This is a genomic window from Actinoplanes philippinensis (assembly GCF_900113015.1).
Classification (GTDB): Bacteria; Actinomycetota; Actinomycetes; order Mycobacteriales; family Micromonosporaceae; genus Actinoplanes; species Actinoplanes philippinensis.
Genome location: NZ_FONV01000011.1, coordinates 229,139 through 285,643, shown reverse-complemented (window position 1 = coordinate 285,643; position 56,505 = coordinate 229,139). Strand labels below are relative to the sequence as shown.

Sequence of the window (56,505 nt, the reverse complement as noted above, 5' to 3'; positions counted from 1 at the left end):
CCTGCGCTCTGCCCGCCCTGCTGCCCGCCACCGCCGCCCCGGCGTGGATGGCCGCTGAGCGGACCCAGGTTGAGCTCGTCCGGGCCCTGCCGACCGCGGCAAGGCTCGTCCCGGCTCCGCGGGTGCACCAGGTCCCGGCCCAGGCCGAGTTGGGCAAATCGGCCCTGGTGCGCGTCGAGGGAAACAAGGGGACCACTGGCTTCAAGGGCAGCAACATCACCATCTCCAGCAAGCGCTACACGGATGGTGGCAGCGGTGTCCCGCCTCGAGGAAGGCCGGTCTGACAAACAGACCACCGGCTCACCTCGAGGCCGCGGAACCCCTAACCGGGATCCGCGGCCTCAAATTTTTTGCCGGCACACCAGCCGGTTGTAGGACCTGGAAACGCGATCCAGAAGATCGAGAAGAAGAGAGAGGTGACCGGGCTTTATGAGTCTGGCGCTGGCCCCGATCGACATGACCGTCGACCTCGAGGCAAACCTGCCCTGTCGGAAGTTCGACCCGGACATGTGGTTCTCCGACTCCCCGGCCCAGCTGGAGCTGGCCAAGTCGCTCTGCGGGGACTGCCCGCTGCGCGCCGAGTGCCTGGCCGGTGCGGTCGACCGTGCGGAGCCCTGGGGTGTCTGGGGTGGCGAGATCTTCGAGCGTGGCGCTGTCGTCCCGCGCAAGCGGCCCCGTGGCCGTCCGCGTAAGGCCGACGTCGCTCGCGACGCCGAGCTGGCTGTCGAGGTGGAGGAGCGCCTCGCCGCCAACGGTCTCGACACTCGCAGCTCGGTTCGACTGGCTGCATGAGATGACCACCCTCCCCGTGACCGAGATCGAGATCCGAAAGCCGAGAACCGAGATGACTTCGAACGGAGACACCAAGATGAGACTCATCCAAGAAGCGTTGTCGAGGGCCCGAATGCCTCGGCCTCAGCGTGACCGTGCACCTGAGGCTTACCGCTCCGCCCGCCGCATCACGATGGACGCCCGCAGCCGGACGTCCCGTGAGCTCGGCGCCGGACTCTGACAACCGTCAACGATGAGAAACGGCCCGTCCGCCGATGCGGACGGGCCGTTCCCGTTGTCCTAGTTGTAGGGTGCGCCGGAGCTCAATACCGGCCTCGGCAGGTCGAAGTCGCAGTGAATGGTGACCAGCGTGCGGTCGAGATCCGCCTCGGCGGGGATGTCGGTCTGCGTCATCGCAGCTCGCTGGCCGTCGTGATGCCCGGTCGCGCAGACGTCGAGTGGCGGCGAGTTGTCCAGGCTGCCGCCGATCACCCGATCGCTGCTGTCCCGGAACACCAGGGACACCCCGCGTGACTTCAGATCAGCGCAGTTCTCGGAGTCGGCGCTGAACGACACCTCACCCTGGCCGTCGATCGTTCGCCGGCCCGAGCCTTTCGTCATCGTGGCGGTGACGCGGCCCAGCCCGGTGGAACCGTCGCCGCGGCTCAGCCAGCTCGCGCCCCGGAGGGTGACGGCGAGGGAGTCGATGGTGCTCTCGGTCCCGGGCCGGAGCAGGTTGGCGTTACCGACGGCAACGGTGGCGCCGGGGCCGATCAGCGGGATCACCTGGGTTCGGAGCGGCTGGTCGTCGTCAGCGATGACGGTACGGCCGGCGGCATCGAGTGCGTCGAAGGTCACCAGGGTCCGGTAAGCGACCCGCTCAGTCTCGTTACGCAGGACAACGCCCATGCTGACCTTGGGGTCGTTGGAGCCGACCACAGTGTGTCCCGCCTCGATGATCCGGATCCCGGAGGTCGGCTCGGCCGACTGCGACGACGGTGGGGACAGCAGGCGGCAGCCGGTCGTTCCGTCCGGGGAGTTCGTCAGCCGGGATCGATAGACCACCGTCCCGGCCGCGATGGCGAGGACTGCGGCCGTGGCCGCCGCCCACCACTGCTTGCGATGCATGTCGCCGAGCTCCTGTCAGCCGTAGATGGAGTCCTTCAACTGGGCGATCTTCCGGTACTGGTCCTGGATCAGTTCTGAGACGGTCCGTTCGACAGCCGCGATGAACTCGTGCTCGCTCAGCGTGTGGACGGTTCCTGGGCGGATCAACACGGTCCAGCTGCGCATTCCTTCGACGGAGAATACGATCCGACCGTCCGGGGTGGAGGCGGTCGCGACCAGCCCGTCCCGATTCTCGCGGTAGGTGATGTCCCGAGGACTGATAGCCGGGCTCTCCGCCGTGATCGGCCGTCCGCTGTGTCGGCTGAGGATCCGCCAATACTCACGCGTGCGAGCGACCCAGAGCAGCTTCGCCAAGGACCGGAGTCCGCGTTCGAGATCGGTGTCCCGGCACTGCTCGTACCATCCGGGTGCGAAGCTCAACGCGATGCCGTCGCGGCCGTGCAACGCGGCGCTCATCTCATGGTTCGGTGTGCTGACCTGTACCCGCATGGCCTGCAGCCGCTCACCGAGACTCACGTGTGCTCACCCAGCCCGAGCTTCGTGGTGAGGCTCGCCCGGCTCACATCGACCAGGGTGGGACGCGCTGACACGAACAGCGAGCCGCCTCCGATCATCGCGTGCATCTCGGGTGGATCCTCTTTGGGAACATCACCGGCTGCGGCCGCGGTGGACCCGGCGAAAGTCAGTGCCAGTGCGGCGCCGGCACCGCCCGCCGACAGTGACGCCGCTGCCGCGCCCACCGCGAAGACCGAGGCTACGACAGTCAGATAGAACGTCTGTTCATTCGAGGTGCACTCGTTCACGGTTTCGAGGGCATCGATGGGGTGGTGCGCGATGTCATCGACGTTGCGGCGGCATTCGTCCCAGAGCGCCTTCTCCGCCGCGATGGCGCCAGCCATGATCGACAGAATGCTGAACTGGTTCGCCGTGACGGCGGGCCAGGGCTCGACGCCGGTGTCTTTGAACAGCTCAGCGGCATTTCCCTGCCACGTCTCCATGGCCTGAGAGACGCGCTCCATCTTGTTCATCTCAGGACTGACCCGGACGATCCGGCCGTGCACCGGATCGGTCGTGCTACCGGCGGATCCGGTCGCGATCATCTCCGCTGCGATGAACCACCGCTCGTACATCGCGCCCAGAGTGGGAATGTCCGGCAGGTAGAGGAAGGGTTGAACATGGCGGCGGTGCCGGCATACTTCGCTCGGGCGTTGTTCAGTAGATGATCGACGTGTTCCCCACCGGGAATGGCCCGCCCGCTGACGAATCGTGTCCCGAATTTCTTCAAGGACTCCGTGGCCGCCAGCTCCTCTATGCGGGCCGCGTGCTGTTGCAGCTCCTCGTAACTCATCGAGGACCCGCCCCGTTCTTCGCATCCTCGATCCGGCCGCGCTCGGCCTCGAAGGCCACGGCGTTGTCACGGTCGGCGCCGGCATACAACTCCGATGCGAGGATCAGGACGTCAGCCGTGGCGCTGAGATTCTCTGAGGTGGTGCGGAGAACCCTGATCGCCTCGTCAGTCAGCGCCTGCCAGGCGGCATGGAACGGACCGTAGGGGCCACCGAGCATCGGGTCCCGTCCGAGAGCGGAGAGCCCCGGCTCGGCCCGCAGGATCTCAGTGACGACGGCGCCGTACCGTGCCGCCAGGGGTTTGAGCTGATACTCGCCCGCCTGCCAGAGCTTCACGCAGTCAGCGACGAGTCTCCCGTCGGCAGTCCCTATGGCATGTCCCTCGCTCGCGTGGGCCGGCTCGCTCCTCATCGGTGCGTACACCGAGAAGGTCGAGCACGTTCACTCGAGCGGATTTGCGTCAGGGGACGGGAGCGAAGCCCGGCAACCACTTCTCCAAGATCTCGCGATAAGCGGCCTCCGCCTCCAGTTGACTGAGGACACCGATCGAGCCCAGCGTCACACGGTGGATCAGCAGGTAGGACGGTGGCAGGTTGAGTTTGCGGCTCAACGCGTACGCCGGCCCGCGCGGATTGGCCAGCCGGGCCGCCTCGTTGCGGATCCAGCTGCGGGTGAAGCGGAACCGGTCGACGGCGACCGGCTCGATCATCGGGAGGAGGAAGTCGAGCAGCGCCTGGGCGTCGATGTCGTCGGTCGCCTTGACGAAACCCTCCTCGCGCAGGCCGTCGACGACCGCCTGCGCCTCGCCGTCCAGGGCGAGCCGGACCAGGCGGCCGATCGGCTCGGGGTGGCCCTCCGGGAGGCGGGCGACGGCGCCGAAGTCGATCACGCCGAGGCGGCCGTCCGGCAGGATCCGGAAGTTGCCGGGGTGCGGGTCGGCGTGCAGCAGCCCGGCCCGGCTGGGCGCGGAGAAATGCAGGATCGCCATCAGCCGGCCGGCCTCGTCCCGCTCGGCCTGGGTGCCGTCGGCGATGACCGCGGACAGCGGGGTGCCGTCGACCCACTCGGTCACCAGGATCTGCGGTGCGGACGCCACCACACGCGGCACGAAGATCTCCGGATCGTCCTGGAAGGCGGCCGCGAACGTGCGCTGCGTCTCCGCCTCCATCTCGTAGTCGAGCTCCTCGACGATCCGGTCACGAAGCTCGGCGATCAGCGGTTTCATGTCCATGCCGGGCTGAATGATCTTGAACATCCCGGCCAGCCGGGAGAGCTGTTTCAGATCGGCGACCAGGGCGTCGCCGGCGCCCGGATACTGCACCTTGACGGCGACCGGCAGCAGTTTCGGTTTCGCGTTGCGCCGGGCCGGTGGCAGTTTCCAGACCGCCCGGTGCACCTGGCCGATGCTGGCGGCGGCGGCCGGGCTGTCGTCGAACTCGGCGAACAGGTCCCGCCAGTCCGGCCCGAGCTGCTCGGTCAGCGCCTTGTGCACGTTGGCCACCGGCATCGGCGGCGCCGCTTCCTGCAGCTTGGTCAGGGCCTGCCGATACGGCCCGGCCATCTCGTCGGGGAGGGCCGCCTCGAAGACCGACAGGGCCTGACCGAATTTCATCGCCCCGCCCTTGAGCTGCCCCAGCACGCTGAAGAGTTGCTCGGCGGTCCGCTGCTGGATGTCGGCGGAGATGACGTCGGAGGCGATGCCGACGGCCCGCTTGCCGAGGCCCAGCGCGGCTCTCCCGGCGAAACCGAGGGGAAGGGCGGCGAGCTTTGCTGTCCGGGACGCGGCGCGGCGCGGTATGTCCGTCACCAGATCATTGTGACCGACGGCTCCCCCTTACCCGGCCCGTCGCAAGGTGGTTTGGTGGTTATGCGGTGAAGGTCCGGTGAAGGTTGGCCTCCGCCGACGCTGCTGGCACGCGCAGGCGGGGTGTGCGGCCCAGGTGCGACGACGGAAACGGCCGGGAGTGGAGATCTCCACGGCTGCGCCGAGAGTCTCCGGGGCGCCGCCGTCCAGAAACGTGAGGACCTCCCCGGTCGCGTAGGCGGTGGCGGCCAGCAGGGTGGCCACGGTGCACGGCTCGGCGCCGCCCGCCGCGGCCGCCCGGGACCCGCTCCAGCCGCCGTCTCGCTCGCGTCGGTGCAGGTCGACGCAGTGCAGGCAGGGGCCGCCGGTGGCCGGCACGAGAGGGCCGATCACGGCCGCGCCGTCGCGGATCGCGATCGCCAGATGAGGCTGACGCCGCGCGGCGAATCCGGCGGCGAGGAGGGCGGGCGGCTCGTCGTGGGCGAGTTGCACGACCAGGGACGCGGGGGTACGCCGAATCGGGTGCACGCCCGTGCCGGGAGCGGCCCGCTGGATCGCGGTCTCCACGGCGACCCGTCTCGGCGTGCCGACGTCCTCCGGCCGGAGCGGGGAACCGGTGATCTCGGCCGCCCCGACCACGCCGGACAGCTCCGGATGCACGTGACCGACACCCGCCTCGGCCAGCGCCACCGCGACGGTGGCGCCGAGCCGCCCGCGACCGCTGACCACCACCCGGGCCGACCGGCGGCGCCGCAGCACGCGAGCCGGTGTGGACCCGTCGGCGCGCCGGGCGCGGGGGCCGGCCGAGCCGAGGGCGAGCGCCGCCGCCTCGCAGGTCAGCCGGTGCCGGGTGGCGGCGGACAGCGCCGGGGGCAGCAGCGCGGGGGAGGGCAGCACGAGCCCCGCCGCGTGGAGCAGGTCCAGGAGGGCGAGCGTCTCGGCGGCGGGCACGCCCAGGTCGGCCGCTCGGGCCAGGACGAGCCGCTCGGAGTGCCGGCCGTCGAGCAGGTCGAGCACCCCGGCGGCGCGTGGATCGGGCAGCTGCAGGACCACGCCGTGCTCGGGGTCGAGGCCGAGCTGCAGCTCGCCGGGGCCGCGCCAGAATCGGGGGAGCCCCGGGATGAGGATGGGCCGGGGCAGGGGTGTCCTGGTCATGAGTGACAGGGTGTCATCGCAAAGCTGCGGAGCGATGATGTTATCCACAGGCCCTCACTGCCCTGGCGAGGGTTGTCCACAGCTTTGCGCGAGTTATCCACAGGTGCTCGTGTGGCTCACTTGACTCAACGTGTCTGAGTGACCACGGTTACGGGTGGAGCCTGCCGGGGAGGGCGGCCGTCTCCGGCTGTCCTCCCCGGATCTCGTTCACGCCTTGGCCTTGCCCAGGATGCGGTTCATCGTGGTGCCGCAGACCGGGCACTTGCCCTTGGCCATGTTCATGCCGGTCTTGGAGACCGCCACCTCGCCCTGGAAGTCGCGCTTCTCCTTGCACTTCACGCAGTAGCCGTTGTATGTGTTGTCGGCCACGGTTCCTCCTCGTCGTTTCGTCGGCCGCCCGGCCCGGTGCCCTGTTGCGGCGGCGGGCGCGAACCTGCCACGCGGATGTGGCCACCCGTCCGGGGCGGTCACTTACCCAGGTCAGGCCGGTTCCATGTCAGCGCAGCGTCGGCGGTGTCGCCGACGACGTGAGTGTGCCGGTCCTGCGTACCCTTTTTGGCCAGTTTTGCCGGGACACGCCGACGATTCCCATCGTAAAGGCATAAAACGGACAGAAATGTCGGTTGGGCGTCTGAGTCGACGATGGTCTAGGTTGACGGGTGTCACCGATGTTGCCGGTGGGGAAATTTTTTTCGGGTATATGCGGGCGAAGTGCTCATATACCGCGACCGTCATTGTCCGTACTCTTGCGGTAACCGGGGTGCGGCGGATTAGCGTCTCAATGTGAACCCGAATCTGGGCCGCGCGAGCCGGTAATGGCCCGCGTGCGCAAGCCTGTCGTGGAAGTGCGGCGCAGCCAGCGTCGGCGACGGACGGTGTCCGCCTATCGCGACGGCGAGCGAGTCGTGGTGCTCATCCCGGACCGCTTCTCCCGTGCGGAGGAGACGGAGTGGGTCGAGCGCATGCTCGCCCGCCTGGAAGCTCGCGAGGAGCGGCTACGGTGCACCGACGCCGAGCTGCTGGCCCGCGCCCGCCGCCTGATCAACCGGTACCTGGCCGATCACGCCGACCGGGCGGTCCCGGCGAGTGTGCGCTGGGTGACGAACCAGAACGGGCGCTGGGGCTCCTGCACTCCCGACGACGCGACGATCCGGATCTCGCACCGCATCCAGGAGATGCCCGATTGGGTCATCGACTACGTGCTCCTGCACGAGCTGGCGCACCTCATCGTGCCCAGCCACAACACCCGCTTCTGGGACCTTGTCAACCGCTTCCCCAAGGCCGAGCGGGCCCGCGGCTACCTGGAGGGTGTCTCGGCCGCCGGCACCCTGGTGATGGCCGAATAAGATCAGGCGCGGCGAGCGCCCCGCGACCCGGTCACCGATGATCCGGCGCCTTCGGCGATCGCGGGGGTACGCCGTGAGCACCCACCCGCGAGCACGCTGAGTAGGGTGACGCTGTGACGCGGCGTGTAGTGGTGACGATGCTGGTCCCGGTGCCGTGGAGCCCACCCGGCGTCGACCTGCGGGCCTGGCGGGCCGCGATGGCCGAGGACGTGGTCGACCTGCTGGCCCGGCTGGCGCAGGCCGAGGCCGCTATCGCCGCCACCCCGGACGACCGGGCGCTGGCCGAGGAGATCGCCTGGCCGGGCATGCGGATCTACGAGATCGACGCCCCGACGGTGCTGCCGATTTTCGCCGCGGCCGCCGCGGACGGCTTCGACCAGGCCGCCGTGATCGCCGGGGACGCTCCGGACGTACCCGGAATGACCTTGGGAAAGCTCCTGCGGCCCCTGGACGCCAAGGCCGTGGCAGTGGCCCCCGCAGGCCCCGCCGGGGGCCTCTTCGGTGTCGCCGCCGGTCTCCCCGCGCCGGACTGGCTGGCCGACCACGACCTGGACACCGCCTCCGCGCAGTCGCTGCGCAGGACGGCGCCGGCGCCCGGCGACGTCACCTCGACCCCGCCGTGGCGGCGGCTGCGCGGCCCGGCCGACCTGGCCGGGCTCGACCCCGCCCTGGAGGGCTGGGACAACACCCGGGCCCTCCTCGGCGGCTGATCGTGCCGGTCAGTCCTCTTTCGGGCCCTCGCCCAGGTTGTCCAGCTCGCTGATGTCCCAGTCGGACCGGGTGCGGGCGAACGCCTCCGGGTCGGCGAAGTCCTCATCGGTGGGCAGCAGGTCCGGGTGGTCCCAGAGAGCGTCCCGGCCGGGGATGCCGCGGTGCTCGGTGACGGCGGTCCACAGGGCGCCGGCCTCGCGCAGGCGACGCGGCCGCAGCTCCAGGCCCACCAGGGCCGCGAAGGTCTGCTCGGCCGGGCCACCGGCGGCCCGGCGACGGCGGAACGCCTCACCGAGCGGCACCACCGACGGCAGCCGGTCGCCGGCCGCGGCGTCGACCACCTGGCCCACCCAGCCCTCGACCAGCGCGAGCGCGGTCTCCAGCCGGGCCAGGCCCGCTTTCTGCTGCGGGGTGTCCTCGGGAGTGAAGATGCCCTCGAGCGCCATGGCCTGCATCGACTCCGGATCGGTCGGGTCGACGCGGCTCATCGCCTCCTCGATCGCCTCCCGATTGACCGTGATGCCGCTCGCGTAGGTCTCGACGGCGCTCAGCACATGCGCGCGCAGCCACGGGACGTGCCCGAAGAGCCGCTGGTGGGCGGCCTCGCGCAGCGCCACATACAGCCGGACCTGGTCCTCGGGGAGCTCGAGGCCCGAACCGTACGCCTTGATGTTGGCCGGAACGAGCGCGGCGGTGCCGGCCGGGCCCAGCGGGAGCCCGATGTCGCCGGCCGAGAGGACCTCGGCGGCGAGCTGGCCGAACGCCTGCCCGAGCTGACCGCCGAAGAGCGCCCCGCCGAGGGTGGCGACCATCGACTGCATCGGGCCGAGCTGGAGCCGGGCCTCCTCGGGCACCAGGTCGCCCATGGCCCCCACCATGCGGCCGGCGATCGGCTCGCACAGTTTCTTCCAGACGTCGAGAGTGTTGTAGATCCACTCGTTGCGGTTCCACGCGACGGACTTGTGGATGCCGCTGGGGAGCGCGCACACCGGATCGAGCCAGAGGTCGGCGAGGCGCAGAGCCTCCTCGACCTGGTGGCGCTCCAGCATGTTCACCGCGGGGTCACCGGCCGCCGAGAGCTGGCTGGCGGCGACCTGACGGGCCAGGTCCCAGTTGACCGGGCCACTGCCGGGCGCGGCGAACATCTGCTGCAGCTGCGCCATGAACTGCTGCATCTGCTGCGGGTCGGAGGGGTCGGGCGGCTGCGCGCCCGGCAGGGAGAAGCCGAACGGGATATCAGGCACGTCCCCAACGGTACGCGCGAAAAGCCCGCAGCGGACTGAGGGAGGTATCAGCTCAGAGAGAACTCAGACAGGGTGGGTACGCTCACGCGCATGAGACGTCGTGGTGTCACCGTCATCCTCGGCGCCCTGATCACCGCTCTGCTGGCTGCCGGTGTGATGGTCGCACCGATGCCCTACGTGGTGCTCAAGCCCGGGCCGACCGTCGACACCCTCGGCTCGTCGGACGGGCACGACGTCATCCAGGTCGCCAAGGGCCAGACGTCGAAGTCCGCGGGCCAGCTGCGCCTCACCACCGTCAACGTGCAGTCCCAGGTCGAGCTGGTGTGGGCGATCCGTGGCTGGCTCAGCGACTCCGACGCGGTGGTCCCGCGGGAGCTGATCTACCCACCGGACCGCAGCGAGCAGCAGGTCCAGGAGCAGAACGCCCAGGAGTGGAAAGAGTCGCAGACCAGCGCCGAGCGGGTCGCGCTGCGCGAGCTGGGCTACCCCGAGCAGGTGTACGTGGGGAAGGTCACCACTGGTGGCGCGGCGGACGGTGTGCTGCAGGCCGAGGACGTCATCACCAAGATCGACGGGACCGCGATCACCGAGAGCGGCCAGGTCTCCACGCTGATCCAGGCCAAACCGGCCGGGTCCGCGCTGACGATCGACTACGAGCGGGCCGGCAAGGCCGGGACCGCGCGGATCACCTCGAAGGCCGACGCCGAGGACGGCAAGCCGCGGGTCGGCATCGAGCTGGGGTCCCGGCAGACCGATCCGCTGGGCATCGAGATCGACCTGGACAAGATCGGCGGCCCCAGCGCGGGCCTGATGTTCACCCTCGGCATCATCGACAAGATACGTCCCGAGGACCTCACCGGCGGCAAGATCATCGCGGGTACGGGCACGATCGACGACGACGGCAAGGTCGGCCCGATCGGTGGCATCCCGCAGAAGCTGGCCGGCGCCGAGAAAGCCGGGGCCGTGCTCTTCCTGGTCCCCAAGGAGAACTGCGCGGAGGCGCTGCGCAACGCCCGGCCCGGCCTCACCATGGCCGAGGTGGCCACGGTGGACGACGCGCTCACCGCGCTCAAGACCTTCACCGCCGGAAACGACCCGAAGCCGTGCTCGGCATCGTGAACGCACACGCCGGTAGTGACGAGACAGTTCTGCCGCGTATAGAAGCTGGATGCGACATCGTAAGGTGAAACACCGGCCAGACGAAGTGTGGAGCCAACGTTGGTCATGCGTAACAGTCCTCTACCGAGGATGAGCCGGCGCGGTCGCGTGACCGTCGGCGTCCTGGTCGGGGTATTCATTCTTTTCACGCTGCTCGGTTGGGGAATCGACGCGTACACCGACTATCTGTGGTTCGACGAGTTGCAGAAGACCCAGGTCTTCTCCGGGGTGCTGATCACCCGGCTCGTGCTGTTCCTGGTGGTCGGCGCGGCGATGACGGCGATCGTCGCCGGCAACCTCTACCTTGCCTACCGTCTGCGCCCGCTGCTGCGCCCACATTCAGCGGAACAGGCCACGCTGGAGCGCTACCGCATGATCCTGGCGCCCCGTCTGGGCACCTGGATCGCCGTCGCCGGCATCATCATCGGATTCTTCGCGGGACTCTCCGCGCAGAGCCGGTGGGGCGACTGGATGCTGTTCCGCAACGGCGGCTCCTTCGGGGAGACCGATCCCCAGTTCCACGTGGACATCTCCTTCTACATCTTCGAGTACCCGCTGTGGCGCTACGTGCTCGGTCTCGGCTTCACCGCCGTGGTGCTGTCGGTGATCGGCTCGCTCGCGGTCCACTACATCTTCGGCGGCGTGCGCCTGCAGGGCGTCGGTGACCGGATGACCGCCGCGGCCCGCGCTCACCTGACCTCGCTGGTCGCGGTGTTCGTGCTGCTCAAGGCCGTGGCGTATGTGCTGGACCGGCGCGCGCTCCTGCTGGAGCAGCACGTGTCCCCGGGGCTGTACGGCGCCGGCTACACCGATGTGAACGCGTTGCTGCCGGCCAAGGAGATCCTCGCCTACATCTCGGTGGTCGTGGCGATCGCGATCATCGTCTTCTCCAACGCCGTGATGCGTAATCTCGTCTGGCCCGGCGTCTCGCTGGCCCTGCTGGCGATCTCCGCGGTCGCGATCGGCGGCATCTACCCGCTGGCCGTGCAGAATTTCCAGGTCAAGCCGAGCCTCTACGACAAGGAGGCGGAGTACATAACGAAATCCATCCAAGCCACCCGGACGGCGTTCGGGCTGGAGGACACCGCGGTCTCGGAGTACCCCACCGGCGACGGCCGGCCACCGGCGGACCTGGCCGCCGACCCCAGCGCGCAGAACGTCCGGGTGATCGACCCGCAGCTGGTCTCGCAGGCGTTCACCGTGTCGCAGCAGTCCCGCGGTTTCTACGACTTCGGCGAGAAACTCGACGTCGACCGCTACACGATCGCCGGCAAGACCCAGGACTACGTGGTCGGCGCCCGTGAGATCGACGACGAGAAGCTGACCGCGCAGCAGAGCAACTGGCTCAACCGGCACACCGTCTACACCCACGGCTACGGTCTGGTCGCGGCGCCGGCCAACCAGAAGTGCGACACCGGTCTGCCGCTGTTCGCCTCCGGTCTGCTCGGCAGCGAGGGCGCCGGGGAGAACGTCAACAAGTGCATCACGCCGACCCAGGAGCTGGAAGCCAAACAGCCGCGGATCTACTACGGCGAGAAATCCACCGAGTACGCGATCGTCGGCCAGGCCGACGGAGGCAACAACGTCGAGTTCGACCGTCCGCGGGGGCAGAGCACCAACTCCGGTGAGGAGTACTACACCTACTCGGGCAAGGGCGGAGTCGAGATCGGCTCGTTCTTCCGCCGGATGATCTTCGCGATCAAGAACACCGAGAGCAACTTCGTGCTCTCCGGCGCGGTCAACGACAACTCCAAACTGATGTACATCCGTCAGCCCCGGGAGCGCGTCGAGAAGGTGGCCCCGTTCCTCACCATCGACGGCGACCCGTACCCGGCCGTCGTCGACGGGCGCATCGTGTGGATCCTCGACGGTTACACGACCGCGAAGACGTACCCGTACGCTCAGAAGATCAACCTGGCCACCGAGACCGAGGACCGGCTCACCGGCACCGGGTCGTTCGCGCTGGCCCGAGATGACGTCAACTACATGCGGAACTCGGTCAAGGCGACCGTCGACGCGTACGACGGCACCGTCACCCTGTACGAGTTCGACGACAAGGACCCGATCCTCAAGGCGTGGAACAAGGCCTTCGGCGGCGACCTGATCAAGCCGAAGGCGCAGATCCCCCAGGCGCTCGCCGAGCACTTCCGCTACCCGGCCGACCTGTTCAAGGTGCAGCGCAACCTGCTCACCAAGTTCCACGTCGAGGACTCGCGGGTCTTCTTCTCCGGCGAGGACTTCTGGCAGGTGCCGAACGCGCCGGACGCGCCGCAGAGCGGGTATCAGCCGCCGTTCTACCTCAACGTCAAGCTGCCCGAGCAGAGCGAGCCGCGATTCCAGCTGACCGCCGGCGTCACCCCGCTCAAACGGGAGAACATGGCGGCTCTGGTCTCCGGCTCGTACGTCAACGGCGAGCCGAGGCTGGAGATACTCCAGTTGCGTGACAACACCATCGCCCCCGGCCCGGTTCAGGTGCATCAGCTGATGGTCAACAAGGAGAACATCGCCAACCAGCTGACACTGCTCAACCGCGGCGGCCAGGCCTCGGTCCTCTTCGGCAACCTGATCTCACTGCCACTGGGCAGCGACATCCTGTACGTCGAGCCCGTCTACGTGAAGAGCAGCCAGGCCAACGCGGCGCCGCTGCTGCAGAAGGTGCTGATGTCCTACGGTGACGGCGGTACCTACGTCGTCCTCGAGGACAATCTCACCAAGGGTCTGGAGGCACTCGCCGCCCTCGGCAAGAACGCGCCACCGCCGTCCGGCACCCCGAGCACCCCCACCACGCCGAGCACCCCCGGGGCCTCGCCGTCACCCAGCACCAGCGTGTCGCCGTCCACTCCGCCCGTCCAGGTCCCCGCCGACCTGGCAGCGGCGGCCGCCGCCGTCGACAAGGCGATCGAGGACCTCAAGGCCGCCCAGCGCGCCAACGACTGGATCAAGATCGGCGAGGCCACCAAGGCCCTCGACGACGCGATCAACCAGTTCCAGACCATCCAGAAAGCCGGCGCCACACCCGCCGGCGCCAGCACCAGCCCGACACCCACCCCGAGCGGGTGACCATCGTCTCCGGGGGCCGTTTTGCGGCCCCCGGAGGGGGTGCGCTAGGGTTAAAGGACCGACGCGGGGTGGAGCAGCTCGGTAGCTCGCTGGGCTCATAACCCAGAGGTCGCAGGTTCAAATCCTGTCCCCGCTACGAGTGCAGGGGGCCTCTGTCCGCGGGAAGCGCGGACCGGGGCCCTCTTCGCATGTCTACCGGGGGGCCGAGCCCCCCGGACCCCCGCGTTACGGCTGGCGGCGGGTGGCAGCGTGTCTTGGTTACCCCGGATCCCCGCGTTACGGCTGGCGGCGGGTGGCAGCGTGTCTTGGTTACCCCGGATCCCCGCGTTACGGCTGGCGGCGGGTGGTGGCTGCGTGGTCTTGGTTACCCCGGACCCCTACCCCTGACCCCGGACCCGCGTTGGGGCTGGCGGCGGGTGGCTGGGTGGTTTTGGTTAGCGGCGGCTTGCGTTGTGAGTGGCTGCGTGGGTTTGGTTGCGCGTCTGGCCCTTCGGGTCGGCGCTCGTGGCGCGCTTCGGTCCGAAGCTTCGCCTGTGTCGCCGTTGCGTCTGGTCCATGCCTCTGTCATGCGCCATCGCGCGAGCCTTCGCGTTGGCTGGGGTTTTGGTCGTGTCGCCGGTCTCGCTGTTTGTGTTTGCGTTCAACTGGCCTCTTGCTCGCGCGCTCGGTCGTACCGTCTCGCTTTTGCCTCCGGCCGGGCTTCCAGCCGCTGTTGTTTGCTGGCCTTGGCTGGTTTTCGTTTTGCCCTCGGTGGGTTCTTCGCTCCGCGTCCAGCGGGCTCTCTTGCCTTCGGCTTCGGCCGGGTTTCGTCGTCCTCGCGCTCGGCCGGGTTTCGTCGTCCCCGCGTTCGGCCGGGTTTCGTCGGCGGCGTGTTCGACCGGGTTGCTTCGCCTTTGCGTTCGGGTCGGTCTCTTCGTCCTCGCGTCTTCTTGCGCTTCTTGGGCGTGGCGTTCGCCCTGGTTTCGTCTTCGTCTTCGTCTTCGTCTTCGTCCGTGATTCCTAGCCCTTGGCGGCCGCTCGCCCGTCGTGTGGGGGCCAGTGGTTCCTGTTCAGCTGCCGCCTTCGGGCCGCGCCTGCTGCCCCGGCCGCCGTTTGTGCGGACTGGCGTGTCTGTTGTCCTGGCTGCCGCGGCGCCTGGCATGGCCGGCAGTGCCTGCCGCGCGTGGCTGTCGCCTGCCGCGCGTGCATCTTGCGGGCCGGCGGGCGGCCCGTTCCCCGTTGCCTGCGGCCGTGCCTGCCTCGGCTGCTTGTTGTGGTCGGGGGCGTCTGCGGGGCTTTCTGAGAGTTTTGCTGTTTGTCTTTGTTTTGAATTGATGTGCTTTTCGGCGGCGGTTAGTGGGCTGCCTCCTTTTGTGATCTTGGACGGTGCTGACCTGGGGCGGGAGGCTGGGGCGGCCGGTGATGTAGGGAGAACGAAACTCGGCGGTAACTTTTCGACGCTCATCTATTGCACAGTGGATTCTCAGGGGTCTAGCGTCTCGGCACATGATCTAGCCGGCCGCGTGCGAGGTGATCCGCGTGGCCAATACGGGGGTGGGGGTCATGTCATTTCGTGTGCGCTCAGGGCGTTCTCGTGTGAAGAATCGCGGGCCGGCGAGGGCCGGCGTGATGGGTGTGGTGGCCGGGCTCGCGCTGTCGCTCCTGTCTGTTCCGCCTGCTCAGGCCGCTGTCGACTGGAACCTCGGCAACACCGGGGCCTCGCAGATCTCCGACCTCAACGTGCAGTCGACGGGGGTGGTGCGTAACAACGGGCTCGGCAAGTGCCTCGATGACATGAACGGCAACACCGCCAACGGCGCGCCGGTCGTGTCGTCGGCCTGCAGTGGGGCGGCCGGCCAGAACTGGACCTATTCGCGGACCGCGACTCTGTGGGACGACGGGACGCTGCGGGCCGCGGCCAGTCCCACCAAGTGCCTCACCATCACCAGCACCAACGGCGGCGCGGCGCGGTCCATCGCGATCGGCGGCACGGTGCAGATGCTCCTGACCGAGTCGGGTCAGGTGTACGCCAAGAACGGTGTCGGGCTGGGCGGCTGGACCAAGGAGCACGACTACAACGTCCACGAGATCGCGGTCGGTTCGGACGGCACGCAGATGATCGCCAAGGGTGGGGTCTACGCCCGGAACACCATCGGCGCCGCCGGCTGGGTGTACGAGGGCGGCTCGTCGGCGCGGGACGTCGCGACCAACGGTGGCGTCCAGATGTACCTGGGCAGCGATGGCACGGTCTACGCCCGCCGGGGCATCGGCGACTCGGCCGGCTGGGTGGCCGAGAGCGGTCCCGGCGCGAAGGCGATCGACGTCGGCTCCGACGGCACGCAGATGATGATCGGCAGCGACGGCGCGGTCTACGCGCGGTCGAGCATCGGCGACTCCACCGGCTGGGTGAAGGAGCTGGCTCCCGGGGCGAAGGCGATCGCCACCAACGGCGGCGTGCAGATGCTGGTCGGCAGCGACGGATACGTCTACGCCAAGACCGGCATCGGCCTGAACGGCTGGGTCAAGGAAAGCACCATCACCGCCACCGACCCGAGCTTCGACACCGCGATCGCGGTCGGCTCGGACGGCACCCAGGTAATGGTCGGCTCGGACAGCTACGTGTACGCGAAGAAGGGCGTGAGCGCGGGCGGCTGGACGAAGGAGATCTCCATCGGCGGCACCGCTCCCGGCTTCGGCGACTCGCTCGCCGCCGGCGCGGGCGGGCTGCACGCCGCCGTCACCGCCACCGGCCTGGTCACCGCCCGGACCGGGATCGGCACCGCTTTCACCGTCGAGACCGACCTGACGACCGAGACGGACAGCGGCCGCCCGGTCCAGATGTACGACTGCCAGGACGGCTGGGACAGCCAGAGCTGGATCTTCCGGTACAACCGGACCGGCAGCATCGAGCTGGCCAACGAGACCGCCAACCGGTGCGTGGACACGCCGAGCTCGTCGACGGCGGACAACGTCGCGCTCTGGATCTACACCTGCAACGGCTCCGACGCGCAGCGGTTCATCCCGCCGACCCGGCCGCCGGCCCCGACCGGCCCGATCACCGGCACGCTGCTGAACAAGTGCGCGATCCCGGCCGCCACGACGGCGACGCCGGCGACCGGCACGGCGGTCGTGCTCGGGGCGTGCGGCGCCGGCCACAACGGCGGCCCGGTGCTGCCGTGGTCGCTGAACACCGACGGGACGCTCACCGCTGGTGGACTCTGCCTCGGGCTCAACGGCGGGGAGACGGCGACCGCGAACGGGACCCTCACGGTCATCGCGAAGTGTGCCGCCACTCTGGACCAGCAGTGGGTGGTGAGCTGGGACACCAGCGGCCGGCCGAGGCTGCTCAACCCGAACTCCGGCCGCTGTGTCGACGACCCCAACTCCAGCACCGCCAACGGCACCCAGCTGCAGATCTACACCTGCAACAACACCGGCGCGCAGGTGTGGAACGCGCCGCATTTCGTCCGTACCCTCATCGGTCCTGCCGTCGCCACGCCATCGGTCATCCCGCCGCGAACCGGGCGGGAACGGCTTGCCGGGCTGCAGCAGGCCGAACGGGTCCGGACCAATCGGGCGCGACTCGCTCTGGTGTTGCATGCCGGAGGCAGCTACGTCCGTGACGCGGCCGCGCAGACGCTGGCCGGGCCGGACACCGCGCTCGACATGGCCTGGTACGACTGGACCGACCAGAGCTGGCTGGCCGACTGGTATCTGAACGAGAGCGGCCCGCTGGGGCAGGACGTGGCCGCCGCCCAGGTCGCCGATCAGGCTCGCGAGCAGCGAGAACGAGGCCGGTCGGAGTTCTTCCGCGGTTATCTGATGTCGGGGTACGGCTCGACGCCGGACTACGACACCGATGTCACCGACTTCATGTCGGAGGACTCGACGTTCTGGATCGCGGCGAACGCGGTCCACGCCGACCTGCCGATCCCGAAGGCCGAGGCGGCCTCGCAGGCCAAGGTCCGCGAGATCGCCGACCGTCGGGCGGCCGCCGACCCGTCCAACGCCTGGCGCTGGAACATGTACGCGGACCGGTCGATCGACGGCTCGGCCGATGACGTCCGCCGGTTCATCCAGTACGACGGCTGGCCGACCGTGGCGCCGGAGATCGGGACCCCCGAATTCCGGGTCGAGGTGGAGGCGGTCAAGACCCGCTGGGCGCAGGGCGACCCGAGCAACCCGATCGACCCGGCCGAGGTTCTGTTCGACGTGGTGGAGACCGCGTGGGCGGAGTGGCAGGCCGAGCTGAACGCGCAGGGCCAGTCCCGTGCCGACGTTCTCGCCGCCGAGATGCAGGCGCTCGAAGCGCTGAAGGCCAGCGCCGAGACGATGCACGACGGTCTGGGGTACGCGTGGACGGCTCGCGGCATCCTGTGGGCGCAGGATCAGAAGACGAAGTACCCGTCCGACTGGTCCGGCGTGGACATGACGGCCGCCCCGAAGAACCTCAACCTGATCAAGGCGCGGGTCGCGGGTCTGGCCGAGGCCGCGAAGAACACGGCGGCGACCGCGAAGGACGCCGCCGCGAAGGCGACGGCGGCGCGGGACCGGGCGTACGCGATCGCCACCGCGAGTGGGTTGCCGGCCGGACGTGGCTTGACCTACGCCCAGCAGTCGGCGCAGATCGCCCAGGCCGCCGTGGCCGCGACCGACGCCACCGCGGCGGCCATGCAGACCGTGGTGGCGGCGACCAACGCGACCCTGGCCAACTCGGCCACGCTGCTGGCGAACGCCGGCGCACAGGCGCATGCCGCCAGGGCTCTCTACCTGCGTCAGTCCGCACAGGACAGCGCCGCGCACGCGGCTCGGCTGGCGACGCAGGCGCAGCAGCAGGCGACCGCCGCGGCGAACGCCGCCGCCAAGGTGGCCGCCGACAAGGCGAAGATCGCCACTGTCGAGACGCAGGCCAAGGCGGCTCTGGACCGGGCCGAGGCGGCCGCCGCCGACGCGGCCGAACAGCAGCGGATCGCGGCCGAGGCACGGGCCACGGCGGAGGCCGAACGGCAGAAGGCGGCGGCGGCCAACGCGGCCGCCCAGGAACAGGCCGCGGTCGCGGCGGCGAAGAAGAGCGAGGCCATGGCCGCCGCGGCGCGGGCGGACAGCGACGAGGCGACCGCGAAGCAGGCGGAGTCGGACGCCGCCGCCGCGCAGTCGCAGGCGGAGGCTGCCCGCAGGACCCTTGACCGGAAGATGGCCGAGGCGGCGGTCGCGGACGCCAAGGCGGCAGCAGCGGCCGGTACGGGCGCCGCCGACGCCGCCGAAGCGGAGGCCCGCGTCGCGCGAGCCGCAGCGAACGCTGCCGGGGTCGCGGCCGACAACGCGAACCGGGACGCCATCGCCGCGGAACGGGCCGCGGCCCGGGCTCGCACCGCGGCTACCGTCGCGCGTGCCGCCGCCGACCGTGCCCACGCCGACGTGAGCAAGGCGGAGGCGGCAGCCGGGCAGACCCGGGCCGCCTCGGTGAAGGGGCACGCCCTCGCCGCCGACGCGATCATGAACGCGCGTGAGTCGGCGAGCTTCGCCGCCGCGGCCCGGCAGACCGCGGCGGAGGCGAAGCAGGCGGCAGCCGCGGCCAAGGCGGCCGCGGCCCAGGCGAAGAACGAGGCGAACGCGGCCCGAGCCGACAGTGCGGTCGCGATCGGCCAGGCGGTCGCGACCGCACAGGCCGCGCAGGAGACCGCGTCAGCGGCGGCCCGGGTGGCGGCGCCGGCGGACGAGGCCATCACGATGGCCGGCCCGTGGGCCTCCGCCGATTCGGCGGCGGGTCTGTCCGTACTCAGCTCCCAGGCCGCCAAGAGCATCGCCGAAGCGCAAGCCAACATTGCCGCGGCACAGGCCACCAACGCCGCGGCCATGGCCGCGGCCGCGCAGGACGCGGCCAACCGTGCGCAGGGCGACGCGAAGCTGGCCGCCCAGGCGGCGGCGGACGCGGCCGTCTCCGCGTCGAAGGCCGCCGCCTCGGCGGCCGCCGCGACCAGATCGGCGGCCCAGGCCTCCGCCGACGCCAAAGCGACCCAGCAGGCGTCGGCCCGGATCGACGACATGGACGCCAAGGCGCAGGCCGCTGTCGAGCGGGCACGCAACTCGGCGGCGGCAGCGGACGCTGACGCGTCGGCTGCCGAGAGCGCGGCCGACGCCAGCGAACGGGACGCGGTCGCGGCTCGCGGGGCGGCTACCGAGGCCGCGGCCGACGCGGACCAGGCCGACCAATACGCCGACGACGCGGAGGAGTCGGCGGCGGAGGCACGGGAGGCGGCGAACAACGCCGAAGCCTCGGCCGACGCCGCGCAGGCCGCGCTCACCGCCATCGACCGGGCGCTCGCGTCCGGTCCGCAGAAGCCGGGCGACCTGGGCGGCGCCGGATCCGACGCCATCGCCACCGAGTTGGACAACGTCTACATCGTCACGATCCAGACCGGTTACAGCTTCACGCCGACGAGTGACTGTGTGGGAACCGGCGGCTGCGACGTGACCGGCAACTACCGGTCGCAGGGCTACTACGTCTATCTGCTCGCCAGCTGTGTCACGCCGGGATCGACGCCCGGCGAGTGCATCAACACGGGCAGCGGCCCGCAGGTTGAGCTGGACGAGCTGATGACCGAGCCGTTCGACATCACCACCCCGGCGAAGATCCACATCTCGCAGCAGCAGTTCCTGGAGTCCACGCTGCGGGCGCTGCCGGGAATCCTGTTCGGCGAGTTCATTGGGTGCTACAAGAAGCTGACGCCCGGCGACGACGGCGGCAGCTGGATCGACTGCGGGTTCGTCGCCGCGGAGCTGGTCCTGCCGTTCGCTCTCAAGGGCGTCGCGCTGGCGGTCAAGGAACTGCGCGTCGCGATGATCGCCTATAACGTCGAAGGCATCGACGCGGCGCTCAGCATGCTCAAACTGTCCGCGATCAACACGCGGACCTTCCTCAAACTGCAGCAGGCGGCGCTCGCGGCGCGCTCTCGGGGCATCCTCAACGAGATCAACGCGTGCTTCAGGACGGCGCACAGTTTCACGGCCGGCACCGGTGTGCTGATGGCCGACGGGACGGTGCGGCCGATCGAGAACGTCCGGGTCGGCGACCTGGTGCGCAACGCGGCGCCCGGCGGCGGGACCGAGGTGCACCGGGTCACCGACGTGCACGTCACCACCACCGACACCGAGTTCACCGAGCTGACCCTGGAGGGCTCCGGAGGACGGCGCTCGACCGTGGACGGCACCCGCAACCATCCGTTCTACAGCGTCACCCGTCATCTGTTCGTCGAGGCCGGCGATCTCGTCGCGGGCGACCGGCTGCAGACCGACGGAGCCGGCCCGGTCACCGTCGTGGCGGTACGGGACCACGCCGGCGCGCGGATCACCTACGACCTGAGCGTCGAGGGTGTGCACACGTACTTCGTCGACAACGACGGCGTACCGGTGCTGGTGCACAACGTGGGCTGCGATCCGGTCCAGTTGTTGCGGACGGTCGCCGGGCTCAGCCAGGGCGAGTGGAAGACGAAAGCAGACCGGATCAAGGTCGAGACGGCGCTCGGCGGCAACCTCCGCAACGACTACCCGATCATCGACAGCTGGCACGACAGTCTCAAGATCGCCACGGACATCAAGAGCATCGACTGGCGGGCGATGAGCTACGTCAACGACCCGAAGGCGTACGGGAACAGGGGTCTGCGTCTCGTCGACAAACTCGACACCACCAGGTTCGTGCAGGACAACTGGTACCACGCGCACACACCGACGATCCGGCCGGAGATGGTGAAGAACTGGGTGCTGCGCATCGCGTACCCGGAGGGCATCCCGGCGAGGCATCTCGAGGAACTGCTGAAAGCGGTGCCGTACGGCAGGGAGCGCGGAATCATCGTCTTCCTGCACCCGATCAAGGGCTGACCCTGCCCGCCGCCTCCGTGCTCCGGCACGGAGGCGGCGCCGTCCTCAGCCCAGAACCGCCAGGGCCGGTATCTCGCGCTCCTCGACCAGGCCGCTGTCCGCGACGGCGTCGACGATCCGCGGGTCGAGAAGCCACACGACGCCGTCGTTCATGCCGGCGTAGAGCGTGAACAGTCGCGGCGTCGCCCTCGCCTCGGCCAGCAGATCATTCAGAACAGCAAGCGGCCGTACGACCGCCACGGTCCAGGCCTGGTCGGTGCGCCAGTCCTCAGCTGTCCACACGACACAGCGCCGCCCGTTGATCGAGACGACATAGTCCCCGTCCTCGACCCCACCGGCCGGATACGCGAGCTCGTCGACGTGGAACGCAACACCGTGAGCCTCCAGAGCCGGCATCAGATCCCGCAGCTCCCGGGGAACGCCGGCCTCCGCCATCTCCTCACCATCCACAAAGAACCAGTTGACCCCTTGCGCCCCATCAGACAGCCGAAGCGGATACCCCCCTTCAGCAACCAGCGCTTCCGCCTCCGCCGCCCGCTCCGCCGGAAGATGCCTCCACATCCCGAGCTTCCGAAGCTCCCGCCCCAGCCCGCCCCATCGCTGATCCATGGCTTGCATCATGCCCCACCCCACCCCGCCTCACCGGCCCCATTCGTCCCGCCCCCAGCCCCGCCGCCCAGCACCCACCGCGGTATCCACCGTGCCGACACAGCGCCGGCTTCTGGCGGGATCCGTCCAGTTGGTGGTGAGCGCTGTACCAGCGGCCCAACCACAGCCCTGACGGTTGGCCAGTGTCGAACCAGCAGGTTCCCGCCGACGCGGATCCCGCTGGGGTTCGGGCGCCGGCCTGCACCGCCGTGCGCGCCGCGGGAACCGCAACCAGCCAGCAGTGCCCTCGCGTCGTCTGCGCAGCCCAATTTCGCCCCGCCCTGCCCTGCCGTTCCTGTTCCTGGTCCACCGGCCGGCGCGCAGCGCCGTATCCGGCTTGCGCTGCAGCGCTGCCTTCGGGTCAGGTTTCACCCGGCTGGTGGTAGCCCTGTATCGGAGGCCCGGATACAGGGCTGACGACCAGCCGGTGTCGGACCAGCAGCCGCGACTCGCGTGATCCAAGACGAGCCAAGTAAAACCATGCGCTCACAAGGCGCCACCAGGCCACGTGGCAGAGCGACCTCGACCACGCCGCGGCTCGTGGCCGGTTGTAGCGCTGGTTCTGGGGGCCGTGTGGGTTGGCTTCGGCCGGGTTGCCGCTCGTGGCCGGTTGTAGCGCGGGTTCTGGGGGCCGTGTGGGTTGGCTTCGGCCGGGTTGCCGCTCGTGGCCGGTTGTAGCGCGGGTTCTGGGGGCCGTGTGGGTTGGCTTCGGCCGGGTTGCCGCTCGTGGCCGGTTGTAGCGCGGGTTCTGGGGGCCGTGTGGGTTGGCTTCGGCCGGGTTGCCGCTCGTGGCCGGTTGTAGCGCGGGTTCTGGGGGCCGTGTGGGTTGGCCTCGGCCGGGTTGCCGCTCGTGGCCGGTTGTAGCGCGGGTTCTGGGGGCCGTGTGCGTTGGCCTCGACCACGCAGCCACCCGCCGCCAGCCGTAACGCGGGGGTCCGGGGGGCTCGGCCCCCCGGTAGACATGCGAAGAGGGCCCCGGTCCGCGCTTCCCGCGGACAGAGGCCCCCTGCACTCGTAGCGGGGACAGGATTTGAACCTGCGACCTCTGGGTTATGAGCCCAGCGAGCTACCGAGCTGCTCCACCCCGCGTCGGTAGTTAAACCCTAGCGCACGGGCTCCGGGGCGCCAAAACGGCCCCCCGGAGCGGGTGCGGGTTCAGCAGGTGGTGTAGCCCTTGCCGGCCTTGGTCCACTTGCAGCTGTCGATGTACTTGCCGGTGTCGGTGCGCAGGGTCGCCGTGTCGCCGCTGTTGTTCCACACGTGGTAGCTCTTGCCCCAGTAGCGGGTGGCGGTGGTGTTGGTGCCCTTGCCGGTACGGACGATCACGCTCTTGCCGGCGCCGAGGGTGTAGGTGCCGGTGAACCGGTAGAGGTTGCCGGCGGCGTCGCGGACGGTCCAGCCCTTGAGGTTGACGGACTTGCGGCTGCGGTTGGTGAGTTTGGCGTACTCGCCGTTGATGCTCTTGTTGGTGCGGTTGTCCACGCCGGGGGCGTTGTACGCGATCCGGGTGAACTGGACGGAGCCGGCCACGGGTGTGGACGGGGGCGTCGTCGGGGTGGTGGGCGGCGTGGTCGGGGTGGTGGGTGTGGTGGTCGGCGGTGTGGTGCCGCCACCGGAGCCGCCGACGTTGACGCTCTGGGTGTACGTGTTGCTGGTGATCAGGTTCTCGGCGGAGGCGTACGCCGCGTTGCCGGTCTCTGCGATGACCGCCCGGTATGTCTGCTGGCCGCCGGGCTGTCCGGTGGCGGCGCCCTGGAATTCGGCGTTGGTGTCGCCGTCGTCGTTGGGCGGGGTGGCGCCGCCTTCGCCGGCGGGGCCGTCGGTGACGCCGGAGGCGACCTCGACCCAGGTGCTGCCGCTCTGCCGTTCCACCCGGACCGGGAAGTACGGCTGGTCGGGGCTGGTGTGCACGTTGTAGCTGATGCTGCCGGCGCCGGTGGACGTGACGGTGAAGGTCGCGCCGACCTTGAGCGGGGCCTTCACGACGCGCGAGTACTCGCCGCCGGATTCGACGGCCCACACGAAACCGGAGTCCATGGTCCGTCGGATGGTCCACCGGCCGCTGCTGTTGGCGGTGACGGTGGTGGGCATGTCGTCCTCGTACTGGGTGGCCGGTGACAGCTCGGACCCGCTGGTGGCGTCCTTGCCCCACTTGTAGGCGGCTTCCCGCAGCGTGACGGTGGCGTTCGCGGTGGCGGTGCCGGTCAGGGTCACGGTGCCGTAGCCCACCTGGGCGGCCGGGGTGTCGAAGGTCGGCGCCGCGGCCCAGGCCGGCGAGCCGCCGAGGAGCCCGGTGCCGGCAATGAGCACGCCGAGAGCGGAACCCATACCGAAAACTGTTTTCGGTCGTGTGTACATGGTGTTGGAAATCCTCCGTTGTGCGGCCGGGCGATGAGGTTATCGAAAGCAAATCGACGTGGTCATCGTTCATCCCGCCTGCGGACCCTACCCGCAAGTGCCGCCCTTTTGGCCGTGATCAAAGTTGCAGGTAGGAGGTGTTCTACCGGGTGCCGGTAAAGTAGTCGGCAGCGTCGATCGAGGGAATGTGCAAGGAATGATTGAACTAGCCGCCGATTGTTCTCGGTGCGCCGCGTTGTGCTGTGTTGCCCCCGCCTTCGCCAAGTCGTCCGATTTCGCGGGCGACAAACCGGCGGGGCGGCCCTGCCGGAATCTGGGGGACGATTTCCGGTGCACCATTCATGAGGAGTTGCCGCAGCGCGGTTTCCCGGGCTGTGTGGTGTTCGACTGTTTCGGGGCCGGCCAGCGGATCACCCAGGACACGTTCGGCGGGCGGGACTGGCGGTCCGCCCCGGAGCTGGCCGGTGACATGTTCGCGCTGCTTCCGGTGGTGCGGCAGCTGCACGAGCTGATGTGGTATCTGACCGAGGCGCTGAAGCTGGACGAGGCGCGGCGGCTGCACCCGAAACTGCGGGCCGCGTTCGACGCCACCGACGCCCTGGCCGGCGCCGATCCGGCCGAGCTGCGCGGGCTGGACGTGGAGGCGTACCGGATGAAGGTCGTGCCGTTGTTGCGCAGGGCGAGCGAGATGGCCCGGTCGCGGGTCGGCGGGCGCCGCCCCGATCACAGCGGCGCTCAGCTGATCGGCCGGCGGCTGCGCGGCGCCGACCTGCGGGGCGCCAGCTTCCGCGGCGCGCTTCTGATCGGCGCGGACCTGCGGGAGGCGGATCTGCGGCGGGCCGATTTCACCGGCGCCGACATGCGGGGTACGGACCTGCGCGGCGCGAATCTGGACGGAGCGATCTTCTTGACCGCGTCACAGCTGCGCGCCGCAGTGACCGGGGCCGATCACCCTTAGGATGGGCGGCATGCAACCGGTGTCCGGTGTGGTGTGGGTCCTGACCGTTGCCGGCATCGTCGGCCTGCTGCTCTTCGACTTCTTCGTCCACGTGCGCAAGGCTCACGTGCCGCGGCTGCGTGAGGCGGCACTGTGGACGTCGATCTACGTGTCGATCGCGATCCTGTTCGGCGTCGGCGTCTGGATCTTCGGCGGCTCGACGATGGGCCAGGAGTACTTTGCGGGTTACGTGACCGAGGAGGCGCTCTCGGTCGACAACCTGTTCGTGTTCCTGCTGCTGCTCAGCAGCTTCAAGGTGCCGCGGGCCGACCAGCAGAAGGTGCTGCTGTTCGGCATCGTGGTGTCGCTGATCGCGCGGACCGGGTTCATCCTGCTCGGCGCCGCGCTGATCAACTCGTTCGCCTGGATCTTCTATCTGTTCGGGCTGATCCTCCTGGTCACCGCGGGCAACCTGCTGAAGGAGAAGCACGACGAGGGCGAGGCGCCGGACAACATCGTGATCCGGCTGGCCCGCCGGTTCCTGCGGACCTCCGATGCGTACGACGGGGACAAGCTCTTCACCTATCAGGACGGCAAGCGGGTGCTCACGCCGATGCTGCTGGTCATGGTGGCGATCGGCGGCACCGACATCCTGTTCGCGCTGGACTCGATCCCGGCGATCTTCGGCCTCACCCAGAACGTGTATCTGGTCTTCACCGCCACCGCCTTCTCCCTGCTGGGATTGCGGCAGCTCTACTTCCTGATCGACGGCCTGCTGGACCGTCTGGTCTTCCTGTCCTACGGGCTGGCCGCGATCCTCGGGCTGATCGGTGTGAAGCTGGTGCTGCACGCCCTGCACGAGAACAACGTGCCGTTCATCAACGGCGGTGACCCGGTCGACGTCGTGGAGATCCCGACCGCTGTCTCGCTCGGGGCCATCGTCGGCGTCCTGCTGGTCACCGTGATCGCGTCGCTGCTCAGCCCGAAGGGGCAGGCCCGGACCGCGGCGGCGGCGGCCCGCCGGTCGGCGCACGAGTTCCTCGACGTGGAGACCGACCCGGAGTATTGCGACGAGGTCTACCACCGGCTGCTCGCCGAGGAGGACAAGCTCCGGGCGCTGCCGGAGAAGCAGCGGGCCCTGATCCGTCAGGAGGGGCAGTTGATGGAGCTCCTGGCGCGGGCGCACCGGGTGCACGAGGAGCGGGTCGCCGCCGGGCACTGTTTCGTGCCGGCGACGACCTGAGAGACCGCTCTCAGCGGTCGCTTGAGGTAGGGCTCAGCGGTACCGGTTGAGGTAGGGCTCAGCGGTACCGGTTGAGACAGGCTCTCAGCGGTCGCGGTTGAGGTAGGACGAGAGGTTCGTGGTCTGGCCGTCGTCGGGGGACTGGGAGACCAGGTTCGCGACCCGGGCGGCCAGGCTTGCGGCGCGGGACGCCAGGTCGGGCTCGGACTGGCGGGAGTCCTGCTCGGCGCGCATGGCCTCCTCGGCGCGGAGAGCGTCGGCCTCGACGCCGGGGCGGTCGGACCAGCCGTTCGCGCCGGAGACCGGCTCCTGGTACGCCGGCTCCTGGTAGGCCTGCTCCTGATACGCCGGCTCCTGGTAGGCGGCCTGCTGGTAGGCCGGCTCCTGGTAGACCGGCTCCCGATGGGCCGCCTCCTGGTAGGCCTGCTCGCGGTAGCCGGGGCCCCGGAAGGCCGGCTCCGCGTAGGCCGGCTCCTGCTGGTAGGCGGGCGCCTGCTGATAGGCCGGCTCCTGGTAGGCGGGCTCCTGGTAGGCAGGCTCGGCGTGGGCGGGCTCCGGGAAGGCGGGCTCCTCGGGAGCGGGCGTCGCGCCGGCGTCGGGGGCGGGCACCGCGACCTCGCCGAGCAGCGTCACGGTCTGCCCCTGGCCGCCCAGGTGGTTGCTGAACTCGGGGCCGATGACCAGCCGGGACAGCATCCGCGCCTGCACGGCAGGGACCCCGATGAGATCGGCGTTCTCCACCCGGAACCGGGCGATCGCCTGCCGCATCGTGTTGGCCAGATGGTCCGCCGCGTTGATCTTGCTCAGCTCGCCGCCGGCGAAGACCAGAGCCGGGAAGGTGCCCTCCGGCCCCTTGCAGACCAGCTGGATCTGGGTGACCGTCCCGTTGCGGCCGGTCTCCCGGTTGCCCGGCTGGACGCGGAGGTGCTGCGGCCAGAGCCAGAACAACTCACCACTACTGTGCGTGTCTTCGCGATCATGGACGTAACGCACCCGGCGGTCCGTGACGATGACGTCGGTCTCCTCCGGCAGCGTCCACCGCGGCAGTGACGACGCCTCGTCGAACGCATACTCGGCCACCGCGCAGCGACCACGCCACAGGATGCGCTCACCGCTGTCCAGCGGTCCGAGGTCCGTGCCCGCGAGGGACAGGAAGTGCTGGTGGAACATGGTTGCCTTCCCCGTGCCTACCGCGATCTCGTGAACAGCGGCCGCAACGATTACAACCGGGTCCCGGCGGTGTCGCCAGTCACTGGGCGTGAATCACACCGGAACTCGCGAAATCGACACAGGACGGTGACCAGCGATACACCAACGGCCGACCCAACAATCACCTTCGGTTACCGAAGAGCCCTTCGGGCGGTAGGGGTGAGGGTACCGCCGTAGCGTCCGGAACGGGAGACGCTCCGGCGGTGAACCGATCAAGATCGGTCTCGACCCGCCCGGGGAACCAGTCACCGGCGGCCCGCCGGGACAGCTCGGCGACCGGCAGCGGGGCACGCCCGGCGACCACCACGAGATTGCCGAAGCGCCGCCCGCGCAGCACCGCCGAATCCGCCACCAGCACCGCCTGCGGCAGCGCGGCCCGGATCGTGGCCACCTGCGCCCGTGCATACCGCAGCGGCGGCCCGTCGGCGACGTTCGCGATCAGCCGGCCCTCGGGGGCCAGCACCCGGGCCACGTGTGCCGCGAACTCGGCCGACGCCAGGTGCGCGGGCGTGCGGGCGCCGGCGAACACGTCCAGCACCACCACGTCGTACCCCGAATCGCGCATCCCCTCGACGGCGGCCCGGGCGTCGGACACCCGGACCCGGACGTTCGCGCCGGTCGGCAGCGGCAGCGCCTGGCGGACCAGCTCCACCAGCGGCCCGTCGATCTCGACCACCCGCTGCGCCGAGCCGGGCCGGCTGACCGCGACATAGCGCGGCAGGGTGAGCGCGCCGCCGCCGAGGTGCAGCACCCGCAACGGCCGGCCGGCCGGCCCCGCCAGGTCGATCGCGGCGGCCATCCGCCGCACGTACTCGAACTCCAGGTGGGTGGGGTCGGCCAGATCGACGTGCGACTGCGGCGCGCCGTCGAGCAGCAGTGTCCACGCGGTGTCGCGGTCGGGGTCGGGCACCAGCTCGGCGACGCCCGAGGCGACCGTCTCGACCCGCCTCCGCGACGCTCTGCGCTGTGCCATCGGGCAAGTATCCCGGTAGCAGATCGGGAGCACTGGTGCGGGAACGCACAAGTGACCCGGGAAACTTCCGACGTTTCCCGCTGTGAGCGCGCTACCGCAGACGACGATGACACGGCGCGGCGTGGTGGGCGGGATCGCCGCCGCCGGGGCCGCGGCCGCCCTGACCACCGGCACGCCCGCCGCCGCGGCCGAGGCCTCCCCGGCCGCTCTCGTGCCCGCCGACCCGCTGCTGCACCTGCTGCGCCGGGCCACCTTCGGCCCGAGCCCGTCGTCGATCGCCGAGATCCGCCGGCTGGGCGCCGCGGCCTGGCTGGACCGGCAGCTCAACCCGTCGGCGATTCCCGACCCGGTGGCCGACGGCGTGGTCGCCCGGCTGCCGCTGGCCCGGCTCTCCATCGCCGAGATCCGCTCCCGGGTCGCCGCCGGCACTCTCAAGCAGTACAGCTGGGACCCGATGTGGCAGCTCGGCTGGGCGGCGGTGGCCCGGTCGATCTGGGGCGAGCGGCAGCTGCTCGAGGTGATGACCGACTTCTGGAGCAACCACCTCAACGTGACCTGCCCGCACGGTGACGTCTGGGACAGCCGGATCGACTACGACACGATGATCCGGCGGTACGCCCTGGGCACCTTCGCCGATCTGCTGAAGGCGTCGGCCCGGCACCCGGCGATGCTGACCTACCTGGACAACCGGTCCTCCAGCCGGGACGCGCCGAACGAGAACTACGGGCGTGAGCTGCTGGAGCTGCACACCGTCGGGCTGGCCTACACCGAGACCGACGTGAAGAGCGCGGCCCGGCTGCTCACCGGCCTGACCGTGGACAACACGACGGGAAGGTACCGGTACGACGCGGCAGCGCACGCCGTCGGCGCGGTCCGGGTGCTGGCCTTCCAGCACGCCAACACGACCACCGCCGGTGGCGAGGCGGCCGCCCTGGACCTGCTCGACTACCTGGCCATGCACCAGGCCACGGCGCGCCGGATCGTCACCAAGCTGTGCGTCCGGTTCGTCGCCGACGAGCCGCCGGCTTCGCTGATCACCACGCTGATCAAGGTCTACCTGGACAACCGGACGGCGATCGTGCCGGTGCTGCGGGCGCTGTTCACCTCCGCCGAGTTCGCCGCCTCGATCGGCGCGAAGACGCGGACGCCGATGGAGGACCTGGCCGCGACCGTGCGGACCCTCGGCTACGGCCCGGCGGCCACCGGCACGAAGTTCCTGGAGAGCCTCTACTGGATGGTCCGCGACGCCGGGCAGGCGCCGCTGGGCTGGGGGCCGCCGAACGGCTACCCGGACGTGGCGGCCGCCTGGGCGTCACCGTCGGGGCTGCTGGCGCGGTGGAACTTCCACCTCTCCATCGCGGCCGGGTGGTGGCCGGACACCCTGGTCCGGCCGGCGAGCCTGCTGACCGGGATGGTGGGGGCGCTGCCCGCCACGTACGGCGCGCTGGTCGAGAGGACCGCGCTGCGGCTGGCCGGGATCGTGCCGTCGGCGCAGCAGATCACGGCGCTGGCCGAGTTCTACGGCAAGACCCCGGCGTCACCGCTGCGGGCGGACGACCCGGCGGCCGGCTGGATGTACCCGTACCTGATGGGGATGCTGCTCAATGCCCCGTCCTTCGCGGTGAGGTGACGATGAGCGAAAAGTGTGGATGCGAGGAGAACCGGCGGTTCGGGCTGGACCGGCGGCGGGTGCTGCTGGCCGGCGCGCTGGGACTGGCCTCGGCGGCGCTCGACACGAGTCTGGCGTTCGCGGCCGACCCCGGATACACGGGAGACGTGCTGGTGCTGCTGTCGCTGCGGGGTGGCTTCGACGGGCTCTCCGCCGTCGTCCCGGCCGGCGACGCCGCCTATTACGCGGCCCGGCCCACGATTGCCGTACCGAAAACGCAGTTGATCGGGGGTGGATCTTTCTTCGGTCTGCACCCGGCGCTGTCGCCGCTGCTGCCGTATTGGACCGGCGGGCAGTTGGCCGCCGTTCAGGCGGTCGGGCAGCCGGCGCCGAACCGATCGCATTTCTCGGCCATGGAGGATCTGGAACGGGCCGCGCCCGGCACCTCGATCCGGACCGGCTGGCTGAACCGGATGCTCGGCCTCACCGCCTCGTCCGATCCGATGCGGGCGGTCGCGATGGGCACCGCGATGCCGGCCCGGGTGCTCGCCGGACCGGCGCCCTATCTGGGCGTGACCTCGATCGACAAGACCGCGCTCACCGGTGAGCAGGCCGGCCGGCCGATCGCGGCGACGATGGCGAAGCTCTACGAGAGCGCGCCCGCGGCCCTCAAGCAGACCGCCGGGCAGCTGAACGGCGCGCTGCAGCGGACCGCGCAGCTGCGGGCCGCCGGGTACACGCCGGCCAACGGCGCGGTCTATCCGGGCACCGATCTCGGGGCGGCGCTGCGCGACGTGGCCCGGCTGATCAAGTCGGGCAGCGGGCTGATGAGCGCGACCGTCGACTCCGGCGACTGGGACATGCACGAGAACCTCGGCCCGGCGGTCGCCGGCCGGCGGATGTTCGACCAGCTCAAGGCGCTCGCCACGGCGCTCGCCGCGTTCGCCGCCGACCTCGGCCCGGACGGCCTTCGCAGAGTGACGCTGATCACCATCAGTGAGTTCGGCAGGCGCGTGACACAGAACGGCTCCGGCGGGCTCGACCACGGCTACGGCAACGCCATGTTCGTCCTGGGCGGCAACGTCAAGGGCGGCAAGGTGTACGGCCGATGGCCCGGCCTGACCACGGCCCAGCTGCGTGACGGCGACCTGGCGGTGACCACCGACTACCGGGCGGTGATCGGCGAGATCCTGCGCGCCCGATGCGGTGTCGGTGACCTGGCGAGCGTCTTCCCCGGGGTGACCGCGTCGGCGCTGGGCATCGTCGCGGCACGCTGAAAGCGGCGATATTCCCCAAAACGGCTATAAGCCGTGATCGGTGCGTTCCACACTGCTCACATGTCCAGCAATTCGCTTGCCGAGATGATCGGCGCACAGCGGCAGCCCTCGCGGGCGGGCCGGGCCGGCTCGCCGCTGCGGATCCGGCGCCACACCTCCGACGAGGGCGCGCCGTTCTGGCGGTGGGACTGCGCCGGCTGCGGCGAGTACGGCGGCGGGCGGCACCACGACGACGCGGTGACCCGGGCGCTGCGGCACTGCCACGAGCACCCGGACCACCGCTCCTCACTGCTGCCCCCGGCCCGCTGCCGGGAGCCGCACACCTACCTGCCGCTGCACCCGATGCTCTACGCGCTCGACGACGACCCGCCGCCGGAGCCGCTGGCGATCTGACCGCCCCGCGCCGCACCCGGGTGCCGCCCGGGCAGCGGCTGCGGACGGCCGCCGAGGATCCCGGCCACCTTGCGCAGCAGCGGGTCGGCGACCACCTCGGTCAGGTCCCGGCCGAGCGGGATACGCCAGTTCGGGTACTCGTCGAAGGTGCCGGGCAGGTTCGGCTGACGACGCTCGAGCAGGACGTCGTGCAGGGAGGCGGTCACCATCCGGCACGGCGTACGGGCCAGGAACTCGTGCATCGCCACCACCACGTCCTCGGTGCCGGGATCCGCCCCGAGCAGGCCCTCCTCGCGCAGCCGCGCCAGCAGCAGCGCCCGGTCGGTGCGCCAGGACTCCCGCTCCTCCTCCACCGGCCCGGCCAGCTGGCCCAGCGCGGCCCGTACCTCGACCTGCTCCCCGGCCAGGAAACCGGCCGCCGTCGGCAGATCGTGGGTGGAGACGCTGGCCAGCGCGTTACGCGGATAGCCGGCCGACGGACGGTAGCCGCCCTCGTCGTCCCGGGTGAACCAGAGCACCGCCGAGCCCAGCATGTTCGTCCGCTGCAGCCCCTCGGTCACCACCGGCATGACCGTGCCCAGGTCTTCGCCGATCACCACCGCCCCGGCCCGGTACGCCTCCAGCGCCAGGATGCCCAGCATGGCCTCCGGGTCGTAGTGGACGTAGGTGCCGTTCGCCGGCCCCAGCCCGGCCGGCACCCACCACAGTCGCCACAGTCCGGCCACGTGGTCGACACGCAGGCCCCGCGCGTACCGGAAGATCCGCCGCAGCATGTCCCGGTACGCCGCGTAGCCCGTCTCGACCAGCCGGTCCGGCCGCCAGGCGACGCCACCCCACTCCTGGCCCAGCTGGTTGAACGCGTCCGGCGGGGCCCCGGTGCGCGCCTCCATCGCCAGCACGTCCTGCAGCAGCCACCCGTCGGCGCCGGCCGGCTCCACGGCCACCGCCAGGTCGTACACGATGCCCACCGGCAGTTCACCGGCCGCCGCCCGGAACTGCGCCTCCAGCAGCTCCTGGATCCAGATGTGGAAGGCGATCCGATCGTCGTCCATCGCCCGGACCGCCGGAGCGTCCGGGCGGCGCACTTCGGCCGGCCACTCCCGCCAGTCCGGCCCGTGCTTCTCGGCGAGCACACAGAACCGGGCGAAGTCGGTGAGCCCCGGATCCCGGTCCAGCTCGACCGGGGCGGCCAGCGGCCAGAGCAGCTCCAGCGCGGCCAGTTTGGCGGTGAACACCGCGTCGTAGTCGATCAGGCCGTCGGCCGCGGGCGCCGGCCGCAGCGCGTCCACCCGCTGCCGCAGCTCGGGCGCGGCCCGCCGGTACTCCGCGGTGTCGGTCACCCGCAGGTACAGCAGGTTCGCGAAACGGCGGCTGGACGGCGAGTACGGCGACGCCGGCACCGGCGCCACCGGGGTGATCGCGTGCAGCGGGTTCAGCACCACCAGCCCGGCCCCCGCCGACCCGGCCACGAAGTCACGCAGGTCACCGAGGTCGCCCATGCCCCACGAGCCGGCCGAGTGCAGGGTGTAGAGCTGGAGCATCCAGCCCCAGGTGTCCGGCGGCTCGGGCAGTTGCTCCGGGACCACCACCAGGGTGACCTCCTGGTCCCCGTGCCGCAGCCGGTGCCAGCCGAGCGGCAGATCCGGCGGGAGCCGGTCCAGCCGTCGCACCGCGCCGTCCTCCAGGGTGACCTCGGCCGGGCCCGGCAACGCCCGCCCGCTCCCGGCGCGCACCACGATCGTTCCGGGCAGACGGTCACCGCTGTCCCGCCGCCGGGCCTCGGCCAGCGACGTCCGTACCGCCGCCGGGGTGCTCGCGTCGACGCCGAGCATGCCCAGCACCCCGATCACCGACTCGGGGGCCACCTCGGTCTCCCGGCGCTGCCAGTTCTCGTACCGTGTGGCCACCCCGTGCGCCTCGGCCAGGGCCACCAGATCCGTGTCCATGCCTCTCCCATCCCCTCGGTGCCCGACGCCTAACCCATTGCGTACATCGGCCAGCATGGGGCACATGGGTGACATGGTTCGACGACTTCGCATCGGATTCACCGCGGCCCTGACGGGCCTGATCCTCGGCGTGCTGGTCCCGGCGCAGGCCTGGGCGGCCGACAACGGCGCAGCTCAGCTGGTCGTCGAGGCGGCCCGCAAGTCACGGCGCGGCGGCTTCGGATTCGGCGCCATCGGGCTCATCTGCTGCCTCGGTGTGATCGCTGTCATCGTGGTCGTCCTGATCCTGATTTCCCGGAACCGCCGACGGCGCTGAGGCCGCCCGGCCTAGCGTTGAACCATGCGATCGGTGTTGCTGGGCGGCGGGATCGCTGCGGTGCTCTGCGTCCCCCTGGCCGTGTCGGTGACGGCGGCCGGCGCCACCGCCGACGTGGTGCTCAGCCAGGGCCGGCCGGTGCAGGCGTCGGCGACCGAGAGCATCGCCTGGCCCGCCTCCGGCGCCACCGACACGGACTCCGCAAGCCGGTGGTCCAGCGGCGTCGCCGGGGCCGGCACCCAGTGGGTCGACATCGATCTCGGTACGGCCCAGGAGATCCGCCGGGTGCGGCTGCACTGGGCCACGGCGTACGCCAAGGCGTACCGGATCCAGCTGTCCGACGACGGCGCCACGTGGCGTGACCTGTACCGCACGTCGACCGGGGACGGTGCGTTCGACGACATCCGCGGCCTCTCCGGGACGGCCCGTCACCTGCGGGTGCTGGCCACCCAGCGGGGCACCCCGGAGGGCTACTCGCTGTGGGACGTCCGGGTGTACGGTCCGGGTCGTCCCGCGGCCGCCGTGGAGCAGGCCGCCACCGCCGCCGTGCCGCCCGTCGCCGGTGGACTGGGCACCCCGGCCAAGAAGGAGATCGCGCTCAAGCTGGTCTCCAGCGCCGAGAACTCGACCCTGGACTGGCGGTCCGGCTACGGCTACATCGAGGACCTGCGCGACGGGCGTGGCTACACCGCCGGAATCGTCGGTTTCTGCTCCGGCACCTCGGACATGCTGGCCGTGGTCACCGAGTACACCCGCCGCAAACCGGACAACGTGCTGGCCGGTTACCTCCCCGCGCTGCGGGCGGTGGACGGCACCGACTCGCACGAGGGCCTCGACCCGGACTTCCCGGACGCGTGGCGGGCCGCGGCCGCCGCCGACCCGGTCTTCCGCAAGGTGCAGGAGGAGGCCCGCGACCGGATGTACTTCTCCCCGGCGGTGCGCCTGGCCGAGGCCGACGGGCTGCGCGCGCTCGGCCAGTTCGCCTACTACGACGCGGCCGTCATGCACGGGATCTCCGGGCTGCGCTCGATCCGGGAGCAGGTGGTGGCCGGCCGGCGGACCCCGGTGCAGGGCGGCGACGAGATCGCGTACCTGTCGGCCTTCCTGGACGCGCGGGTGGCCGAGATGCGTACCGAGGCGGCGCACAGCGACACCAGCCGGGTCGACACCGTCCAGCGGGTCCTGCTGAACGCGGGCAACCTCGACCTGGCCACCCCGCTGAGCTGGTCGGTCTACGGCGACCGGTACTCGGTGCCGGGCTGACTCAGGCCTTCGCGAACAGGGCCGGCACCAGGTCGGGCTGCCAGCCGGGCAGCGACGTGTGCGCCTCGCGGACCCGGTAGATCACCTTCTTGTACTCGACCAGCTGGCCGGGCTTGTAGGCGGTGTACGCCTTCCACTTCGCCGCGTCCACCTGCACCGGGGTCCGGACCGTCACCCAGTCGACGAGCATCCCGTTCGAGTAGTAGCCGCCGGACGCCATGTTGAGGACGAACATCAGCGGCTCACCCTTCGCCGCCCGGGTGAACCGGAGCACGGCGCGGCCGTCGAGCGACCAGGTCAGCGTCGTCGGCGTCCAGTCCACCGCGTACGTGTGGAAGTCGTCGCCGTCGACCCGGTCCGGGCCCAGCGTCTCCAGCGAGCCGGCCGGCACCCCGCCCTGAGCGTCCAGCACACCGAGCGCCCGCCACGCCCCGTCCGTCCGCCGGCCCTGGATGCGGGCCTCGGCACGGCCGTACTGCTGCGGGAAGGTCTTCGTGGTGCGCAGCGCCGAGCCCAGCGCCAGCCGGCCGTCACCGTCCAGCACCGCGATGCCCCGCCGGCCGTCGGCGAGCGTCCAGACGTCACCGTCCGGCCGGTCGCCGCCGGCGCCGGAGAAGCCGTCGCTGAGCACCGTCCGGTTGACCGTGGCCGCCTCGGCGCCGGTCGCCGGCGTCGCCGCTACCGCACCGGCGACCATCACCGCGGCCGCGATCAGAGCGCGCCCTCTCATGGCCTCCCCCACCTAGAAGATCAGGTGGGCACTCTGCTCAACTGGGAGCGCTACCGGCAAGAGCCTTTACGGGACTGTGACCCGGCTCAGCGGTAATCCGGGGCGTTCGTCTCGTGCATCGCCAGCTCCTCGGCGCTTGCGCCGCCACCGGCCGCCCCCGCGTCGTAGGCGACGCTGTCCGTCTCCTCGTCCCAGCCCGAGCCCTCGTCCGGCGCGACCAGACGGCCCACCGGGCGCGGCGAGTCGCCGTCGAGCTGGCCGTCGTCGTAGAGCGACACCGGCGACGACGGATCCGAGGTGGGCCCCGGCTCCCACACGTCGCGGTCGAACTCACGCTGCTCCGAGTCGTCCACCGTCTCGTCGAACGGGTCACGGGGCTGCGGGTTCGCCGGCTCGGCGCCGAAGTCCGGCTCCTCCTGCCGCAGCCGCCGGTCCAGCGACTCGCCGTGCAGCTGCTCCTCGGCGGTCTCACCGAACCGGTTCGACCCGCCCGGGCCCACACCCGCGAGCGCGGCCGGGTCCGGCCCGTCGGCCCAGCGGGAGCTGTTCACCTCGTCGTACGCGGAGGAGTCGTCATCAGCGGTGTCCGGCAGTCCCGACGCCTCCGGATCGGTGACCTCGGCCGGGTAGTCGTTCTCTCGCATGCCGGCAGACTACCCACGAGCGGGGTCGATCATGCCGCGCCTTTGGTCTCCGCGTTGCTCAGCCGGGCCCAGACGATCTTGCCGTCGTCCATCGCCAGATGACCCCATCGATCCGCAACCGCATCGATCAGGAGCAGGCCACGGCCACCGTACGCGGTCGGCGCCACCGGGCCTCCGTGGCGCGGGGGCGTCGTCGAGAAATCTCGGACCGCCACACTCATCGCCTCGCCGTGCAGGGCCAGCAGCAGCGTCAGCGGGGTGCCGGCGTGTGCCACGACATTGTTGACCATCTCGGTGGCCACGATGCAGGCGTTGCCGGCCATGTCCGGCCGGTCCCACCGCCCGCACGCCTCGGTGATCACCTCACGGGACCGCCGGGCCGCCCCGGCCACCGGCTGCAGGTCGACGCCGATCCGGTGCTCGGCCGGCTCCGGGACGCCCAGCGCGGCGAAGGCGCCCGGCGCGTCCGGCCAGACCGGCCAGCCGCTGGGCCGCCACGCGGTGACGTCGGGTGTGCCGCAGAGCGCGAGATGGCTGCCCGGCCAGTCCCGCGTCTCGTCCCGCACCTCGCGCAGCACCCGGACCGCGTCCGCCTCGGCGAGCCGCAGCCCGGCGACGTCGACCACCATCGCCTCCGGCTGGGCGGCGAGAACGTCGAGCAGAGCCGAGCGGACCGGCACGGTCGTGGCGGCGTCGAGCACCCCGGAGAGCCGGACCAGAGGGTAGGCCTGGCCGCGGTCCACCAGGTGACGAACCTCGCTCGGCATGATCGCTCCATTGTGCATAACCCGTGGGCCGTGCGCATGTCGTGAGCACGGTACGAGCGGGATACCCCGTACCGGTTTGGTCATGCCGGAATGTGCGGCCGTCAGCCGCGGCGGGCCAGCGCGGTCAGCACGCTCTCGTGCAGCAGCCCGTTGGTGCCGATGACCGAGCTCTTGTCGGCGGTCGGCCGCCCGTCCAGATCGGTGATCTTGCCGCCGGCCTCGGTGACGATCGGGATCAGCGCGGCCATGTCCCACAGCGACAGCTCCGGCTCGGCCATCGCGTCCAGCGCGCCCTCGGCCAGCAGCATGTAGCCGTAGAAGTCGCCGTACGCCCGGCTGCGCCAGACCCCCAGCAGAATGTCCATCATCTGGTCGAGGCGACCGTTGTCGGCCCACCCGTTCAGGCTCGCGTAGCAGAAACTCGCGTCGGTCAGCTTCCGCACCGACGACACGCTGATCCGGGTCGCGGAGTGCTGGTTCTTCCCGGCGAACGCGCCCAGCCCGCGCCCGGCCCACCAGCGCCGGCCCAGCGCCGGCGCCGAGACCAGGCCGGCCACCGGGGTGTCGCCCTCCATCAGCGCGATCAGGGTGGCCCAGATCGGCACGCCGCGCACGAAGTTCTTCGTGCCGTCGATCGGGTCGATCACCCAGTGCCGGTTGCCGGGCCCGGCGGTCGCCGCGGTCCGGCCGAACTCCTCGCCGAGCACCCCGTCGCGGGGCCGGGCCCGCGCCAGGGTGGCGCGGATCGCCTTCTCCACCGCGGTGTCGGCGTCGGACACCGGAGTCAGATCGGGTTTCTCCTCGACCTTCAGATCCAGGGCCCGGAACCGGGCCATCGAGATGGCATCGGCCGAGTCGGCGAGGACGTGGGCAAGCGCAAGATCATCGGCATATCCGGCCATGCCAGAAAGTTAGTCCATCAACCCGGCTCCGCGCCTTTCCCGATCGGACTTCGTCCCGCTTTTCAAGATCAGGCCTCGTCCCCGGCGTTGTCCCGCACGTCACCCTCGCCGGCACGACTGGAGAGCAGGCGGCGGTACGACGCCAGACGGCGCTCGTCGGCTTTCCCCTCGGCCACCCACGCGTCCAGCCGGCAGTCGCTGTCGGCGGCCGTGTGACCACAGTTCGGCTGATCCTCCAGCGTCCCCTCGACCAGGTCGGGGAACCCGTGCAACAGGCTCTCCGCGCTCACGTGCGCCAGGCCGAAGCTCCGGATCCCCGGCGTGTCGACGATCCAGCCCGGATCCCGGCGCGACCGCCCCACCGGCGGCAGCCGCAACGCCACCGCGCTGGTCGAGGTGTGCCGGCCCTTGCCGATCGCGCTGACCGCGCCGACCGCGCGCAACGCATCCGGCACCAGACGGTTCACGAGAGTCGACTTGCCCACGCCGGAGTGCCCGACCAGCACCGAGATGCGGCCCGCCAGACGGGCGCGCAACTCCTCCAGGTCGCTGCCCGGGCGCACCAGCACGTGCGGCAGGTCCAGCTCGGCGTAGTAGCCCAGCACCTGCTCCGGGCCGGCCAGATCCGCCTTGGTCAGGCAGAGCAACGGCTCGATGTCCGCGTCATACGCCGCCACCAGGCACCTGTCGATGAACCCGGTCCGCGGCGGCGGGTCGGACAGCGCGCTCACGATCACCAGCTGGTCGGCGTTGGCCACCACCACCCGCTCCAGGCGGCCCTCCGGAGTGGTGTCGTCGTCATCCGCCGTCCGGCGCAGCACCGACGTCCGCTCACTGATCCGGACGATCCGGGCCAGCGTGCCCGCCGCGCCGGACGAGTCGCCGACCAGCGCCACCCGGTCGCCCACCACCACCGACTTGCGGCCCAGCTCGCGGGCCCGCATCGCGGTGATCACCTCGAGGCCGCCGCTGTCCTCCCGGACACAGCCGTAGCGCCCCCGGTCGACGGTGATGACCAGGGCATCGACGGCGTCGTCGTGTTTCGGCCTCGTCCGGGTGCGGGGGCGGGACGACTTACCGGGCCGGATCCGTACGTCGTCCTCGTCGTACTCCCGTTTACGCGCTGGCAGGGTCTAGCTCCTCTTCGCCACGAGTCCCGCCCAGAGTTCGGGGAACTCGGGCAACGTCTTCGACGTACAACCTACGTCGGTGAGGTCGACGCCCGGCACGGCGAGCCCGATCACCGCCGCCGCGTGGGCCATCCGGTGGTCGGCGTAGGTCTCGAAAGCGGCCCCGCGCAACGGCCCCGGCTCGATCCGCAGCCCGTCGGGGAACTCGGTCACCCTGGCACCCACCTTGCCCAGCTCGGTGGCGAGCGCCGTGATCCGGTCCGTCTCGTGGCCGCGGATGTGCTCCACCCCACGCAGCTCCGACGGGCCCTCGGCCAGCGCGGCCAGCGCCGACACGACCGGCGTCAGCTCGCCCACCTCGGACAGGTCGGCGGTGATGCCACGCAGCCGGCCGGTGCCCCGCACGGTCAGGCCCTCGGCGGTCGGCGTCACCTCGGCGCCCAGCGCCCGGAAGATCTCGATCGCCTGCTCGACCGGCTGCCAGCTGTCGGCCGGCCAGCCCGCCAGGGTGACCGCCCCACCGGTGACCGCCGCCGCCGCGAAGAACGGCGCCGCGCCGGACAGGTCCGGCTCGATCGTCCACGTCCGGCCGCGGAGCGGGCCCGGCTCGACCGTCCACACGTCGGCCACGCTGTCGTCGACCACCGCGCCGGCCGCCCGCAGCATGTGCGTCGTCATCCGCAGATGCGGGGCGCTCGGCACCGGCGGGCCCTCGTGCCGCAGCGTCAGGCCCTTGGTGAACCGGGCCGCCGAGAGCAGCAGACCGGACACGAACTGGCTGGACGCCGACGCGTCGATCACCGCCGCGCCGCCCTCCACCGCACCCGTGCCGTGCACGGTCAGCGGCAGCCCGTCGATCGGCGACGCGTCGACGGCCACCCCGAGCGCCCGCAGCGCCTCGACGATCGGACGCAGCGGCCGCTTGCGCATGTGCGGGTCGCCGTCGAACTCGACCGGCCCCTCGGCCAGCGCGGCCGCCGGCGGCAGGAACCTGGTGATCGTGCCGGCCAGCCCCACGTCGACCCGGGCCGGGCCGCGCAACGGGCCGGGCGTCACCAGCCAGCGGCTGTCGTCGGCGGTGTCCACCTCGACGCCGAGCGCGCGCAGGCCGCCCGCCATCAGCACGGTGTCGCGGGCGCGCAGCGGCGCCTCGATCACCGAGGGGCCGTCGGCCAGGGCGGCCAGGATCAGGGCACGGGCGGTCATCGACTTGGAGCCGGGCAGCCGCACGGTCGCCGTGACCGGGCCGGTGGCGGACGGGGCGAGCCAGGGGCGGGGTTCAGCAGTCACGCCCGACATTCTGCCGTCGCCCTCCGACATTCCCGTCCCGCGTTCCCGGCCCGCGAGACTTTCCCCCACCCGTGTGACCCACCCGTCCCACCGCCGGACGGCCCCCGAACCCAGCCGGTCGGCGGGTGTTCCGGGGCGGACGGGTGTCCGGTGGGCGGCGTAACCTCCAGCTCATGTGCGGGCGATACGCGACCACCAAGAGCAACGCCGACCTCAGCAAGCTGTTCGAGGCCGTCGATGTCGCCGAGCCGTTGCGGGCCAGCTGGAATGTGGCGCCCACCGACCCGGTGCCGCTGGTGCGCATGTCGAAGGAGCACGACGGCCGGGTGCTCGACACCGCCCGCTGGGGGCTGGTGCCGCACTGGGCGAAGGATCTGAAGGCCGGCGCCCGCATGATCAACGCGCGGGCGGAGACGGTCACCGAGTTGCGGTCGTTCGCGAGCTCGTTCGCCAAGCGGCGCTGTCTGATCCCGGCGGACGGCTGGTTCGAGTGGGTGCGTGACGGCAAGCAGAAGCAGGCTTTCTACATGACTCCGGTGGATTCCGGGACGCTGGCGTTCGCCGGTCTCTGGTCGGCCTGGGGTCCGGAGTCGGTGCTGACCTGCAGCGTGATCACCACGGCGGCGCGGGGCGGTCTGACGAAGGTGCACGACCGGATGCCGCTGATCCTGCCGGCCGAGCGCTGGGCGGACTGGCTGGCCGGCGGCGGCGATGCGGAGCGGTTGCTGCGCCCGCTCCCGGAGCGCGATCTGGAGGCCATCGAGGTACGCCCGGTGGGCGCCGCGGTCGGCAATGTGCGCAACAACGGCCCCGAGCTGATCGAGGCGGCCGCCAACATTACGCTTTTTTGAACTCTCGAAGATCAACGGGGATATTTGTCGGGATATGTTGTGTTTCTGGACTGGCAACTTTCCTTCCAGATTGATAGACCCCTTGTTCTGATCTTGTAGCTTGCGGTACAAACCAGCGCCGGAGTGGTGCTGGACCGTAAGGTGCGGCCCGGCCGCCACATGCAGTTCCGGTCCCACGGGGGAGGTGGGCTGATGACACGAGCACGCATGCCGCGTCCGCACGAGGTGGCTATCGCGCGACGCGACCCGCGGCTGCTCGAGGCGATCGCGCAGCGACGCTCCGACGAGGCCTGGCGCACACGAGGCGCCTGCCGCGCGGTCGATCCTGAGACGTTCTTTCCCGCGCCGAACGAGCCGTCGGGCGGAGCCGTCGCGTTGTGCGGGACCTGTGATGTGCAGGGCCCGTGCCTGGCCTGGGCGTTGCAGGTCGGCGACTGCCACGGCGTCTGGGGCGGCACCACGCCACGCGAGCGCCGGGCCATGCTCGTCGCCTGGCGGGAGCGGATCCAGGCGGACGGCGAAGAGGTCGACGACTCGCCGGACGACGAGGACCGGCGTCTTCTGACGCTGATTCCGGTCAGCCGCTGATAGAACGGAGCGCGTGTCCCGCTCCGAGATGACGCTGGAAACCCCACGCGGCCCCGCCGCCGTGGCCGTCACCGACCCCTCCGGGCCGGCGCTCGGCCTGCTCGTCCTCGGCCACGGCGCCGGGGGCGGGGTCGACGCGCCCGACCTGGTCGCGGTGCACGACGCGGCGGTGGTGGCCGGCGTGCGGGTCGCCCTGGTCACCCAGCCGTACCGGGTGGCCGGCCGGCGTGCGCCCGCGCCGGCCGGCCAGCTCGACGAGGCCTGGGTCTCGGTGGTGGGCGCTTTACGCGTACCCCGCCTGCCCTTGATCGTCGGTGGTCGCTCCAGTGGCGCGCGCGTCGCGTGCCGGACCGCGACCACGCTGGGCGCCGCGGGGGTTCTCGCCCTGGCCTTCCCGCTGCATCCGCCGGGGAAGCCGGAGAAGAGCCGGGCCGGTGAGCTGCCGGCGGAGGTACCGACCCTCGCGGTGAACGGTGATCGTGACCCGTTCGGGGTTCCGTCACCCGGAGGCGTCGTCGAGGTGGCGGTGCGTCCCGGAGCCGTTCACGATCTGCGAAAAGATCTTCCGGGTACGGTCGCGATCGTCCTGGAGTGGCTGCGGCGCCACCGCTGGGCGCGCTGATCACGCGAGGGAATGCGCGGCCCTTCCACAGGCGTTATCCAGCTGGACAGACGTCAGCGGAAGGGGTTTGCCAGTGGGTGCCGGTGTCGGAAGCGTCGAGCGCGACGGCCGGGAGGCGGACCGGGTGCGGGACCTTCTGGGTTCCCCCGAGTGGCCCGCGGTGGAGACGCCGCCGGCGGTCAGGTCGGTGAGCGTGAGCACACCGGCGGTTTTCGAGAGCGTTACAGGGGCACTACCCGTATCCTCGGCGGGGCGGTCGAGGGGAGAGTCCAGGGTGGCCCAGAAGGAACGGACCGAGGAACGCCGTGCGCGCTTCGAGCGTGAGGCGTTGCCCTTCGTCGACCAGTTGTATGCGGCGGGGCTGCGGATGACCCGCAACCCGGCCGACGCCGAGGATCTGGTGCAGGAGACGTTCCTCAAGGCGTTCTCCGCGTTCCACCAGTTCGAGCAGGGTACGAATCTGAAGGCCTGGCTCTACCGGATCCTGACGAACACGTACATCAACTCGTACCGGCGCAAGCAGCGGCAGCCGGTGCAGGCGCCGACCGAGGAGATCACCGACTGGCAGCTCGCGTCGAGCGAGTCGCACACGTCGCAGGGTCTGCGGTCGGCCGAGACCGAGGCGCTGGACCGTCTGCCGGACAGCGACATCAAGGAAGCGCTCCAGTCCCTGCCGGAGGACTTCCGGCTCGCCGTCTACCTCGCCGATGTCGAGGGTTTCTCGTACAAGGAGATCGCCGACATCATGGGCACGCCCATCGGCACGGTCATGTCCCGGCTGCACCGCGGCCGGCGCAACCTGCGCAAGCTGCTCGAGCAGTATGCGGTGGACCGGGGCATCACCCGGACCGCGACCTCCGAGCCGCAGGGGGCGTGACGACATGGGCCAGCAGGAGAACGAGCACGACACCGACTGCAGCATCGTCCTCAGCGAGGTGTATCTGTACCTCGATCTGGAGTGCTCCGAGGAGCGGCGGCTGCTGATCCAGAAGCATCTGGACGAGTGCTCCGGGTGCCTCCGTGAGTTCGGCATCGAGCACGAGGTGAAGGCGCTGGTCGGCCGCTGCTGCGGTGACGAGCGGGCGCCGATGGAGCTGCGCGAGCGGCTGCGCAGCAAGCTGGGCCAGCTGGAGGTCCAGACCGAGACCCGCGAATATCTACCCTGAGTAGCCAAAAGGCCCGGCATCCGCCGGGCCTTTTTTGTTCAGCTGTTGGGGCGCTTGCCGTGGTTGGCGCCGCTCTTCTTACGGGCCTTCTTCTTACGGGCCTTCTTCGCCATGCCGGCTCTCCTGTCCGTGGTGCTTGAACTCGCTGCCGATCGTAATGGGCGCGTCGGGCCGGGCAGGACTCACCCGCACCGGAACCGTGGTTTGATGGCGTCACCGGTTGACGATGAGGGAGGCAGTGACCATGGCGGACGAGATCCGTGCCGAGATGGTGGCCAATGTGTGGAAGGTCGTGACGGCGCCCGGCGCCACCGTCGCCGAGGGGGACACGCTCGTCATCCTCGAGTCGATGAAGATGGAGATCCCGGTGATCGCCGAGACCGACGGCACGGTCTCCGAGCTCGCTGTCAACGAGGGCGACGTGGTGCAGGAGGGCGACCTGATCGCCGTGATCTCCTAGTCACGGCGCCAGCGCAGCAGTGACCGTCCCCGGCCGCGCTGGCGGGGGACGGCCGGCACCCGGAGCGTGGCCGCGGCCAGCTCCCGGGTGGGCCGGTCCAGCCCCGGCGCGGTCAGCGCCAGCTCGGCCACCGCGCGGGCGGACGGGCCGGAGGCGGTCTCGGTGAGCCGCCCGGTCACCACCGCGGCGATGTCGGCACGCGCCTCCGGATCCACCCAGGCGTAGGCGACCAGAGCGAACAGCGCCGCCTGGGTCACCCGGTCCACGTCGCCGTCGAGCAGCCCCAGCAGCAGGCGCCGGCGACTCGACTCCGGCCACGGCTCCTCGGTCCCGTGATGCAGCAGGCCGAGGCACGCCCACACCTCGAGCCCGTTCTGCTGGTCCGGCCGGGCCGTCTCCGGGTGGGCGAGCAGGGCCAGCAGCTCCCACGGCTCGACCAGCACCAGGCCGAGTGCCCGGTCGTAGGCGCCGGGCGGGTGCGGCCACGTCTGGCCGGCGACCCGCTGCAGGCGGCGCAGCGCGTCCGCGGACGGCTCCGCGTTGACCGGGGCACGGCCCGCGGGCAGCGGTGATCCGGCGGGCAGCCCGCCCAGCCACGGGGTGGTCCGGCAGCACTCCTCGAGGTCGGTGTGCTCGTGCGCGTCGTCCGGGTGGTCGCGGATGAAGTCGGCCAGGTCGACCAGGTGCGCGACGTCGCCGTCGGCCCGGTACCGCAGCCGGTGGGCGGTGTGCACCACGCAGTCGAAGGCCGGGTCGCGTTCCAGCGCCAGCTCGGTCCAGCGCAGCGCCTCGTCCAGCCGGCCCAGGTCGGCCAGGGTGGCCGCCACGTCGGCGTAGACCGAGAGGTCGTCGGGGTCGTAGGCGACCGCCCGGCGGAGTGCGGCGAGCGCCTCCGGCATCCGGCCGGCGCTGCGCAACGCGTACCCCAGCCAGATCTCGCCCAGCTTGGACGGCTGCGCGCGAGCGCCCCGCCCGGCCCATTCCACCGCCAGCCGCACCTCGCCGAGGCGGCGCGCCAGCGCCGACCCGGCGCCGAGGAGCATGGCGTGCTCACCGTGGGCGGAGACGGCGTTCCGGACCACCGCGAGATACGGCCGGAGCGGTCCCACGGTCTCGGTGGGCGCCGGATCGCCGACGGCGGTGCAGAGGCGCATCACGGTACGCGCGAGCTGTCCGGGATCGATGCGGGCGCCGAGCCCCGGCTCGGCGACCCACGGCACGCCGGCCCAGTCGAGCGCCGGGTGGTGCCCGCTGGCCGTGGCGAGCAGCGGCAGGCCCTCCTCGGGGCGGCCGGCGGCGGCGAGCAGGTGGGCGCGGGCGGCGAGCCGGCCGGCCGTGGTGTGCGGCTCGACGGGGAAGAGGTCGAGCCCGCCTCCGTGACCCGCGGCCAACCGGCTGAGCAGCTCGTGGATCTCGGGCAGGGTGGGCGTGTGGGCCAGCGCCGCGGCGAGATGCCCGGCGGCGGAACCGGTTTCGCCGGCTTCCAGGGCGGCGCGTGCGCGCGCGAGGTCACGGCGTGCCGATGGGCGGGAATCCACGAGTGAAGACCCTAGGGGAAGAGGGGCCGATTGTCAGTCCTCACGTTTGCGCATTCGTGCACGAAACCTTGACCAAGTAAGCTTGTTCTTGCAAGACTGCGCACAGATTGCGCATTGGGAGCGCGAGAAGGGGAGGATCACGTGACACAGCGAGGCCTGGGGATGTCGGAGGACATCGCCGAACAACCCGCCGGTTTCGCACGGCTGCTCGAGGACGGCCCGTCCACGGCGATCGCCGAGGTCGCCGCCGAGATCGCCCGCCGGGCGCCGCGCAGTGTTCTCTTCGTCGGCCGGGGCACGTCCGACCACGCCGCCCTCTACGCCGCCTACCTGGCCGAGATCCGGCTCGGCCTGCCGGTCGCCAGCGCCTCGCCGAGCGCGATCACGCTCTACGGCGCCCGTCCCGACCTCACCGGCACCCTGGTCGTCGGGGTCAGCCAGAGCGGCGGCTCGCACGACCTCACCGGCGTGCTCAGCGTCGCCCGGGAGACCGGCGCCCTCACCCTGGCGGTCACCAACAACCCCGACTCCCCGCTGGCGCAGGCGGCCGAGTTCTCCATCGACGTGGTGGCCGGGCACGAGCGGGCGGTCGCGGCGACCAAGACGTACACCGCCGAGCTGCTCGCCCTGCTGATGCTGATCGAGGGCATCCGCTCCGGCGACGGCCGGCTGCCCGCCGAGGAGCGCGCCGCGCTGGAGAAGCTGCCGCAGCTCGCCGCCGACGTGCTCGCCGACCGGTCCGCCGCCGAGCTGGCACAGCGCTACCGGTTCGCCGCGAGCCTCGTCGCTACCGGCCGGGGCTACGCCTACCCGACCGCCCGGGAGGCCGCCCTCAAGCTCATGGAGACCTCCTACCTGCCCGCGCTCGCCTTCTCCGGCGCCGACCTGTTGCACGGCCCGCTCGCCATGACCGACCACGACATCCCGGTCCTGGCCGTCGTCGGCGACGGCCCCGGCGGCCGGTCGATGCGCGACGTGGTGGGCCGGCTCGGCGAGCGCCGCGTCGACGTGGTCACCATCGGCGGCTCGGACGTCGACGGCGCCTCCACCCGGCTCGCCGTCCCGTCCGTCGACGAGCGTTATTCGCCGCTGCTCGACATCCTGCCCGTCCAGCAGCTGGCGCTCGCCCTGTCGCTGGCCCGTGGCGAGGACCCGGACGCGCCGCGCGGACTCAAGAAGGTCACCACGACTCTTTAGAAACACGGGCATGGCAGGCTGGGACGGTGTCCACCCTGCGCGATCTCGTCGAAGAACACACCGGCCTCAGCCCCGCCGACATCGACCACCTGCACCGGATCGCCGGTGACTGGCAGCTGCTCTCCGATCTCTCGTTCGCGGATCTGCTGCTCTGGGTGCCGATCAAGGGGGAGCCGCGACGGCCACGGGAGTTCCTCTGCGTCGCGCAGGTCCGGCCCACCACCGCGCCCACGGCGTACCAGGACGACCAGGTCGGCAAGATCGTCGGCGGGCCGGAGGTGGCCCACCTCGACGTCGCCCTCACTCAGGAGCGCATCTGGCGGGAGGGCGACCCGGTCTGGTATGGCGACACCCCCGCCCGCCACGAGGCCATCCCGGTCCGGCTGCGCGACGCCACCGACCTGGAGGAGGCGCTCAGCGAGGTGATCGCGGTGATCGGCCGCGACACCAACCTGAGCACCGCACGCACCCCCAGCCAGCTGGAACTCAACTACCTGACCACGGCCGACGACCTGGCGCAGATGGTCGCCGACGGGACGTTCCCGCCGCCCCGCCTGCCAGGGGAGATCACCTCGGCGCCCCGGGTCGGCGACGGCCTGATCCGGCTGGACGCGTCCGGCAAGGTCACCTACGCCAGCCCCAACGCGCAGTCCGCCTACCGCCGGCTCGGATTCAACGCCCACCTGGTCGGTGAGGAGCTGGCCAAACTGTCCAGCCGTCTCTCCGGCGACCCGCTGGAGGGCAACGACGCCGCCGAGCGGATCCTGGCGTCCCTGCGCGGCGAGTTCCCGGCCCGGATGGAGGTGGAGGCACGTGGCGCCACCGTCCTCACCCGGGCGCTGCCCCTGCTGCCCGCCGGCGTGCCGATCGGCGCGCTCGTCCTGGTCCGGGACGTGACCGAGGTGCGCCGCCGGGAGCGGGCGCTGATGACCAAGGACGCCACCATCCGGGAGATCCACCACCGGGTGAAGAACAACCTGCAGACGGTGGCCGCGCTGCTGCGCCTGCAGGCCCGCCGGGTGGACGCCCCGGAGGCCCGGATGGCCCTGGAGGAGTCGGTCCGGCGGGTCGCGTCGATCGCCCTGGTCCACGAGACGCTGTCGATGTCCAGTGACGAGGCGGTCGAGTTCGACGGCATCGTCGACCGGGTGGCGTCCGCCGCGACCGAGGTGGCCACCACCGGCGCCTCGGTGAAGATCCGCCGGGAGGGCACCTTCGGCGTGCTGCCCGCGGAGATCGCCACCTCACTCGTGATGGTCCTCAACGAGCTGCTGATCAACGCGGTCGAGCACGGCTTCCCAGCTCCCGACGACGACACCGAGCCCGGCTCGGCGGCCGGCGAGGGCGAGGTGGTCGTCTCCGCGCACCGGTTCCGCAAGCAGCTGCACGTCACCGTCGCCGACAACGGGCAGGGGCTGCCGGAGGGCTTCCGCTTCGAGGGCAGCAACCGGCTCGGCCTGCAGATCGTGCGGGCGCTGGCCACCGGCGAGCTGCGCGGCAGCATCGAGCTGCGCAACCGGGCCGGTGGCGGCACCGAGGCGGTCCTGGTCGTGCCCCTCGGCAAGCGTTAGCACCGGTTCGGAGGCCCGGCCACGCCGCGGCCCGGCTCCCCTTCCGGAGCCGGCGCGCCGGTCAGCGGCCGGGCTTGCGCTCCAGCAGCACCAGGGTGCCCTTGGTCTTCTTGAAGATGTCGATCTGGCGGTAGTCCTTCTCCAGCGTGGGACCGATCGGGCCGACGTCGTCCAGCGGCTCGCCCGTCTTCCACTGCCGGAAATACCAGACCCGCTCGGCTCTGCCCAGGCAGGCGGCCGGGTCGGCGCACTCCACCGCAGCCAGCTGACCCAGCTCGGCGGACGGCGTCTGCAGCAGCACGTCGGCCGGGCGGGGCTTGTCGCGCAGCTGGTAATCCATGCCGGCGCGCAGCGACCAGTTGCCCAGCGCGGCGTAGACGATCACGTCGCCGGGCTGCTGGTTCTTCAGGATGACCTTGGACAGGGCGCGGAAGTCGGCGCCCATGTGGGTGGCCGGCCCGCGGAGCGTGAGCTGGTCGGGGATCGCCGTCGCGGCCACCAGCACGAGCACCAGCACGGTACGGAATCGGAGGCCACGCAGCGCGGCGGCGGCGCACAGGGTGATCGCGGGCAGCACGAACAGCACGTACCGCGGCACCCAGACCGAATCGGTGACGAACGAGACGCCGATCAGCGCCACCGGCGGGATCACGGCCAGCACGCCCAGCTCGCGGATCAGCGCCCGGTCCGGCCAGCGGGCGGCCAGCGCCAGCCCGATGATCACCAGGCCGCCGATCGTGGCGCCGAAGATCGCGGCCGGCGCGGCCAGCGCGGTGTCCAGATCCATCTCGGCGATCCAGGCCAGCTGACCGCCGCGCTGGGTGGCCCCCAGGTAGACGAAGGGCAGCACCGGCAGCAGCGCCACGAACGTCACGCCGATCCACCGGAGCAGCGCCCGGTCGCGGCTCAGCCACCAGCGCGACCCCACGATGTAGAGGTGGCCGGCCAGCATCAGCAGCGCGAAGATGTGCGCCAGACCGGTCAGCGCGACGGTCACCCCGTACAGCGCCCAGCGCAGCCGCCCCGGCTTGTCCAGCGCGCGGTAGAGCAGCAGCGTCGCGGTGGTGGCGAAGAGGAAGGCCAGACCGTACGCCCGGGCCTCCTGCGCATACCGGCTCAGCTGCGGGGTCGCCACCAGCAGCAGCGCGGAGAACAGGCCCACGCCCGGGGTGAACAGCCGCCGGCCCAGCTCGCCCGCCACCCCGACGCCGATCGCGACCGCGAGCAGCGACGGCATCCGCATCGAGATCTCCGAGTCGCCGAAGATCGCGGTCCAGTAGTGCAGGAACATGTAGTAGGGCGCGATCACCCCGTCGAAGTGGCTCGCCTGGTCCACGATCTGGGCCGGGGTCCGCTGACTGACCAGCCAGCTCGCGTTCTCGTCCCAGCCCAGTGACGGGTTGCCCAGCCGGAACCGCCCGACGACCAGCATCAGCAGGGCCGGGATCAGGGACGGCGCCAGCGCCCAGAAGGTCGCGCCGGCCGGCGCCCGGCGGCGGGCCGGGCCGGCCAGCGGCGGGGCCGGCGAGTCGTCGTTCAGGGTTTGAACAGCCATCTCCGACTTTCGACGTGCGTCCGGTGAGTGCGAGGAACCTTACCGTTCGATGGTCGATGGAGGAGAACCCGGAGACGTACGGGCGAACGCCGGTGGACGCCGGCGGTGCGGTTGGCCACACTCCCGGAATCTGGACCTCTCTAGCCGACTTTACGTTCCCGTGAGAGTCTTATCGACATGACCGCTGCAGTTGACCGCCGCTTCGTGGCCCGCCGCCACGTGGACTACGGCCGTGTCCGCAGCGCGATGTGTCCGGCTTCCTGACGACGCCCGATTTCCCGTTCGGGTGTGCGACCGCCGGGCCCGACTCCTGACACAGACGTCACGAGCCTCCTCCAAGGGCCGTGAGCGGCACCGCGCGCCCACGAAACCCGGAGGAACGCCGAAATGGCGCCCAGCAACACTCCCGCTGCAAGGCCGGCCGCCCGCCCCCGCAAGGCGCGTGGCGAGGGTCAGTGGGCGCTCGGACACCGCGAGCCGCTCAACCCCAACGAGCGCAGCAAGAAGGACGACAACCCCCTCAACGTGCGTGCGCGGATCGAGAACATCTACGCGCACGGCGGCTTCTCCTCGATCGACCCGGCCGACCTGCGTGGCCGTTTCCGCTGGTGGGGCCTCTACACCCAGCGCCGGGCCGGGATCGACGGCGGCCGTACGGCGGTGCTGGAGCCGGAGGAGCTCGAGGACGAGTACTTCATGCTCCGGGTCCGCTGTGACGGCGGCGCGCTGAACCTGGCACAGCTGCGCGTCATCGCCGGCATCGCCACCGAGTTCGCCCGGGGCAGCGCCGACATCACCGACCGGCAGAACATCCAGCTGCACTGGATCCGGGTCGAGGACGTGCCGGAGATCTGGCGCCGGCTCGAGGCGGTCGGCCTGCAGACCACCGAGGCGTGCGGCGACTGCCCCCGCGTCGTGCTGGGCAGCCCGGTCGCCGGCATCTCGGTCGACGAGGTGATCGACGGGACCCCGGCGATCGACGAGATCGTCAAGCGGTATGTCGGCAACCCCGCCTACTCGAACCTGCCGCGCAAGTTCAAGTCGCAGATCTCCTGGCTCGCCGACGGCCCGTACCAGGTCAACGACATCTCGTTCGTCGGCGTCGTGCACCCCGACCACGGCCCCGGCTTCGACCTGTGGGTCGGCGGCGGCCTCTCCACCAACCCGCGGCTGGCCGAGCGGCTCGGCGTGTGGGTGCCGCTGGCCGAGATCCCGGACGTCTGGGAGGGCGTCGTCGGGATCTTCCGGGACTACGGCTACCGCCGGCTGCGTCACCGCGCCCGCCTCAAGTTCCTGCTCGCCGACTGGGGCGTGGAGAAGTTCCGCGAGGTGCTGGAGAAGGAGTACCTCGGGCGTGCGCTCGTCGACGGTCCGGCGCCGGACCTGCCGGCGAAGCCGATCGACCACATCGGCGTGCACAAGCAGCGTGACGGGCTCAACTACGTGGGCGCGGCGCCGGTCGTCGGGCGGTCCTCGGGCGAGCAGCTGACCAAGCTCGCGGATCTCGTCGAGAAGCACGGGTCGCAGCGGGTCCGGCTCACGGCGTACCAGAAGCTCCTGGTCCTGGATGTCGCCGACGACCAGGTGGAACCGCTCGTCGAAGGCCTCCGCGCGATCGGGCTGGAGGCCCGTCCGTCGGCCTTCCGCCGGGGGACGATGGCCTGCACCGGCATCGAGTACTGCAAGCTCGCGATCGTCGAGACCAAGGCGCGCGGCGAGGAGCTGGTGGCCCGTCTCGAGGACCGGCTCAAGGGCTTCGACGCCGACCTGTCGATCCACATCAACGGCTGCCCCAACGCCTGCGCCCGTACCCAGGTCGCCGACATCGGCCTCAAGGGCCAGCTCGTCCTCAACTCCCACGGTGAGCAGGTCGAGGGCTTCCAGATCCACCTCGGCGGCGCCCTCGGGATGGCCAAGGGCGAGACCGCCGGCTTCGGGCGCAAGGTCCGCGGTCTGAAGACCACGGCCGAGGAGCTTCCGGAGTACGTGGAGCGCGTCGCCCAGAACTACCTCGACGGCCGCGACGGCAGCGAGACCTTCGCCAACTGGGTGCTGCGAGCCGACGAGGAGCTCCTGAAATGAGTGAAACCAGGCAGCCACCCATGTACTGCCCCTACTGCGGTGACGAGGACCTCCGCCCCAACGAGGCCTCGCACGGCGCCTGGGAGTGCCGTTCCTGTGTCCGCGTCTTCTCCGTCAAGTTCATCGGCCTTCTGTCCAAGGGAGTGAGCAGCAAATGAGCAGCCTCCTCAACGCCTCCGGTCTGGGCCTAGTCGACCTGGGCGGGCCCGTCGCCACCGCTGATCCCGAACGTCGTAAACCCGCGGCTCTGAAGGCCCTCGCCGAAGAGGCCGCCGAGCGTCTGGAGGGCGCGCCCGCCGAGGAGATCGCCAAGTGGGCGACCGACACCTTCGGCGAGCGGTTCTGCGTCACCAGCTCGATGGCCGACGCCGTCGTGGCCCATCTCTTCTCCCGGGTGTCGCCCGGCGTCGACGTGGTCTTCCTCGACACCGGGCTGCACTTCCCGGAGACCCTCAAGGTCCGGGACACGGTCGTGCGCACGATGAACGTGAACGTCCGCTCGATCCGGCCCCGCCTCACCGTCGGCCAGCAGGACGGCGAATACGGTCCGCGCCTCTTCGCCCGCAGCCCCGACGAGTGCTGCTTCCTGCGCAAGGTGGAGCCGCTGGAGCGCGCCCTCGGCGAGTACGACGCCTGGGCCACAGGTCTGCGCCGCGACGAGTCGCCGACCCGCGCCAACACGCCGGTCGTCGCCTTCGACGCCAAGAAGGGCAAGGTGAAGGTCAACCCGATCGCTGCGTGGACCTCCGACGATGTGGACGCCTACATCAGCCGGTGGAACGTGCCGGTCAACGAGCTGTTCAAGAAGGGGTACGGGTCGATCGGCTGCTGGCCGTGCACCCGTCGCACCAAGGCCGGCGAGGACCCGCGTGCCGGGCGCTGGGCGATGTTCGAGAAGACCGAATGCGGTCTGCACGTCTGACCGTCGTCCTGGTCGCCCACGGCAGCCGTGATCCCCGGGCCGCCGCGTCGACCTCGTCGCTGGCCCGGGCGGTGGCCCGGGCCCGGCCGGACTGGCAGGTCCGGGCGTCGTATCTGGACCACGCCGGCCCTCGCCCGCTGGACGTGCTGGCGGGCCTGCCCGGCGGCTCCCGCGCGGTGCTGGTGCCGCTGCTGCTGACCGCCGCCTACCACGGGCGCGTCGACCTGCCCGCGGTGATCCGGGACGCCTCGTCGCTGCCGGTCCGGGTGACCGCCACCGACGTCCTGGGGCCCGCGTCGCCCCTGCTGCTCGCCGCGGTCTCCCGCCGGTTGCCCTCGGACGGCGTGGACGCCGTCGTGCTCGCCGCCGCCGGCACCCGGGACGACAGCGCCCGGCAGACCGTCGCCGACGCCGCTGAGGCCCTCGGACGGCGTCTGGGGCTGCCGTCGGCGGCCTCCTATGCCTCCGGGCCGGGCGAGCGGGCCGACGAGGCTGTGCGGCGGCTCACGGCCGCGGGTGCGCGCCGGGTCGGGATGGCCGCCTACTTCCTCGCGCCGGGGCTGCTCTACGACACCTCGGTGCGGGCCGCCCGGGAGGCCGGGGCGGTCGCGGTCGCCGAGCCGCTGGGAAACACCCCCGAGTTGGTACGGCTGATCGCCTCCCGCGTCGAGACGGTCCTGCCCGGCCCGCTCGCCGCCGCAGCCTGATCCCGGCCGGCCTCAGCCCCGTCTCGCCCGTTCCCCGGACGACTCGGGGCGCCCCGGCCGGCTCTGAGCGCTGTCGCGGGGCCGCCGGAGCGCTCGGGGAGCCGGCTCGGTCCGTTGCTGAGAGATGCCTGGCAATATTCGCTTGACTTCGTCGCTCTGGGTGACGATCACTCTGCGCTATGCAATGATCCGGCGCTGAATCGCATCCGGGAACGATCGTCCTATGCGGAGTGTGCGGGACTCGCGACGCAAAGCGTCAGCCGTGGCATTTCGAGATCATTAAGCGTGAGCCATGGAAACGTACCGTGATCGAATTACCGCACAATGGAGCGGCACGCGCTGTGAGGACTCCGAAACAGCAAGACGCCCCGGTGCCGTATGGCCCGGGGCGCGAATGCTGTGTGGGGGATTGATTCAGGCGGTGGGAGCTCCGACCCGCAGGCCGCCACGACGCTTGACCGCGCGCCGCTCGTCTTCGCTCATCCCGCCCCATACGCCGGCGTCCTGTCCAGACTCGAGTGCCCACGAGAGGCATTCCTCGGTCACCGGGCACCGCCGGCACACGGCCTTGGCCTGCTCGACCTGCAGGAGCGCCGGTCCGCTCGTCCCGATCGGGAAGAACAGCTCGGGGTCCTCGTCGCGGCAGATCGCATCGTGACGCCAGTCCATGGCGGCAAACTCCTTGTTTCGGATGGGGTAATGAAAACAGTGCTGTTTACCTATATGCGAGCGCAGTGGTTGGCGACGGCTTGTGCCCGTACGCTCACCGGTGCGTCAGCAAGCTTTTGTTGTCGGCGCCGTTCTGCGCTTCTTGATTAGGAACGCGCACATGTGGCAACCGGTTACTTCTTATCGCTTGTGAATGCTTTCACGAACTCACGCGTTGTCAAGGGTAGCGCTGGAAGTTTCTCCCGGCGGGTGAGCTGGCTCACGCACCCATATGTCCGGTTCAGCCGTTACTGCCAGAGCCGGTTGACGAACGCTCCCATCAATGTAGTACGGTCCCGGCCACTTCGCAGACCTTTTGCCCGTGTTTCTGTAACGGATCGTGAGCACCTGTCCGGAACACGTACCCCGAAGTCAGCAGATCACACGTAGCGCAGAGGGAACGGACACGAAGTGCACCTTCTGCCGCTCACCCAGGTAGTCGCCGTCCAGCTGGAATGCCTGGGGCCGGGCTGCCACCACGGTGAACTCGGTGAGGTCATGCAGACGCAACACCTGTTTACCTCGCGGATCACCGGCCCGCCAGGCGAGTTGTGTCACGGTGCGCGCGCTCCCCGCGATCGTGAGACGTCGCAGGGCCGTCACGTCGAGCCCGAGATCGAACGAGGCGTCCGGATTCAACTGGACGGGACGGCCGCCGACGTACGTCCAGGGCGCGGTGTTCTGCACGATGACCGTGCTCAGGTCAGTGTCCGGAGTCTCACCCGGGCGCTCCAGCGTCAACGGTGGATTCCGCCGGTCCGTGCCGAACAGGAACTGGGCCGCCGTCGACCGCGCGTAGAGCCCCGGCGTCGACGTGCGGCCCCGCAACCGGGCCTGCTCCACCCGGCGGATCGTCGCCGCGTCCCAGCCCAGGCCGGCCGTGAACGTGAAGTAGCGGTCGTCGGCCCGGCCCAGCCCGATCACCCGGTGCCGGCCGTCCCGCAGCCCGTCCAGGATCACCGACGTCCCGTCCGCCCAGTCGCGTGGCATGCCCAGCGCGCGGGCGAACACGTTCGTCGAGCCGCCCGGCACCACCGCCAGCGCCGGCAGACGGTCCGCGATCGGGCCCGGCAGGTCGGCGAGCGCGGCCGGCGCGGTCAGCAGGCCGTTCACCGCCTCGTTCACCGTGCCGTCCCCGCCGAGCGTCACCACCACGTCGACGCCGCTCTCCGCCGCGTCCCGGGCCAGCCTCGACGCGTGACCGCGCCGCTCTGTGTAGCGCACCGACAGCTCCACGGCGCTGCTCAGCGCCCGCACCAGCACATCGCGGCTGCGCTCCGTGGTGGTCGTCGCCCGCGGGTTCACCACCAGCAGCGCACGCA

The 56,505-nt window shown here is 70.9% G+C and carries 50 protein-coding genes and 2 tRNA genes (2 of these 52 only partly in view); 27 read left to right on the top strand and 25 right to left on the bottom strand.

From position 1 onward, the window contains the following. On the top strand, window positions 1-284 hold the 3' portion of the coding sequence (locus tag BM290_RS29505) for a hypothetical protein (RefSeq protein ID WP_143133998.1). 49 nt of this gene lie to the left of the window's left edge; the window shows 284 of its 333 coding nt (coding positions 50-333); its start codon lies off the left edge, out of view; its stop codon occupies window positions 282-284. Between the two features lie 145 nt (window positions 285-429). Further along, on the top strand, window positions 430-792 hold the full coding sequence (locus tag BM290_RS29500) for a WhiB family transcriptional regulator (protein ID WP_093619169.1): 363 nt from the start codon (window positions 430-432) through the stop codon (window positions 790-792). A gap of 279 nt (window positions 793-1,071) precedes the next feature. Here BM290_RS29500 and BM290_RS29490 read toward each other — a convergent pair whose 3' ends face one another. From BM290_RS29490 to BM290_RS48660, 7 genes are all read right to left on the bottom strand, one after another. Beyond that, on the bottom strand, window positions 1,072-1,899 hold the full coding sequence (locus tag BM290_RS29490; protein ID WP_093619167.1) for a hypothetical protein: 828 nt from the start codon (window positions 1,897-1,899) through the stop codon (window positions 1,072-1,074). 15 nt (window positions 1,900-1,914) lie between these two features. Beyond that, entirely contained in the window at window positions 1,915-2,415 is a 501-nt protein-coding gene (locus tag BM290_RS29485; RefSeq protein WP_093619166.1) for a hypothetical protein, read from the bottom strand. Continuing rightward, window positions 2,412-3,029 carry a hypothetical protein gene (locus BM290_RS29480; protein WP_093619165.1) on the bottom strand — a complete coding sequence of 206 codons (618 nt, stop codon included), beginning with the start codon at window positions 3,027-3,029 and terminating at the stop codon, window positions 2,412-2,414. The genes BM290_RS29485 and BM290_RS29480 overlap by 4 nt, the downstream gene beginning before the upstream one ends. 214 nt (window positions 3,030-3,243) lie before the next feature. After that, complete coding sequence (locus BM290_RS29475) at window positions 3,244-3,582, bottom strand: hypothetical protein (protein WP_093619164.1); 339 nt, start codon at window positions 3,580-3,582, stop codon at window positions 3,244-3,246. Between the two features lie 124 nt (window positions 3,583-3,706). After that, entirely contained in the window at window positions 3,707-5,053 is a 1,347-nt protein-coding gene (locus BM290_RS29470) for an ABC1 kinase family protein (protein WP_093619163.1), read from the bottom strand. 27 nt (window positions 5,054-5,080) lie between these two features. Beyond that, window positions 5,081-6,205 carry a hypothetical protein gene (locus BM290_RS29465; protein WP_093619162.1) on the bottom strand — a complete coding sequence of 375 codons (1,125 nt, stop codon included), beginning with the start codon at window positions 6,203-6,205 and terminating at the stop codon, window positions 5,081-5,083. A 207-nt stretch (window positions 6,206-6,412) separates the two neighbouring features. Then, the gene (locus BM290_RS48660; protein ID WP_170153756.1) at window positions 6,413-6,574 is read right to left on the bottom strand and encodes a DUF5679 domain-containing protein; all 162 of its coding nucleotides are present in this window, start codon (window positions 6,572-6,574) and stop codon (window positions 6,413-6,415) included. A gap of 446 nt (window positions 6,575-7,020) precedes the next feature. Here BM290_RS48660 and BM290_RS29460 point away from each other — a divergent pair, with 446 nt between their 5' ends. Together BM290_RS29460 and BM290_RS29455 are read left to right on the top strand one after the other, a co-directional pair. Then, on the top strand, window positions 7,021-7,551 hold the full coding sequence (locus BM290_RS29460; protein WP_093619161.1) for a M48 metallopeptidase family protein: 531 nt from the start codon (window positions 7,021-7,023) through the stop codon (window positions 7,549-7,551). Between the two features lie 113 nt (window positions 7,552-7,664). Next, window positions 7,665-8,261, top strand: a complete 597-nt coding sequence (locus BM290_RS29455; RefSeq protein ID WP_093619160.1) for a hypothetical protein — start codon at window positions 7,665-7,667, stop codon at window positions 8,259-8,261. Window positions 8,262-8,270: 9 nt separating this feature from the next. Here the strand turns inward: BM290_RS29455 and BM290_RS29450 are convergent, their stop codons facing one another. After that, the gene (locus tag BM290_RS29450) at window positions 8,271-9,506 is read right to left on the bottom strand and encodes a zinc-dependent metalloprotease (RefSeq protein WP_093619159.1); all 1,236 of its coding nucleotides are present in this window, start codon (window positions 9,504-9,506) and stop codon (window positions 8,271-8,273) included. A 90-nt stretch (window positions 9,507-9,596) separates the two neighbouring features. Here BM290_RS29450 and BM290_RS29445 point away from each other — a divergent pair, with 90 nt between their 5' ends. The 4 genes from BM290_RS29445 to BM290_RS29430 all read left to right on the top strand — a co-directional run bounded on the left by BM290_RS29445 (window position 9,597) and on the right by BM290_RS29430 (window position 21,581). Continuing rightward, entirely contained in the window at window positions 9,597-10,625 is a 1,029-nt protein-coding gene (locus BM290_RS29445; RefSeq protein WP_093619158.1) for a YlbL family protein, read from the top strand. A gap of 129 nt (window positions 10,626-10,754) precedes the next feature. Beyond that, on the top strand, window positions 10,755-13,724 hold the full coding sequence (locus BM290_RS29440; RefSeq protein WP_093619157.1) for a UPF0182 family membrane protein: 2,970 nt from the start codon (window positions 10,755-10,757) through the stop codon (window positions 13,722-13,724). A gap of 62 nt (window positions 13,725-13,786) precedes the next feature. Further along, window positions 13,787-13,860 (top strand) — tRNA-Met (locus BM290_RS29435). 1,439 nt (window positions 13,861-15,299) lie between these two features. Then, the gene (locus BM290_RS29430; protein WP_177319949.1) at window positions 15,300-21,581 is read left to right on the top strand and encodes a ricin-type beta-trefoil lectin domain protein; all 6,282 of its coding nucleotides are present in this window, start codon (window positions 15,300-15,302) and stop codon (window positions 21,579-21,581) included. A gap of 45 nt (window positions 21,582-21,626) precedes the next feature. Here BM290_RS29430 and BM290_RS29425 read toward each other — a convergent pair whose 3' ends face one another. The 3 genes from BM290_RS29425 to BM290_RS29415 all read right to left on the bottom strand — a co-directional run bounded on the left by BM290_RS29425 (window position 21,627) and on the right by BM290_RS29415 (window position 24,557). Further along, window positions 21,627-22,190, bottom strand: coding sequence for a hypothetical protein (locus BM290_RS29425; RefSeq protein ID WP_093619354.1), 564 nt, complete (start codon window positions 22,188-22,190; stop codon window positions 21,627-21,629). A gap of 1,054 nt (window positions 22,191-23,244) precedes the next feature. Then, window positions 23,245-23,318 (bottom strand) — tRNA-Met (locus BM290_RS29420). A 66-nt stretch (window positions 23,319-23,384) separates the two neighbouring features. Continuing rightward, on the bottom strand, window positions 23,385-24,557 hold the full coding sequence (locus BM290_RS29415) for a lamin tail domain-containing protein (RefSeq protein ID WP_239143751.1): 1,173 nt from the start codon (window positions 24,555-24,557) through the stop codon (window positions 23,385-23,387). A gap of 379 nt (window positions 24,558-24,936) precedes the next feature. On the opposite strand from BM290_RS29415, the gene BM290_RS29410 reads away from it, so the two are divergent. Together BM290_RS29410 and BM290_RS29405 are read left to right on the top strand one after the other, a co-directional pair. Continuing rightward, complete coding sequence (locus BM290_RS29410; RefSeq protein ID WP_239143752.1) at window positions 24,937-25,545, top strand: pentapeptide repeat-containing protein; 609 nt, start codon at window positions 24,937-24,939, stop codon at window positions 25,543-25,545. Between the two features lie 10 nt (window positions 25,546-25,555). Beyond that, a complete protein-coding gene (locus BM290_RS29405) occupies window positions 25,556-26,767 on the top strand; it encodes a TerC family protein (protein WP_093619352.1) in 1,212 nt (403 codons plus the stop codon). 84 nt (window positions 26,768-26,851) lie between these two features. On the opposite strand, the gene BM290_RS29400 is transcribed toward BM290_RS29405, so the two are convergent. Then, the gene (locus BM290_RS29400) at window positions 26,852-27,937 is read right to left on the bottom strand and encodes a translation initiation factor 2 (protein ID WP_093619154.1); all 1,086 of its coding nucleotides are present in this window, start codon (window positions 27,935-27,937) and stop codon (window positions 26,852-26,854) included. Window positions 27,938-28,097: 160 nt separating this feature from the next. Further along, window positions 28,098-28,949, bottom strand: a complete 852-nt coding sequence (locus BM290_RS29395) for a spermidine synthase (RefSeq protein ID WP_093619153.1) — start codon at window positions 28,947-28,949, stop codon at window positions 28,098-28,100. 82 nt (window positions 28,950-29,031) lie between these two features. Here BM290_RS29395 and BM290_RS29390 point away from each other — a divergent pair, with 82 nt between their 5' ends. The 3 genes from BM290_RS29390 to BM290_RS29380 are packed head-to-tail and all read left to right on the top strand — an operon-like array spanning window position 29,032 to window position 32,228. Further along, window positions 29,032-30,579: a DUF1800 domain-containing protein gene (locus tag BM290_RS29390; protein ID WP_239143753.1), complete on the top strand. Its 1,548-nt coding sequence runs from the start codon at window positions 29,032-29,034 to the stop codon at window positions 30,577-30,579. 2 nt (window positions 30,580-30,581) lie between these two features. After that, on the top strand, window positions 30,582-31,835 hold the full coding sequence (locus BM290_RS29385) for a DUF1501 domain-containing protein (protein ID WP_093619151.1): 1,254 nt from the start codon (window positions 30,582-30,584) through the stop codon (window positions 31,833-31,835). Window positions 31,836-31,895: 60 nt separating this feature from the next. Next, window positions 31,896-32,228 (top strand): hypothetical protein, encoded by a 333-nt coding sequence (locus BM290_RS29380; RefSeq protein WP_093619150.1) that lies wholly within the window; start codon window positions 31,896-31,898, stop codon window positions 32,226-32,228. Here the strand turns inward: BM290_RS29380 and malQ are convergent. Then, window positions 32,183-34,174: a 4-alpha-glucanotransferase gene (gene malQ, locus BM290_RS29375; RefSeq protein WP_093619149.1), complete on the bottom strand. Its 1,992-nt coding sequence runs from the start codon at window positions 34,172-34,174 to the stop codon at window positions 32,183-32,185. The two genes, BM290_RS29380 and malQ, sit on opposite strands and share 46 nt — an antisense overlap. A gap of 64 nt (window positions 34,175-34,238) precedes the next feature. Here malQ and BM290_RS29370 point away from each other — a divergent pair, with 64 nt between their 5' ends. Together BM290_RS29370 and BM290_RS29365 are read left to right on the top strand one after the other, a co-directional pair. Then, the gene (locus tag BM290_RS29370; RefSeq protein ID WP_239143754.1) at window positions 34,239-34,490 is read left to right on the top strand and encodes a hypothetical protein; all 252 of its coding nucleotides are present in this window, start codon (window positions 34,239-34,241) and stop codon (window positions 34,488-34,490) included. 24 nt (window positions 34,491-34,514) lie between these two features. Next, window positions 34,515-35,753 (top strand): chitosanase, encoded by a 1,239-nt coding sequence (locus tag BM290_RS29365; RefSeq protein WP_093619148.1) that lies wholly within the window; start codon window positions 34,515-34,517, stop codon window positions 35,751-35,753. Between the two features lies 1 nt (window position 35,754). Here the strand turns inward: BM290_RS29365 and BM290_RS29360 are convergent, their stop codons facing one another. The 6 genes from BM290_RS29360 to aroA form a co-directional block, all read right to left on the bottom strand. Next, window positions 35,755-36,483, bottom strand: coding sequence for a carbohydrate-binding protein (locus BM290_RS29360; RefSeq protein ID WP_093619147.1), 729 nt, complete (start codon window positions 36,481-36,483; stop codon window positions 35,755-35,757). Between the two features lie 86 nt (window positions 36,484-36,569). Continuing rightward, window positions 36,570-37,127, bottom strand: coding sequence for a DUF5709 domain-containing protein (locus tag BM290_RS29355; protein ID WP_093619146.1), 558 nt, complete (start codon window positions 37,125-37,127; stop codon window positions 36,570-36,572). A 29-nt stretch (window positions 37,128-37,156) separates the two neighbouring features. After that, window positions 37,157-37,894: an ATP-binding protein gene (locus tag BM290_RS29350; RefSeq protein WP_239143755.1), complete on the bottom strand. Its 738-nt coding sequence runs from the start codon at window positions 37,892-37,894 to the stop codon at window positions 37,157-37,159. Window positions 37,895-37,995: 101 nt separating this feature from the next. Continuing rightward, window positions 37,996-38,796 (bottom strand): histidinol-phosphatase, encoded by an 801-nt coding sequence (gene hisN / locus BM290_RS29345; RefSeq protein ID WP_093619144.1) that lies wholly within the window; start codon window positions 38,794-38,796, stop codon window positions 37,996-37,998. Between the two features lie 68 nt (window positions 38,797-38,864). Then, window positions 38,865-39,926 carry a ribosome small subunit-dependent GTPase A gene (gene rsgA / locus BM290_RS29340; protein WP_093619143.1) on the bottom strand — a complete coding sequence of 354 codons (1,062 nt, stop codon included), beginning with the start codon at window positions 39,924-39,926 and terminating at the stop codon, window positions 38,865-38,867. A gap of 3 nt (window positions 39,927-39,929) precedes the next feature. Next, a complete protein-coding gene (gene aroA / locus BM290_RS29335) occupies window positions 39,930-41,216 on the bottom strand; it encodes a 3-phosphoshikimate 1-carboxyvinyltransferase (protein ID WP_373871086.1) in 1,287 nt (428 codons plus the stop codon). 173 nt (window positions 41,217-41,389) lie between these two features. On the opposite strand from aroA, the gene BM290_RS29330 reads away from it, so the two are divergent. From BM290_RS29330 to rsrA, 5 genes are all read left to right on the top strand, one after another. Next, on the top strand, window positions 41,390-42,067 hold the full coding sequence (locus BM290_RS29330; protein WP_093619141.1) for an SOS response-associated peptidase: 678 nt from the start codon (window positions 41,390-41,392) through the stop codon (window positions 42,065-42,067). Between the two features lie 192 nt (window positions 42,068-42,259). Further along, window positions 42,260-42,655: a WhiB family transcriptional regulator gene (locus BM290_RS29325; protein ID WP_093619350.1), complete on the top strand. Its 396-nt coding sequence runs from the start codon at window positions 42,260-42,262 to the stop codon at window positions 42,653-42,655. Window positions 42,656-42,683: 28 nt separating this feature from the next. Next, window positions 42,684-43,277, top strand: coding sequence for an alpha/beta hydrolase family protein (locus BM290_RS29320; RefSeq protein ID WP_093619349.1), 594 nt, complete (start codon window positions 42,684-42,686; stop codon window positions 43,275-43,277). 73 nt (window positions 43,278-43,350) lie between these two features. Further along, window positions 43,351-44,154, top strand: a complete 804-nt coding sequence (locus tag BM290_RS29315; protein ID WP_093619140.1) for a sigma-70 family RNA polymerase sigma factor — start codon at window positions 43,351-43,353, stop codon at window positions 44,152-44,154. 4 nt (window positions 44,155-44,158) lie between these two features. Continuing rightward, entirely contained in the window at window positions 44,159-44,443 is a 285-nt protein-coding gene (gene rsrA / locus BM290_RS29310) for a mycothiol system anti-sigma-R factor (RefSeq protein ID WP_093619139.1), read from the top strand. 38 nt (window positions 44,444-44,481) lie between these two features. Here the strand turns inward: rsrA and BM290_RS51110 are convergent, their stop codons facing one another. Then, complete coding sequence (locus BM290_RS51110) at window positions 44,482-44,556, bottom strand: 50S ribosomal protein bL37 (RefSeq protein ID WP_369700219.1); 75 nt, start codon at window positions 44,554-44,556, stop codon at window positions 44,482-44,484. Between the two features lie 125 nt (window positions 44,557-44,681). Between BM290_RS51110 and BM290_RS29305 the strand changes: the two genes are divergently transcribed. Further along, window positions 44,682-44,903, top strand: coding sequence for a biotin/lipoyl-binding carrier protein (locus BM290_RS29305; RefSeq protein WP_177319965.1), 222 nt, complete (start codon window positions 44,682-44,684; stop codon window positions 44,901-44,903). Here BM290_RS29305 and BM290_RS29300 read toward each other — a convergent pair. Continuing rightward, window positions 44,900-46,441: a tetratricopeptide repeat protein gene (locus BM290_RS29300; protein ID WP_093619138.1), complete on the bottom strand. Its 1,542-nt coding sequence runs from the start codon at window positions 46,439-46,441 to the stop codon at window positions 44,900-44,902. The two genes, BM290_RS29305 and BM290_RS29300, sit on opposite strands and share 4 nt — an antisense overlap. Window positions 46,442-46,603: 162 nt before the next feature. Between BM290_RS29300 and BM290_RS29295 the strand changes: the two genes are divergently transcribed. Both BM290_RS29295 and BM290_RS29290 read left to right on the top strand, forming a co-directional pair. Beyond that, complete coding sequence (locus tag BM290_RS29295) at window positions 46,604-47,638, top strand: SIS domain-containing protein (protein WP_093619137.1); 1,035 nt, start codon at window positions 46,604-46,606, stop codon at window positions 47,636-47,638. Between the two features lie 26 nt (window positions 47,639-47,664). Then, a complete protein-coding gene (locus BM290_RS29290) occupies window positions 47,665-49,209 on the top strand; it encodes a sensor histidine kinase (RefSeq protein WP_093619136.1) in 1,545 nt (514 codons plus the stop codon). A 61-nt stretch (window positions 49,210-49,270) separates the two neighbouring features. Here BM290_RS29290 and BM290_RS29285 read toward each other — a convergent pair whose 3' ends face one another. Beyond that, on the bottom strand, window positions 49,271-50,764 hold the full coding sequence (locus BM290_RS29285; protein ID WP_093619135.1) for a glycosyltransferase family 39 protein: 1,494 nt from the start codon (window positions 50,762-50,764) through the stop codon (window positions 49,271-49,273). 387 nt (window positions 50,765-51,151) lie between these two features. On the opposite strand from BM290_RS29285, the gene BM290_RS29280 reads away from it, so the two are divergent. Genes BM290_RS29280 through BM290_RS29270 form a run of 4 tightly spaced genes read left to right on the top strand, consistent with a single transcriptional unit; the run spans window position 51,152 to window position 54,475 of the window. Further along, entirely contained in the window at window positions 51,152-52,846 is a 1,695-nt protein-coding gene (locus tag BM290_RS29280; protein ID WP_093619134.1) for a nitrite/sulfite reductase, read from the top strand. After that, a complete protein-coding gene (locus tag BM290_RS48655) occupies window positions 52,843-53,004 on the top strand; it encodes a hypothetical protein (protein ID WP_177319947.1) in 162 nt (53 codons plus the stop codon). The genes BM290_RS29280 and BM290_RS48655 overlap by 4 nt, the downstream gene beginning before the upstream one ends. Next, window positions 53,001-53,768 carry a phosphoadenylyl-sulfate reductase gene (locus BM290_RS29275; protein WP_093619133.1) on the top strand — a complete coding sequence of 256 codons (768 nt, stop codon included), beginning with the start codon at window positions 53,001-53,003 and terminating at the stop codon, window positions 53,766-53,768. Before BM290_RS48655 ends, BM290_RS29275 begins: the two co-directional genes overlap by 4 nt. Next, window positions 53,750-54,475 carry a sirohydrochlorin chelatase gene (locus BM290_RS29270; protein ID WP_093619132.1) on the top strand — a complete coding sequence of 242 codons (726 nt, stop codon included), beginning with the start codon at window positions 53,750-53,752 and terminating at the stop codon, window positions 54,473-54,475. The genes BM290_RS29275 and BM290_RS29270 overlap by 19 nt, the downstream gene beginning before the upstream one ends. Window positions 54,476-54,889: 414 nt before the next feature. Here BM290_RS29270 and BM290_RS29265 read toward each other — a convergent pair whose 3' ends face one another. Both BM290_RS29265 and BM290_RS29260 read right to left on the bottom strand, forming a co-directional pair. Next, window positions 54,890-55,144, bottom strand: coding sequence for a WhiB family transcriptional regulator (locus tag BM290_RS29265; RefSeq protein ID WP_093619131.1), 255 nt, complete (start codon window positions 55,142-55,144; stop codon window positions 54,890-54,892). A 411-nt stretch (window positions 55,145-55,555) separates the two neighbouring features. After that, window positions 55,556-56,505, bottom strand: the 3' portion of a protein-coding gene (locus tag BM290_RS29260) for a diacylglycerol/lipid kinase family protein (RefSeq protein WP_093619130.1). 1 nt of this gene lie beyond the right edge of the window; 950 of the gene's 951 nt are visible here — the last part of the coding sequence; the start codon is cut by the window's right edge — 2 of its three bases fall inside, at window positions 56,504-56,505; its stop codon occupies window positions 55,556-55,558.

What these genes read in the sequence shown, in the direction of transcription:
- BM290_RS29265 (WP_093619131.1), bottom strand. Translation starts at nt 55,144, where the DNA reads ATGGACTGGCGTCACGATGCGATCTGCCGCGACGAGGACCCCGAGCTG.
- BM290_RS29330 (WP_093619141.1), top strand. Translation starts at nt 41,390, where the DNA reads ATGTGCGGGCGATACGCGACCACCAAGAGCAACGCCGACCTCAGCAAG.
- BM290_RS29405 (WP_093619352.1), top strand. Translation starts at nt 25,556, where the DNA reads ATGCAACCGGTGTCCGGTGTGGTGTGGGTCCTGACCGTTGCCGGCATC.
- BM290_RS29400 (WP_093619154.1), bottom strand. Translation starts at nt 27,937, where the DNA reads ATGTTCCACCAGCACTTCCTGTCCCTCGCGGGCACGGACCTCGGACCG.
- BM290_RS29440 (WP_093619157.1), top strand. Translation starts at nt 10,755, where the DNA reads ATGAGCCGGCGCGGTCGCGTGACCGTCGGCGTCCTGGTCGGGGTATTC.
- BM290_RS29275 (WP_093619133.1), top strand. Translation starts at nt 53,001, where the DNA reads ATGAGCAGCCTCCTCAACGCCTCCGGTCTGGGCCTAGTCGACCTGGGC.
- BM290_RS29425 (WP_093619354.1), bottom strand. Translation starts at nt 22,190, where the DNA reads ATGGATCAGCGATGGGGCGGGCTGGGGCGGGAGCTTCGGAAGCTCGGG.
- BM290_RS29350 (WP_239143755.1), bottom strand. Translation starts at nt 37,894, where the DNA reads ATGCCGAGCGAGGTTCGTCACCTGGTGGACCGCGGCCAGGCCTACCCT.
- BM290_RS29365 (WP_093619148.1), top strand. Translation starts at nt 34,515, where the DNA reads ATGCGATCGGTGTTGCTGGGCGGCGGGATCGCTGCGGTGCTCTGCGTC.
- BM290_RS29270 (WP_093619132.1), top strand. Translation starts at nt 53,750, where the DNA reads ATGCGGTCTGCACGTCTGACCGTCGTCCTGGTCGCCCACGGCAGCCGT.
- BM290_RS29500 (WP_093619169.1), top strand. Translation starts at nt 430, where the DNA reads ATGAGTCTGGCGCTGGCCCCGATCGACATGACCGTCGACCTCGAGGCA.
- hisN (WP_093619144.1), bottom strand. Translation starts at nt 38,796, where the DNA reads ATGGCCGGATATGCCGATGATCTTGCGCTTGCCCACGTCCTCGCCGAC.
- BM290_RS29490 (WP_093619167.1), bottom strand. Translation starts at nt 1,899, where the DNA reads ATGCATCGCAAGCAGTGGTGGGCGGCGGCCACGGCCGCAGTCCTCGCC.
- BM290_RS29445 (WP_093619158.1), top strand. Translation starts at nt 9,597, where the DNA reads ATGAGACGTCGTGGTGTCACCGTCATCCTCGGCGCCCTGATCACCGCT.
- BM290_RS29360 (WP_093619147.1), bottom strand. Translation starts at nt 36,483, where the DNA reads ATGAGAGGGCGCGCTCTGATCGCGGCCGCGGTGATGGTCGCCGGTGCG.
- BM290_RS29295 (WP_093619137.1), top strand. Translation starts at nt 46,604, where the DNA reads ATGTCGGAGGACATCGCCGAACAACCCGCCGGTTTCGCACGGCTGCTC.
- rsrA (WP_093619139.1), top strand. Translation starts at nt 44,159, where the DNA reads ATGGGCCAGCAGGAGAACGAGCACGACACCGACTGCAGCATCGTCCTC.
- BM290_RS29415 (WP_239143751.1), bottom strand. Translation starts at nt 24,557, where the DNA reads ATGGGTTCCGCTCTCGGCGTGCTCATTGCCGGCACCGGGCTCCTCGGC.
- BM290_RS29480 (WP_093619165.1), bottom strand. Translation starts at nt 3,029, where the DNA reads ATGTACGAGCGGTGGTTCATCGCAGCGGAGATGATCGCGACCGGATCC.
- BM290_RS48655 (WP_177319947.1), top strand. Translation starts at nt 52,843, where the DNA reads ATGAGTGAAACCAGGCAGCCACCCATGTACTGCCCCTACTGCGGTGAC.
- BM290_RS29325 (WP_093619350.1), top strand. Translation starts at nt 42,260, where the DNA reads ATGACACGAGCACGCATGCCGCGTCCGCACGAGGTGGCTATCGCGCGA.
- BM290_RS29355 (WP_093619146.1), bottom strand. Translation starts at nt 37,127, where the DNA reads ATGCGAGAGAACGACTACCCGGCCGAGGTCACCGATCCGGAGGCGTCG.
- BM290_RS29370 (WP_239143754.1), top strand. Translation starts at nt 34,239, where the DNA reads ATGGGTGACATGGTTCGACGACTTCGCATCGGATTCACCGCGGCCCTG.
- BM290_RS29395 (WP_093619153.1), bottom strand. Translation starts at nt 28,949, where the DNA reads ATGGCACAGCGCAGAGCGTCGCGGAGGCGGGTCGAGACGGTCGCCTCG.
- BM290_RS29280 (WP_093619134.1), top strand. Translation starts at nt 51,152, where the DNA reads ATGGCGCCCAGCAACACTCCCGCTGCAAGGCCGGCCGCCCGCCCCCGC.
- BM290_RS29465 (WP_093619162.1), bottom strand. Translation starts at nt 6,205, where the DNA reads ATGACCAGGACACCCCTGCCCCGGCCCATCCTCATCCCGGGGCTCCCC.
- BM290_RS29460 (WP_093619161.1), top strand. Translation starts at nt 7,021, where the DNA reads ATGGCCCGCGTGCGCAAGCCTGTCGTGGAAGTGCGGCGCAGCCAGCGT.
- BM290_RS29285 (WP_093619135.1), bottom strand. Translation starts at nt 50,764, where the DNA reads ATGGCTGTTCAAACCCTGAACGACGACTCGCCGGCCCCGCCGCTGGCC.
- BM290_RS29380 (WP_093619150.1), top strand. Translation starts at nt 31,896, where the DNA reads ATGTCCAGCAATTCGCTTGCCGAGATGATCGGCGCACAGCGGCAGCCC.
- malQ (WP_093619149.1), bottom strand. Translation starts at nt 34,174, where the DNA reads ATGGACACGGATCTGGTGGCCCTGGCCGAGGCGCACGGGGTGGCCACA.
- BM290_RS29320 (WP_093619349.1), top strand. Translation starts at nt 42,684, where the DNA reads ATGACGCTGGAAACCCCACGCGGCCCCGCCGCCGTGGCCGTCACCGAC.
- BM290_RS29385 (WP_093619151.1), top strand. Translation starts at nt 30,582, where the DNA reads ATGAGCGAAAAGTGTGGATGCGAGGAGAACCGGCGGTTCGGGCTGGAC.